A 56,996-nucleotide genomic window follows, 5' to 3' on the forward strand; every position below is an offset into this window, starting at 1 on the left:
CTGACCCTGGCCGGCGACGACTACCTGAACCAGCCGCTGCGCTTTCAGGGGCAGTACTTCGATGCGGAGAGTGGGCTGCATTACAACCGCCACCGGTATTACGACCCGAGGTTGGGGCGGTATTTGACGCCGGATCCGATCAAGCTGGCGGGTGGGTTGAATCAGTACCAGTACGTGCCGAATCCCACTGGGTGGGTGGATCCGTTGGGGTTGAGTTCCAATTGTCCGGGTGGAGATAAATGCAAGAAGCCAACTCTTGAGTCAAACGACCCGACCACAAAAATAAAGAGTACTGAAAAATATGTTGCGCGCTCTGTACCGCAACCGACGTACTTGTATCGTGGATCTGCAAAAGACCCATCGGAAGTCTTCGAAAACGGTTTTAAAAGCAAGGGAGATAGCAACGACCTATTTCTTCACTCAATCGATAGTGACTTTCCTCCAAGCAACTTTATTAGCACCTCTCTCTCAAGGGAGATGGGGAAGGCATTCGCTACCAGCTATTTCACACGTCCTGGATTTCTTTACACACTGAAAATGATCCCAGGCCATGACTTGAAAAAAGAGTTAGGTGCATCTTATAGGTTTAGTAAGGAACAGGAAATTGCCATCCCTAGTCAGATTAAAAGGGAAGATATTCTTGGTGCTACACTGATTATTGATGACGGCAGAGAATTTGGTTACTCAATTCCTAATCCGCACAGGGAAATAAGCAAGTGAGAAAAATATTTACAGTTGACGTTGTGATGAATGGCAATAAGAAGAGAATTGATCTTGCTTGTGACTGTGTAGCTATATCTATAACAGTCGAGTTCGGTGGTGGGCCAAAAAAGACGTATTTTGGAAGTGATTTCTATAGGTGTTTTGCGGCATTAAGAAAAGATAATGATGACATGGTTTTTTATTGTAAGGGTGCGAAGACTAACGTTCATCCATCAAGCATGTCTTCGCAGATGTCTCTCGGGTTGAAAGCATATGAGTTGGTGATCGGTAGAGAACCGTCAATAGATGATCTCGTATTCATCTTTGATTATGAGGAGAAGGACTTGTCAAATGATCCCGATGAGCAACGGCAGTTTTATTTGAATTGGATGACTTCTTGAGTGTTGCGAAGTAACTCGATCTTTTGGTGCTTTGGTGTTTGAGTATTGAACTTAGGTGGCTGTTTGAGACTTTGTTTTTTAGTAGTTCTTTTATTGCTGTTAGTTGAATATTGTTTTGATATGGGAGATGAAGATTATGAGTGCAGTCAATAGTGATGAAGGGAAAAGTTGTGGTCTTGGTGGTTGTCAAACAGCAAATAAAAAAAGTGATATTGCAGGGGGTTCTTTCAGAGGCGTTCCTAGCTCTAGGTTTATTAGTTATCGGGCGCAAATGAACGCATATAATGAGGCGCTGACCAGGGAGATCAGAAACATGCCGCGCTTTACGGGTGAGGATAGTATGGGGAATTTGGTCGTGCGGATGCCCGCAGAGGGTGTGGGTGAAGGATATGAGCCTAATCCATCTGAACCGACAGAGCCTAGATTCATGCCTAAAATGAATGCGTTTGAAATGAAGTTTGATTTTGAAACTTTACAACCCTACGCCCTGTACCCGGTGGAGAGTGTTTGATGTTGAAGCACCCCTATCTTGATGTTCCATATAATCCCCAGTTGAAGCATTTTCTTGGAGGGTTCGATATATACGATTGCGAGGAGACGCTGGGCTCGGAGTTGGCGGAGTACGATCCTGAGTGTCATTCGGATAGAGTGGGTCTGATATATAAGTTTATCGTGAAAAGATTTTCTAGTCTGACTTATCGGCACAAATTTGTCTTGTTTTCCGTGTTGGGTGAGGCTTTGGATGGAGAAATAGGTGATCTTGCTAAAGTTTTTAAACATGATCCGTTTTCTCATTCATTGCTCCCATTTGGTTGGAGCGAGATGAAAGATCCGAAGAGTTTTTTTGAACACATATACTCTATCCTATCCGAAGTCTGGACTGATGATTTATACCTAGCCAGTCAGGAAGATTGCTCAACGTGGTAGCTGGCATTAGAAGCAGAACCTGGCGTGACTGTACTGACGCCTTCGCGGGCAAGCCCGCTCCCACAGGGAAGTATGTCGTTTGAGGGATCAGCGTTGACCCGTTAGCTGTGGCTGATGGAGTACTGTGGTTGTAAGGCTTTCCAGTAAGTGAACGCTATACCCCGGAACATTCTTCGCATGATGCTTCGCCTGCGAAGCCATCTCCGCAAGCTGACTGGCATCAAGGTGTGCGCAGGCGTCGGGCTGTAGATGCACGACGCCGATGGACAGCGACAACAGCGGAAACTCCTGCCGCACTCCCTGGCGATTTGGTGCGATGAAGCAGCCAGCCTCAAGGTGTTCGGTGCGATAGAACCGTCGGCACTGACTCTGGAAGTCATCGAGCAATTGATTGAGGCGTTTGCGCCAGTCGTCCGGTCCGAGGACCAGGAGGAAGTCGTCGCCGCCAATATGGCCAACGAAGTCGCGGGATGGATCTACGCGCTCGTTGAGGCATTGCGCCAGGCACAGCAGCACTTCGTCGCCGCGCCCGTAACCATAGATATCGTTGAAGGGTTTAAAGCTGTCGATGTCGACGTAGCAAATGACCGACTCGCGCCCCTGCTGCAGCAGCCGGGTCAGGCATTGCTGGATCGGTACGTTACCGGGCAGCAAGGTCAGCGGGTTGGCGTAACGCGCCTGTTGAATCTTCAGTTCGGTGATCAGTTTGAGAACATCGATTACCCGGCCGAGGCCGAGGTAGCTGCCGTTGAGGGTGATGATGAAGTCTTCTTCGATGCGTTGGCGGGCGCGGCTGGTGATCAGGCGGCTGACTTGTTGCAGTGACTGGCTCATCTCCACGGCAAGGAAGTCGTCGTTCATCAGGCGACTGATCGGTTTGCGCGCGAACAGGTCGGTGGCGAACGGTTTGAGCAGGGCATCCGACAACGAGTGACGGTGGACGATGCCGCAGGGTTGGCCTTGTTCGTCGAGTACCGCCAGTGAGTTGAGGTTGGCCTGACGGCGGAAGGCTTCCAGCACGGTGGCAGTGGGTGTGTCGCGATGCATGGCCGGTTGGTCGTTGAGCAGGGCACTGAGGTCGCTGCCTTCTTCGTTCAGCGCAACGCTGCTGCTGTCGTGTTTGGGCATCAGGGCGCGCGCGTCGCGCGACGGGTGTTCCTGGGGGCGACCGAGCAAGTAACCCTGTACCAGATCGACACCCATTTCAGTCAGCACCGCGAGTTCTTCCGGCAATTCGATGCCTTCGGCGATGACTTGCGCACGAGAGGCTTTGGCGATTTGCAGGATCGAGCCAACGAACTCACGCTTCAACGCGTCCTGATGAATGCCATCGATGAAGTGCCGATCAATCTTCACGTAGTCCGGACGCAACTCCGACCACAGACGCAGGCTCGAGTAGCCAGCACCGAGATCATCCAGCGCAATGGAAAAGCCCATGGCACGGTAGTGATGCAAGGCGGTTTGCAGCAACTGGAAATCGTCGATGGGCGTCTGTTCGGTCAGCTCGATGACTACCTGACTCGGCGGAATGCCGAAATCCTGCAGCAGCTGCAATGTGCGCCCCGGTTGATGGGCGGCTTCAAGCAAGGATTCCGGCGAGACGTTGAGGAACAGTTTGCCCGGCAGTTGTTGCTCGTTGAAGCGCCGGCAAGCGCTCTGGCGGCAGGCGATTTCCAGCTCGCTCAAGCGCCCGGCCTGGCGGGCCACGGCGAACAGCGCGATCGGCGAGTGAAGAGGGCTGTTGGAAGGGCCGCGCGTGAGGGCTTCGTAGCCGAGAATGCGCCGTTCCGAGAGGCAGATGATCGGCTGGAACAGGCTGTGTAATCCGCTTTGAGTCAGGATCGAGCTCAAGGCACTCAGCTGTTCGGTCGTGGTCATGGCAATCTCTGGCGAAAAAAAAGGACTGGGAGCGCTCTCGATGAAGAGAGTGGCTCCCAGTCCTTTATTGCACGACAGAATGATGACTGTTTGATGACGATCCGAGGATCATCAGCACTAAATTGCCATCACTTACTTCTTGGCCACCTGATTGCTCAGCTTCAGGTAATCCAGCAGAACGCGCCCGGTTTCGCTCAGGTAGGCATCGTCTTCTGGTTTGACCTTGTCCGGATCAGCGGCCGCAAGGGCGTCTTCGTCTTCTTTCTTCAGCTCTTTAAGCGGCTCTTCGCCTTTGGCCTTGCGACGGATGTTCTCCATCGTCAGTTGCTTGGCGTCGATGTCGTTGTGCTGGGCACGGCGCTCGGCTTCGTTGAGGCTGACGGTTTTTTCTTCCATCAGTTTCTGCGCCAGGGCCAGCTTGTCACGGATGAACACAAACTCGGCATCCTTGGCGGTGCGCGTGTCATGTTCGGACTTGAGCTGGGCAAGGAACGGTTTGAACGGATCGGCCGCCGGTTTGATTGCCGCGCGAATGGTGTCCCACGGCATGGCTTCCGGCAGTGCGCTCTCGCCGATTTCCTTGGTGTCGATCAACGACGGGTAGTCGATGTCCGGCAACACGCCCTGATGCTGGGTGCTCTGACCGGAGACCCGGTAGAACTTGGCCAAGGTCAGTTTCAGTTCGCCATGGTTCAGCGGCTGAATGGTCTGCACGGTGCCTTTGCCGAAGGTCTGGCCACCGATGATCAGCGCGCGGTGGTAGTCCTGCATGGCGCCGGCGAAGATCTCCGAAGCCGAGGCGGACAAGCGGTTCACCAGCAACGCCATCGGGCCTTTGTAGAACGCGCCCGGGTTTTCATCTTCCAGTACGTCGACACGGCCATCGGCGTTACGCACGAGGACGGTCGGGCCTTTGTCGATGAACAGACTGGTCAGCTCGGTGGCTTCCTGCAGGGAACCGCCGCCGTTGTTGCGCAGGTCGATGACCACGCCGTCGACTTTGTCTTTCTGCAGCTCGGTGAGCAGCTTCTTGACGTCGCGGGTGGTGCTCTTGTAGTCCGGGTCACCGGCACGGAACGCTTTGAAGTCGAGATAGAAGGCCGGGATCTCGATCACGCCGAGTTTGTAGTCCTTGCCGTCCTGTTTCAGGTTGAGCACGGATTTCTTCACGGCCTGGTCTTCGAGCTTCACCGCTTCACGGGTGATCGGCACGATCTTGGTGGTCTGGTCGTTCGGCGCATTGCTCGCCGGAATCACTTCCAGACGCACCACGGTGCCTTTCGGGCCGCGGATCAGCTTGACCACTTCGTCCAGACGCCAGCCGACCACGTCGACCATTTCTTTGTTGCCTTGGGCAACGCCGATGATCTTGTCGGCCGGGGCAACCTGTTTGGTCTTGTCGGCGGGACCCGCCGGTACCAGACGCACGACTTTTACCTGGTCGTTGTCGCTCTGCAACACGGCACCGATACCCTCGAGGGACAGGCTCATGTTGATGTCGAAGTTTTCCGCGTTATCCGGCGACAGATAGTTGGTGTGCGGATCGTACGACATGGCGAAGGTGTTGATGTACGCCTGGAAGATGTCTTCCGGACGGGTCTGGTCCAGGCGCGCCAGCTGGTTCTTGTAGCGCTTGGTCAGGGTTTCCTGGATCTGCTTCGGCTCTTTGCCGGCGATCTTCATCCGCAGCACTTCGTCCTTGACGCGTTTGCGCCACAGGTCGTCGAGTTCAGCGGTGGATTTGAGCCAAGGGGCGTCCTTACGATCGATCAGCAAGGTTTCCTTGGTGGTGAAGTCCATCTTGTCGACGCCTTTGTTCAGCTCGGCAAGGGCGAAGTCCAGACGCGCCTTGACGCGGTCCAGGTAGCGCTTGTAGATGGTGAACCCGGCGTTGAGGTCGCCGCTTTTGAGGAAGTCGTCGAACTGGGTCTTCCACTTGTCGAATTCGGCGATGTCGCTGGCCATGAAATAGCTGCGCGACGGATCCAGCAGCTTGAGGTAGCTGTCGTAGATGATCACCGAGCGCGCATCATCGAGCGGCGGCTTGCTGTAGTGGTGACGCTTGAGCAACTCGACGACGTTCAGGCTGGCGATGACTTCATCGCGATCAGGCTGCAACTTGTCCCAGCTGTTGGCTGCGAATGTAGTGCCCGACACCGGCAACAAACCGATACCGATGAAAAGAGCGAGGGCGGTGCTGGGGAGCAAATGCTTCATGCTGATTCGACGCGGGGACAATTGATAACGCATATTAGGCCGTCTTTGAAGTCGCCGGTTCTACGAGAGCCGGTCGCATAATGCAAAAAGCCCGGCGCTACAGCTTCGGGCTCAGTCCAGACTCACTATGGAGGCACTGTGAAGGCATTGCAAGGCGTTGACGGTCAAGTGGCGTGGGTTGAACAGCCGAGTCCTACGTGCGATGTAGGACAAGTCCGCATCCGAGTGGCGGCAGCGGGCCTCAATCGCGCCGATTTATTACAGAAAGCGGGGCTCTATCCGCCACCGCCAGGAGCGAGCGAAGTGCTCGGTCTTGAGTGCTCCGGGGTCATCAGCGAGGTCGGCGCGGGCAGTGCGTGGCAGGTCGGCGATCGGGTTTGCGCCTTACTGGCCGGGGGCGGGATGGCCGAAGAGGTGGTCGTCGACGGACGGCACGTGCTGCCGGTTCCCGAAGGCGTGGCGCTGATCGAAGCCGCCGCATTGCCTGAGGTTTATGCAACAGTCTGGTTGAATGTATTTCAACTTGCGGCGCTCAAACCGGGTGAGAAAGTTCTCCTGCATGCCGGTGCGAGTGGAATCGGTTCAGCCGCCATTCAGTTGTGCAAGGCGTTCGGCAATCCGTGTTGGGTCAGCGTCGGTTCGGCCGAGCGGCTGGCTTACTGCGAAGCACTCGGCGCGCAGGGCGGGGTGGTGCGCACCGATGATCTGGAGAGCTTGCGTGATTTCGGGCCGTTCAATGTGATCCTCGATCCGGTCGGCGGCAATTACTCGGCTTTGAACCTGAAGCTGATGGCGCTGGATGGGCGCTGGGTGTTGATCGGTTTGATGGGCGGGCGCGAGGCGAAACTGGATCTGGCGCAGGTCTTGGCCAAGCGAGTGCAACTGCTGGGTTCGACGTTGCGCAGTCGCGATGATCAGTTCAAGGCGGATCTGTTGAGTGATCTAGGGCAGCAGGTGTGGCCGCTGTTTGCTGAAGGGCGGTTGAGTCCGCAGTTGGCCAGGGCGTTTGCGGTGAAGGATGCCGAGGCGGCGTTTGCGGAGTTGGCGAGTAATACCGTTTCTGGAAAATTGGTATTGGTGATTGACGAAAGTCTGAGCTGAGATCAAGGCAAAAAGCCCCTCACCCTAACCCTCTCCCAAAGGGAGAGGGGACTGACCGGGTTGTTCTGTCGAGGTACATCGACCTGACACATGGTGTCGAACTCAGGTTCGGGATGTCAGCCTGCAATCGTAGATTAAATCTTTGTCATTTCCAGAGATGGATTGGCCAGTCGGCTTTTTCCGCGTGTTCCAGCAGCACTGGATCCGGATTCACCACGTGCGGGAAATCCACCTTCAGCAACAACGGCAGATCATTGCGTGAGTCAGAATAGAAACTCGCGCCCTCCAGGTTTTCTTCTTCGGCATCCAGCCATTCCAGCAAGCGCGTGATCTTGCCTTCGCGGTAGGTCAGGGTACCAACGGTGTTGCCGCTGTACACGCCATGGGCGACTTCCAGTTCGATGCCTAAAATCTCGTCGATGCCAAGGCGATCGGCAATCGGTCTGACCAGGTGCGTGCCCGACGCCGAGATCACCAGAATCCGGTCTCCCGCCTTGCGGTGGGCGGCGATGGTCTTGGTCGCGTCGCTGAAGATGATCGGTTCGATGAAGTCTTCCACCCACGGCCCGACCAAATGATCGACTTCTTCCGGCGTGCGGCCGATCAGCGGTTCGAGGCTGAATGCCATGTACTCTTCCATGCGTAATTTGCCATGGCTGTAAGCGTCCATCAGTTCGTTGTTGCGGCGCATGAACGACTCGGGATCGACCCAGCCCAGGCGCCCCATCTGCTCGCTCCAGAGGGTGGCGCAGTCGCCGTGGATCAAGGTTTCGTCCAGATCAAAGATTGCCAGGGCCATCAGTGCAGTTCTCTCTTCAACGTCAGCAAAGTCATCAGGCTACCTCACACAGGGCCGTCGGATCGATGGAAAGTGCCAGTCGCTGACCATCAGGATGCAGATCGGCGGCGGAGCGGTTGAGCACATCCACCACCAGTTCCACGCCGCGCGCTTCGATCCGGTAGCGGATCACGTTGCCGAGCAGGCTGTGGCTGCGGATCTGCGCGTCGAGTTCGCCTTCAAGGCTCAGTTCGATGGCTTCCGGGCGAATGGCGATGCGGTGGTTGATCGGGCGCTGCAACAGCTTCGACGCGTCGGCGGCATCGAGCAGGTTGTAGTTGCCGATGAACCCGGCGGCGAACACATCGACCGGCGCGGTGTACAAGGTTTCGGCATCGCCGCTCTGGACGATTTTTCCCTGATTCATCAGGAAAATCCGGTCAGACATGGTTAGCGCTTCTTCCTGATCGTGGGTGACGAAAATCGTCGTCAGGCCGAGTTCGCGTTGAATCTGCCGGATCTGTTCACGCAGGTGTTTACGAATCCGTGCATCGAGTGCCGACAGTGGTTCATCCAGCAGCAACAAGCGCGGGCGGGTCACCAGCGAACGGGCGAGGGCAACACGTTGGCATTGGCCACCAGAAAGCTGATGCGGATAGCGGCTGGCGAAGTCGTTCAGTTCAACCAGTTTCAACACCTCGGAAACGCGTTTATGGCTGTCGTCGGCATTGACCTTTTGCATGCGCAAACCGAAGGCGACGTTTTGCTCGACGGTCATGTTGGGGAACAGCGCATAGCTCTGAAACACCATGCCGATCCCGCGCTTTTGCGGACTCAGCGGCACGATATCGACGCCATCCAGCAGGATCTTGCCGCCATCGACCAACGTGAGGCCGGCGATGCAGCGCAGCAGCGTGGACTTGCCGCAACCGGACGGGCCAAGCAAGGTAACGAACTCGCCCTTGTTGATCTCGCAATCGATGTCGCTAAACACCGTGGTGCCCGCATAGCTTTTCTGCAGGTGTTGGACGCTGACATAGCTCATTCGCTTTTGTCCTTGTTCAAGATGTTGGCGATCCAGGTCAGGACCAGCACGAAGAAGAAATACGAGATGACCAGCGCACTGGTGAAGTGGCCGCTGCTGTTGCGCATGTTGTTCAGGTACACCTGCAGGGTTTCGTAGCGCGTGCCGACCAGAATATTGGCGAACACGAACTCGCCGAACAGGAACGAGAACGACAGCAGCAACGCCACCATCAGGCCTTTGCGCAGGTTCGGCAGCACCACCAGAACCGCCGCTTGAAAGGTGCTGGCGCCGAGCAGTTGCGCGGCGTCCATCAGGTCGCGCAGGTTGATCGCCTGCAGGTTGTTGGTGATCGCCCGGTACATGAACGGCAGCGCCACGGTGAAGTAGCAACCGATCAGAATCCACGGCGTACCGACCATTGCCATCGGCCCGGAACCGTAGAGCTGCAACAGTCCCACCGAGGACACCACCGGTGGCACCGCGAAGGGCAGCAGGATGAGGATGTTCATCAGCGCATCGAGTTTCGGGAAGTGGTAATGCACGACGAACAGCAGCGGCAGAATCAGCACCACTGACAGCACCAGCGCGCCGACGCAGACCAGCAACGATTGACCGAAGGCGTGCAGGAAGCGCGGATCGCTCCACAACTGGATGTACCACTTGAAGGTGAAGCCGCTGGGCAGGATGGTCGCCGACCAACTGCTGGCGATCGAATAGATCAGCGTGCCTATGAGGGGTAGCAAGAGGATTGCGAACAGCAGGTAAACCACGACGCGGTGGTAGAGGCCGGCCGGGCCGGATTCAGCGCGAGACATGGTAGCTCCTCTTCAACAGCAGTTGATGCACGACGGTGACAATGGTCATCAGTGCCACCAGCACCACGGCCAGGGCGCTGGCCAGATTCGGGTCGAGGGAAATGTCACCGGAGACCATCGCCGCGATACGGATCGGCAGCACGTTGAAGTTGCCTGTCGTCAATGCGTACACCGTGGCATAGGCGCCGAGGGCGTTGGCCAGCAGGATCACGAACGTACCGAGCAGCGCCGGGGTCAACACCGGCAGACCGATGTGCCGCCAGAACTGCCAGCCGTTGGCACCGAGCAGCGCGGCGGACTCGCGCCAGTCTTCACGCAAGGCGTCGAAGGCCGGGTAGAGCAGCAGCACGCCAAGGGGAATCTGGAAGTAGGTGTAGAGGATGATCAGCCCGGTTTTCGAGTACAGGTTGAAATCCTGAATGATCCCCGACTGTTTGAGCATAATGGTGATGCTGCCGTTGAAACCGAGCAGGATGATGAAGGCAAAGGCCAGCGGCACGCCGGCGAAGTTGCTGGTCATGTTGGCGAAGGCATTCACGAAATTGCGCAGTTTCGAATCGACGCGACGCAGCGAGTAGGCCCCGAGGACGGCGATGAAGATGCCGAACACGCTCGACCAGAAACTGATCTCGAGGCTGTACTGGATTGCCTGCAAGTAGAACTTCGAGCTGAAGATCTTGCTGAAGTTGGCGAAGCCCCAGCCGAACTCTTCCGATTGCAGGCTATTGATCATCACCCAGACCAGCGGGGCAATTTCAAAGACGATAAAGAACAGTGCGAACGGCACCAGGCACAGCGCCGCCAGCCATTTGCCGCGAGTCATCGAATTCACTTGAGTAACTCCCGGCACACAGGTTTGTCGTGAGGCACGCCGAGCAGTTCGCAGACGGTGCCGCAGATCTCGGTTTGCTTGGGGGCCGCGCCAGCGTTGAGGCTGAATGCGTCACCGAGGACAAACAACGGCACCTGACGTTCTTCCGGCAGCAGGCCGTTGTGCGAGCGATCATTGTTCATGCCGTGGTCGGCGGTCACCAATACCTGATAGCCGGCGTCGAGCCAGCTCTGCAGATAGTCGGCGAGGATGATGTCGGCGAAACGCGCGCTATTGCGGTATTGCGAAGAGTCGAGGCCGTGTTTGTGCCCGGCGTCGTCGATGTTCATCGGGTGGATCAGCAGGAAATCCGGTGCGTGGCGCAGGCGCAGGTTTTCGGCGTCGGCGAACAGGTGCGAATCCGGATAATGATCGCTCCAGTAGAAGTGCCCGTGCTGGATCGGTAGCGACAGATTGTCGGTGTGCCGGTCACGAGCGGCTACGAACGGTGAGCGGTTGTACAACTCGCTGACCCAGTGGTACGCCGCGGCGGCGGTTGTCAGACCGGCATCGCGGGCGTAGTGATAAATGCTGCGCTGGTTGGACAAGCGCGAGACGTCGTTGTGAACGATGCCGCTGTCGATCGGCGGCACGCCGGTGAGAATGCATTCATAGAGCGGTCGGGACAGGGCCGGCAGTTCGCACTCCAACTGATAGAGCGCGGCGCGTCCTGCGCCAACATAAGCCTGCAGATGCCCCATGGCGTGACGCGCGACCTCGTAGTTGAGGCCGTCGAGCACGACAAGGATGACGTTGTGCTTCATAGGGGCAAAAACTCCGCGAAATTCAAATATTCCGAAATCCACTCAATCCCCCTGTGGGAGCGGGCTTGCTCGCGAAAGCGGTACATCATTCAACAGTGATGTAACTGACACGACGCCTTCGCGAGCAAGCCCGCTCCCACATTTGGATCTTCAACAGGTCACCCAATGGTGATCTGCAGTGTTATTTCATCTCGACGATGACTTCCTCGTTCCACTGCTGTGGCAGAGCTTTCGACGTTTTTTCCCACGCATCGGCGTCTTTGATCGGAGTGACCTTTTTGTACTGCTCGTTCGGCAGCAGTTTGGCTTTCACGTCTTCCGGCAGTTGCAGGTGTTCGGCGCGGATCGGACGGGCGTTGCCGCGGGCGAGGTTGGTCTGGCCGGCGTCGCTGAAGATGTATTCGCGGGTCAGCTTGGCGGCGTTCGGGTTTTTCGCGTACTTGTTGATGATCGTGGTGTAGCCGGAAATCACCGAACCGTCCGAGGGAATCAGCACCACGTAGTCATCCGGGTTGGCCATCTTCGCTTTGTAGCTGAGGCCGTTGAAGTCCCAGACCACGCCGACTTCGATCTCGCCTTTTTCCATGGTGGCGATGGTCGGGTTGGCCATCGACAGGCGACCCTGTTTGGCGATGTCGGCGAACAGCAGCAGGGCAGGCTTGATGTTTTTTTCGTCGCCACCGTTGGCCAGTGCCGCCGCGAGTACGCCGTTGGCCGCTTGGGCGGCGGTGCTCACGTCACCGATCGAAACTTTGTATTTGCCGCCCTTGAGGTCAGCCCACTTGGTCGGTACTTCGGAACCGTGCAGCAGTTTTTTGTTGACGATGAATGCGATGGTGCCGGTGTAGGCCAGTGCCCAGTTGCCGTCCTTGTCCTTGGCCCAGTCCGGGACTTGATCCCAGGTGCTTGGCTTGTACGGTTGCACCACGCCTTGCTTGACCGCGATCGGGCCGAAGGCGGCACCGACGTCGCCGATGTCGGCGGTGGCGTTGTCTTTTTCTGCGGCGAACTTGGCGATTTCCTGAGCCGAGCTCATGTCGGTGTCGATGTGTTTCAGGCCATAGGTTTTGGCCAGGTCTTCCCAGGTGCCTTTCCAGTTGGCCCAGTCATCGGGCATACCGACGCTGTTGACGGCGCCTTCCGCTTTCGCAGCGGCCTCGAGGGTTTTCAGATCGGTGCCGGCCGCCATGGCGGAGGTGCACATTGCAATGGTCGAGCCTAACAGTGTTGCCAGGAAAAGCTGTTTCATTCCGAAGCTCCTTGGTCGTGTTCAACGCTGCGATTGCGGTATGTGTTGGTCTAGGTCAGCAATACCTGAGCCAATTTAAGGGCGCTGGATGACACTTTGATGTCGGCGGCCTTGTGTCAGACCTTTTATTTGCCCGGTATTGGCGGCTGCTCGATAAGCGTAGACCATGCCCAAAGGCCCGTGGAGCAAGGGACTTGGCCGATGTATTGCAAGTCGTGAAGACGACCGTTCGGTAGTTTTGTCATCTCTCGGTCATCTGCACTGCCTAGGCTTGCAACATCACGAAACGGCTTGATCGCCGTGCGGTTTTGCCCTGAAACAGTGCTGGTCTAGTCCAGATAGGTAACGTTGATGCGCGATGAGGCAACAAAAGCGGTGACAGCGATTGGTCAGGTGTTGCAGGAGCAACTCGATCATGGACTGTTGGCGGCGGGCAGCAAGTTGCCGGCCGAGCGCAAGCTCAGTGAGTTGTTCGGTACGACGCGGATTACCGTGCGTGAGGCGCTTTTGCAACTGGAGGCTCAGGGGCAGATTTATCGTGAGGAGCGCCGTGGCTGGTTCGTCTCGCCGCCGCGTCTGGCCTATAACCTGATGCAGCGCAGCCACTTTCACGCGATGGTCAGTGCGCAGGGGCGGGTGCCGTCGACCGAGGTGATTTCGGCGCGCTTGCAACCTGCGTCGGCGGCGGTGTGTGCGTGGTTGCAGTTGCCGGCGTTGTCGAGCGTGATTCAGATTTGCCGGTCGCGGCGCATTGATGGGCGGTTGGTGTTGTATGTGGAGCACTATCTGAATCCGCAGTTTTTTCCGGGGATTCTTGAGTTTGATTTGAATCAGTCGATGACCGAGTTGTATGCGCGGCATTACGATTTGCACTATGGGCGGGTGCGCTTTGAGATCGTGCCTACGTCGTTGTCGGTGGATGCGGCGGCGGCCTTAAGGGTGTCGGTGGGGAGTCCGGGGTTACGGATTGCTCGGGTCAATTATGATCAGCATGAGCGGTTGATTGATTGTGATCTGGAGTTTTGGCGGCATGATGCGATTCACGTTGGGGTTGATGTGGTTTGATCGTTTTGGGGGCATATCCGTTGCTGCGGGTGTTGCTGATTAGGGTTCCGCCCTTACGGCGGGTCACTTTTTCCAGGCGCCGAAAAAGTAACCAAAAAGGCTTGCTCCTGCGTGCGGCCCGCTCGCTGGGGCTCGGGGTTCCTTCGCTGCGGGATCGATCCGGGCGCAGCGTCTCCGGTTTGCTTCGCTGCACCTCCTCTCGCTGTGTTTGGCTGCGCCAAACGGTCGCTGCGCTCCCGCCCCCGGATCAATCCCTCCACTCAGCCTTCCGACGTCGCCCGTGGATCAAGATCAAAAGCGGTACTCGAGCTTGCGCTCATTGTGTTGAGTGGTGAGAAGCAGAAGCGGTATAGGTTTACCGGTTGGATTCAATCCTTGTGGGAGCTGGCTTGCCAGCGATGGCGGCCTGACAGCCGACCTGATTTTCGCAGATTCCACGCGATCCAATTGTAGGAGTGAGCCTGCTCGCGATGGCGGCCTGACAGCCGACCAATTTCTGGCAGGCTGCACACGGTCCAAATGTGGGAGCGAGTCTGCTCGCGATGGCGGCCTGACAGCTGCCCCATTTCTGGCAGGCTGCACACGTTCCAAATGTAGGAGTGAGCCTGCTCGCGATGGCGGCCTGACAGCCGACCAATTTCTAACTGGCTGCACACGGTCCAAATGTGGGAGCGAGCTTGCTCGCGAAGGCGCCCCCACAGTCACCTCATTCCTATTTGTCTGCCCCCGCATTGGCATACAAATAATCCGTCGCCAGCGAGGCCAACGTCCTCACACCCACCACCAGCGCCGACTCATCCACAAAAAAACCCGGATTGTGATTCGGCGCAGCCTTGCTCATGTCTTGATCCCTCGGTGTCACGCCGAGAAACACAAACAGCCCCGGCGCTTCCTTGGCGAAGAACGAGAAGTCTTCCGCGCCCCCCACCAGCGGTGCATTCACCACATCACCCTTGGCCGCCCACTTCAACGTCGGCAGCATTTTTTCCGCCAGCGCCGCGTTGTTGATGGTTGGGTCGTATTTTTCGATGATGGTCACGTCAGCTTTCGCACCGCCGCTTTCGGCGATTTTTTCCACGGTCTGACGTACGTCGGCATGTAGTTTTTGGCGGATGCCATAGTCGTAGGAGCGGATCGTACCGGTCATGTCGACGGATTCGGGAATGATGTTGTAGCGCGTCCCGCCGTTAATGGTGCCGATGCTGACCACTGAAGGATAGGACGAGATGTCGGTGCGCCGGCTGACCACGGTTTGCAGGCCGACGATGGTTTGTGCGCCGACGGTAATCGGGTCGATGCCGTCCCACGGGCGGCCGGCGTGGGTTTGTTTGCCGAGGATTTTGATGCGCAGGTCGTCGGAGCTGGCCAGGGTTGCGCCTGGGCGGTAGGCGATCTGGCCGGCGGGGACGCCAGTCCAGACGTGCAGGCCGAAGACGGCGTCGGGCTTGGGCGATTTCATCACGCCTTCCTGCACCATCATTTTTGCGCCCCAGGTGTTTTTGCCGTCGGGGATAAAGTCGCTCGGACCTTCCTCGGCGGGCTGGAAGTAGAACACCACGGTGCCGGGCAGGGTGTCGCGCAGGCCCGTGAGAATTTTCGCCGTGCTCAGCAGGATCGCGGTGTGGGCATCGTGGCCGCAGGCGTGCATGACATCGACTTCCTTGTCGAGGTAGGTGCCTTTGGCTTTCGAGGCGAATGGCAGGTCGGAGACCTCCTTGACCGGCAACGCGTCCATGTCGGCGCGCAAGGCCACGGTCGGGCCGGGCAGGGCGCCTTTGAGAACGGCAACCACGCCGGTGCGGGCGACGCCGGTTTTGACTTCCAGGCCCATGGCCTTGAGTTGTTTGGCAACCAGCTCGGCGGTGCGCTTTTCGGTGTTGCCGAGTTCCGGATGGGCGTGGATGTCACGGCGGGTTTCCAGCAGTTCCGGTTCGAGCTTTTGCGCCTGTTCGGCGATCGTTGTGCGGGTGCTTTCTAACGTGGCGGCACCGGCGTGACCGGCAAACAGGGTAAGTAGAACGGCTTGGGCAATGCGCGTCAGTTGCATCGGGTTTCTCCTTCATTATTGTTGTCTGGCTTCCCGGCCTGTGACTGCAACCGCGCGCCTGAGTGCTATTCCTTCGGCTGACCGCCACCGGCAGTGATCACTTGCACGCTCATGCGCGGCGTTGCCAGATCAAGTCCGGCGTCGTCGAGATGGCGTTTGAGCGACAGGTTGAAGGCCCGGGAAACTTCCCACTGTTTGATCGGCGCCGTCTTGAACCGCGCGCGCAGAATCGCGCTACCGGATTCGAAACTTTCGACCCCCTGAATCTCCAGCGGCGACCAGATATTGCGCCGCTGCAGCGGATCAGTGCGCATCTTCTGACCGACTTCGCGCATCAGTTTGATCGCGTCGTCGATTTCCATGTTGTACGGCACCGCCACACGGAAGATTGCGTAGCCGAATTCCCGCGAGTAGTTCTTGATGCTTTTGATTTCGCTGAACGGGATGGTGTGGACGATGCCGTCGATGTCGCGCAGGCGTACGGTGCGGATGGTCAGGCCTTCGACGGTGCCGAGGTGGCCGCCGACATCGACGTAGTCATCGATGGCCAGCGAGTCTTCGATGATGATGAACAGGCCGGTGATCAGGTCCGCGACCAGTGACTGTGCACCGAAACCGATGGCCAGACCGATTACGCCGGCACCGGCCAGCAGCGGCGTGACGTTCATGCCCATGTTCGCCAGCGCGACAATCAGCGCAATGATGAAAATCGCCACGAACAGCACGTTGCGGATCAGCGGCATCATCGTTTGTGCGCGGGCATTCGCCAGACCTTTGCGCGAACGGGTGAGGGCGTGGTGTACGGCGGTGTCGGCGAGGATCCAGATCAGCCAGGAAAAAATCAGCGTGCCGATCAGGCTGAACAATTTGACGCTGACATCATGCCCTTCGCCTTCGGCGAAACCGATCAGCGACTGGCCCCACACTCGCAGGCCGAGTTCGATGAAGACCAGCCAGACCAGCAGGTGTGCGAGGGTGTAGAAGAAGTTTTTCAGGCGCTCGGAATACAGCGCGTGACGCTTCGGCCCGCGTTGTGGTTTAAGGGAATGACGGCGCACGAGGCCGTTGATCACCATGCACAACACCAGCAACACCGTGCAGATCAGCGACTGGCGCAGGGCGGTGCTGGTGTCGCCGGCGGAGACGAACGTGGCGAACAGCGAGATACCGACCAGCACAAGCGCCGGCACGTACCAGAAAGTGCCGAGGATTTCGATGGTGTCGCTGAGGGCGCGGCGGGTCAGGCGTCGTGACAGCGGTTGGTTGCGGATCAGGTGCGCGATCGGCCGACGGAAACGCAGGATGAACAGACCCGTCGACAGCGCGGCGAGGACATTGGCGATGGTCGCGGCGGTGTGCGCCAGATGCACACCCAGGCTTTCGATCAGACGCGGATCATTCAACGCTTCACCGAACGCGGCAAAACTGCCGATCAGCCACAGCGGCCGGAATGCCTGATGACGCAAGATGTACAGCGCGCGATGGCGATGCGGGCCGTCGAGCAGGGAAAACGCGATCACACAGATCGCCGAGAAACAGGTGCCGACCACCAGTGCATAGGCCAGCACCATCGCCAGGCTTTTACCCAGAGACGATGGCAAGGCGTAGCTCATGTAAACGGTCATCACCAACGCGATCAGCCACGGCCCCAGCTTGCGCAAAGCGAAGCGCAGCATGTCGAGGGCCTTGGGGTGCTGCGGCAGTTCTTCGGTGAGGCCGAAGCGCATGCGCACCCGATGCCCGAGCCAGATCAGTGCGGCGGCGAGCAGGCTCCAGACCATCAGGATCATGGCGAAACCGAAAATGATCGGCAGCCATTCGCTGGCCGGTAGCAGCATCGCGCTCAGTTCGTCCTTGGCCAGGTCGAACTCGTTGCCCCAGCGGTTGAGCGGGCTGTCGGCGCCGGTGAATTGTTTTTCGAAGTTGGACAGGGTGCCGCCGATCAGGCCGAGCACGCCTTCTTCTGGACTGGCCTGGGCTTTTTTCGTGACGTCGCGCAGCTTCTTCAGATCGCTCAGCAGCTGTGCGCGTTGCTTGTCGTTTTCCAGCGACTTGATGACTTCGTCAAGGGACTGGCCGAGCGGCTCCTGGGCTTCAGGCTGCGCCTTGTTGGTGTTGAGCAGACCGGGCAAACCAACTGCGTGGGCGGGCGCCAGCGGCAACAACGCCATCAGGCAGACAAGGAACAGATTGGGCAAAGCAAAAAGACGAGCGAACACTAGGCGGTCAACCTCGCAAGGGGCGGATTCGCTGGAGTGTACGAGGCCCATCCGATCAATGCGAGCCGGGCGCGGATTTATTCGTTGAGTTTGGCGAGGATCTTGTAGACCACGGTGGCCAGGATCATCAGCATGCCGATCCACATGGCAAAGACGCCGGCGTTCTTGTCACGGAAGTTGAAGCCGATCGCCAGCAGGATCATTCCACACAGGATGGGAATGAGCATGGCGTGGAACGAAGACATCGAGATCATGGAGACTGCCTTGTCGAAATGAATGATGTAAGTCTAGGTCGGTTTTGCTTGAGATGTTCTGATGTGTATCAGAATCGAGTCAGTGCAGAGATGATATTTGTATTGTCTGAACTGGCGCTTTCGCGAGCAGGCTCGCTCCCATAGTTTGGAATGCATTCCAGGGTGGGAGCGAGCTTGCTCGCGAAGCTTTCAGGGCAACTCGCGGCAGGCGTAGAACGCGCTCAGCACTTTGACCAGATGGGCCAGGTCGTGGCTGCCGCACAGTTCGCGGATCGAGTGCATGGCGAACGTCGGCAGGCCGATATCGACGGTGCGCACGCCCAGATGGCTGGCGGTGATCGGGCCGATGGTCGAGCCGCAGCCCATGTCGCTGCGCACCACGAAGCTTTGCACCGGGACTTCTTCGGCCATGCACAGATGACGGAAGAAACCGGCGGTTTCGCTGTTGGTAGCGTAGCGCTGGTTGCTGTTGACCTTGATCACCGGGCCGGCGTTGAGTTTCGGGCCGTGGTTGGCGTCGTGCTTCTCGGCGTAGTTGGGGTGCACGCCGTGGGCGTTGTCGGCCGAGACCAAGAGGGACTTCTGAATGGTGCGAACGAACTCGTCACCTTCCGGCAGCAGACGACGCAGGGTCTGTTCAAGCATCGGGCCGTCAGCGCCGCAGGCCGAGCAGGAGCCGACTTCTTCGTGGTCGTTGCACACCAGCACGCAGGTTTCGTCGGTTTCGGCGGTGAGCAAGGCTTGCAGACCGGCGTAGCACGACAACAGGTTATCGAGGCGCGCGCCGGCAATGAAATCACCGTTGAGACCGATGACTGCAGCGCTTTGTGTGTCGTAGAAACTCAACTCGTAATCGAGTACGACGTCCGCGTTCAGGCCATGTTCACGAGCCAGTTGATCAGTCAACACGGCACGGAAGTCGACGCGCTCGTCACCGGCAAATTGCGCGAGGATCGGTGGCAGTTCGGTCTGCGCGTTGATCGCCCAGCCCTGATTGGCTTCACGATTGAGGTGAATGGCCAGGTTGGGAATGATCGCGATCGGTGCTTTGAAATCGATCAACTGGCTCTCGACTTTGCCGTCGCGGCGGAAGGTCACGCGGCCGGCCAACGACAGATCGCGGTCGAACCACGGTGCCAGCAGCGCGCCGCCGTAGACTTCAACGCCCAGTTGCCAGAAGCCCTGACGCTGCAGTTCCGGCTGCGGCTTGACCCGCAGGCACGGGCTGTCGGTGTGTGCGCCGACCAGGCGGATGCCGCCGTGCAGTGGCGAAGTGCGGCCCATTTTGATCGCGACGATCGAAGAGTCGTTACGGGTGACGTAATAACGGCCGTTAGGCTCGGTGGTCCATGGCTCGCGCTCGTCGAGGCGCACGAAACCGGCAGCCTCCAGACGCTGAACCAGACTGGCGGTGGCGTGGAACGGGGTAGGGGAGGCCTTGAGAAAGTCGATCAGGCCTTGGTTCAACTCTTCGCGCATAAGAAACTCCAGACAGCAATGGGCGGGAGTTTAACGCATCGGTCGGGGAATTGAATCTGCACCGGATCCGTGTAGGAGCGAGCCTGCTCGCGATAGCGATTGATCAGTCAACATCAATGTTGAATGTAATACCGCTTTCGCGAGCAAGCTCGCTCCCACAGGGGGGCAGTGTGGTTTGTCAGAACGGCGCAGGGCACTCGAAACGCAGGCGCTCACCGGTTTGCGGATGGGTGAAGCTGAGCATGCTCGCGTGCAGGCACAAGCGTGGCCATGCCGCCAGGGCCTGCTCGTGGGCGTAGAGGCCATCACCGAGCAGCGGATGCCCGATCGACAGCATGTGCACGCGCAGTTGATGCGAACGGCCGGTGATCGGGGTCAGCTCGACGCGACACCAGTCACCGCAACGCTCCAGCACGCGCCAGAAGGTCAGCGCATGTTTGCCGAATTCGTGGTCAACCACGTGGCGCGGTTTGGTCGGCGGGTCGTAACGCAGGGGCAGGTCGATGCTGCCGCTGTCGAGTTCCGGTTGGCCCCAGGCCAGTGCGGTGTAGGCCTTTTCGGTTTCGCGGTCATGAAACTGGCGCGACAGTTCGCGATGCGTATCGGCGTCACGCGCGAGCAGAATGATGCCGGAGGTTTCCCAGTCCAGACGATGGACGATGCGCGCTTCCGGGTAGCCGTTTTCCTGCAGACGGGTAATCAGGCAATCCTTGTTGTCGTCGGCGCGACCGGGCACCGAGAGCAGCAACGTCGGTTTGTCGACCACCAGCACGGCGGCGTCCTGATGGATGATGCGGATGTTGGACAGCGGCATTAAAACAGCCTCGTAACAAATGCCAACGGCGGTTCAGGGCCATTCCCGCATGGGGATGGCCCTGAACCGCCGTCGTTCCTGCCGGATCGACTCAGCGATCAGGCAGGGTGATGTTGAGTTCCAGAATCGAGCAACTGCCCTGGCTTTCCAGTGCAACATGTACGTCGTCGTTGCCGATGTTGACGTACTTGCGGATCACGTCGACCAGTTCCTTCTGCAAGGCTGGCAAGTAATCCGGCGTGCTGCGCTGGCCGCGCTCATGCGCCACGATGATCTGTAGACGCTCTTTCGCTACCGAGGCGGTACTTGGCTTTTTGTTGGCACGAAAGAAGTCAAAAAGGTTCATTACCTACCTCCAAACAGGCGCTCGAAGAATCCCTTCTTCTCGACATCGAGGAAACGGTGGGCTTTTTCTTTGCCCAACAGGCGGTCGACGGTATCGCTGTAAGCCTGACCGGCATCGCTCTGGTCGTCGAGAATCACCGGGACGCCCTGGTTGGATGCTTTAAGCACTGCCTGGGATTCCGGGATCACGCCGAGCAGGGTGACCGAGAGGATTTCCTTGACGTCTTCAACGCCCAACATCTCGCCTTTTTCAACACGCTCCGGGTGGTAGCGGGTGATCAGCAGGTGTTCCTTGATCGGGTCTTCGCCACGTTCGGCGCGACGCGATTTGCTCGCCAGCAGGCCGAGCATGCGGTCCGAATCTCGTACCGAAGACACTTCCGGGTTGGTCACGACGATCGCTTCGTCAGCAAAGTACATGGCCAGGTGCGCACCTTTTTCGATGCCGGCCGGGGAGTCGCAGACGACGAACTCGAATTGCTCCTTGAGCTCCATCAGGACTTTTTCCACGCCTTCGACGGTCAGCGCGTCTTTGTCGCGAGTCTGGCTGGCGGCCAGTACGTAGAGATTTTCCAGGCGCTTGTCTTTGATCAGCGCCTGTTGCAGGTTGGCTTCGCCGTTGACCACGTTGACGAAGTCATACACCACGCGGCGCTCGCAACCCATGATCAGGTCAAGGTTACGCAAGCCCACGTCGAAGTCGACGATCACTGTTTTGTGGCCGCGCAGAGCGAGGCCGGTACCGATAGCGGCGCTGGTGGTGGTCTTACCCACACCACCCTTGCCGGATGTAACCACGAGAATCTTGGCCAAGGTGTTTCACCCCTAAGGAAGAAGGACTTTTTAGCCCCTGAAAAACATCTCTTGAAAACTACTGCAGTCGGACAGCCTTGGCTGGAATTCGGCGTTGAGCCTTTTTCCTACTTCGTTTGAGCCGTTTTCGCTACGTTTTAGAGATGCTTGGAAAATGCGGCAGTATCCGTTAAAGCCGAATGATGTTCAACACGTCGCCCGACAGGCTGACCTGTACGCCCGAGCCCCACATAGGGTCGCGACGCAAATCTTCGGAAACCTTGTAATGACCGGCGATGGAGATCAGTTCAGCGCTCAATTGCTGACAGAAAATCCGTGCCTTGGTATCACCCTTCACGCCGGCCAGCGCCCGACCACGCATCGGGCCGTATACATGGATGTTGCCATCGGCGAGAAGTTCCGCCCCCGGACTGACCGAAGACACCACGACCAAATCGCCACCCTGGGCATATATCTGTTGGCCACCACGTACTGGCGTGGTGATGACGCGGGTAGGTTTGACCGTTGGCTCGGGTGGCTTTTCCGGCTTCTTTTTGACTTCGGCTTCCGGGGTTTCCAGCGGCCGCTCACGGGCGCCGGATGGCGGCAGCACCGGAATGTCGATGGCGATGGCGGCGGCGATGTCTTCGATGCGGCTGGCGCGAATCGCCAGGGTGCGCAAGCCATGTTGACGGCACACGCGCATCAGGCCGGGCAGATCGACGGCACCTTCGCTCGGCGGCAGTTTGTCCAGCGCCAGAACCAGCGGCGCGTTGCTGAAGAAGTTCGGCGCTTGGGCAACTTTGGCGGCCAATTGCCGATCGAGGCTTTCGAGGTCGTTCCGGGCCAGTTCCAGCACAGTAATGGCCAGCATGCTGCCCTTGAGCTGGAATACGGGATCTTGGTCTAACGGTTCGGTTTGGCTCATGTCGGCATACAACGGCTTGTCACTAAAAGTGCCGAGACTTATAACGAGAACGCCCGCAGGCCGCAAGCCGGGTCGAACGATGTAGAATGCGCGGCCACTGTATTTACGGAAGCTTTAATGGATCGCCCGCGTTTTCGAAAAGCATTTTTATCGCCACGCTTCTGGCCGCTCTGGTGCGGTCTGGGGTTTTTATGGCTGATCGTGCAGTTGCCGTATCCGGCCTTGCTGACCATCGGTCGAGTTTTGGGCGCGTTGATGTATCGCGTGGCCGGCGACCGGCGGCGCATTGCCAAGCGCAATCTTGAGCTGTGCTTCCCGGAAAAATCCGCCGCGGAGCGCAAGCGCCTGCTCAAGGAAAATTTCGCCTCCACTGGTATCGCCTTTTTTGAAATGGCCATGAGCTGGTGGTGGTCGCGCGAGCGTCTGGCGAAGCTGGCCCACGTCGAAGGCCTGGAGCATTTGCAAAAAGCCCAGCGCGAAGGCAAAGGCGTGATCCTGATGGCGGCGCATTTCACCACGCTGGAAATCGGCGCGGCGTTGCTCGGTCAGCAGCACACCATCGACGGCATGTACCGCGAACACAAAAACCCGCTGTTCGACTTCATCCAGCGTCGCGGTCGCGAGCGGCACAATCTCGATTCGCTGGCGGTGGAGCGTGACGACGTGCGCGGCATGCTCAAACTGCTGCGTTCCGGTCGCGCGATCTGGTATGCACCGGATCAGGATTACGGCGCCAAGCAGAGCATCTTCGTGCCGCTGTTCGGCATTCAGGCAGCGACTGTTACCGCGACAACGAAATTTGCCCGTCTGGGCAAGGCGTTGGTGGTGCCGTTCACTCAGGAACGCTTGGCTGACGGCAGCGGGTATCGTTTGGTGATTCATCCGCCGCTGGAAGATTTCCCCGGCGAGACCGAAGAAGCCGATTGCATCCGCATCAATCAGTGGGTCGAGAGCGCCTTGCGTGCCTGCCCCGAGCAATACCTGTGGGCGCATCGCCGCTTCAAGAGCCGGCCACCGGGCGAGCCGAAGCTGTACGCCAAGCGCGGTTGATTCCCCCATCCTTTCAAGCACCATGGAGTGTTGCGATGAGCCCAGCTGAACCGGTCACAGGTTTGATTCTTTCCGGCGGCGGGGCTCGGGCGGCGTATCAGGTGGGGGTGCTGGCGGCGATTGCCGAGTTGCTGCCGTTGGGCGCAGACAATCCGTTTCCGGTGATCGTCGGCACCTCGGCCGGGGCGATCAACGCCGTCAGCCTGGCCAGTGGCGCCACGGATTTTCGCGCCGCCATCGAACGTCTGACCGTGTTCTGGCAGGGCTTTCGCAGCCATCGCGTGCTGCGCAGTGACTGGCCCGGGGTGATCCGTCAGGCCAGCCGCTTTGTCAGCCACAGTCTGCTCGGCCTCGGTCGGCAACTGCCGGTGGCGCTGCTCAACAGTTCGCCGCTGCGCGAATTGCTTAATGAAAAATTGCACCTGCCCGGTATCGCCGAATCCATCGCCCGCAAGCAATTGCATGCGGTGGCGGTGACCGCGTTCGGCTACGAGTCCGGACAAGCAGTCACGTTCTATCAGGGCGGCGGCAAGATCGATTCATGGCTGCGCCATCGGCGTATTGGTGTGCCGACGCAGCTGTCGGTGGATCACCTGCTGGCCAGTTCGGCGATTCCGTTGTTGTTCGCGCCAGTAAAAATCGGTGATGAATATTTTGGCGATGGTGCGGTGCGGCAATCGGCGCCGATCAGCCCGGCATTGCACCTGGGGGCGAGTCGGGTGCTGGTGGTGGGCGTCAGCGGCAACCCGCGCGTTTTTGATCCGCAGCAGCCACTGGAGCGCACTTACACGGGGCAGCAGCCGACGCTGGCGCAGATTGGCGGGCACATGCTCAACAGCACGTTCATTGACAGCCTGGAGAGCGACATCGAGTTACTCCAGCGTCTCAACCAGTTCAGCCACTTGATGCCCGCCGGCACGCCAACGCGCGAGTTGGGTGTGGCGCCGGTGGAGGTGCTGGTGATTTCGCCGAGTCAGCCGATCGACGAGATTGCGGCACGGCATCGCCAGGAATTACCAGCGGCGTTGCGCTTGTTCTTGCGCGGACCTGGGGCTACGAAGACGAGCGGGGCGGGAGTGCTCAGTTATTTGTTGTTCGAGGCGGGGTATTGCAGCGAGTTGATTGATTTGGGGCGCAGGGATGCGTTGGCCAAGCGCGAGGAGCTGCGACGGTTTCTCGGGCTATCGGAAGCGGTGGTCCCGGCCTGAAGTCTGCGTTGAGCCCATTCGCGAGCAAGCTCGCTCCCACAGGGTTCTGCATCGAGTGCGCAATTTGCAATCAACATAGAATCACTGTGGGAGCGAGCTTGCTCGCGAAGGCGTCCTTGCGGACGCCGCCGGATCAGAAGTGGAACTTCACCAGGAAGCTCGTGGTGCTCTGATTGGTCTTGAACGCACCGGTGTCGTCGATGCCGTACTTGTCTTTCCAGTAGTCGTATTCCACACCGACATACAATTGCTTCTCGCCAAAGCTCAGCGCCTTGCCCAGGTCGTATTTGATCTGCGGGTTGAAGTGCAGGTTGGCGTGGTACTCGCCCTTTTTGTTGACGTCGTTGTCGGTGACCCAGTCCATGAAACCGTCGATCAGGATGTCCGACTTGCCGACCGGGATGGTGTAGGACCAGACCGGGGTGATCTGCCAGACGTTGTCACCGGCGCGAGCACCCTGGGTGTGGCGCTGGTAGAAGTTCAACTGGAAGTAGTCGAAGCCCGGGATCGCCAGGTCGAAGCCTGGACCGATCAGGTATGACTCGGTGTCGCCTTCGCCGAACTCGTAAGTCATCGCCAGCAGAACGTCTTTGATCGGGCCGAACTCGATCTTCTGGTCGAGCACTTTGCCCAGCGAGATGCGCGGGCTGAACTCACCGTAGTAGGTATTCGGACCGTTGCTGAAGTCCTTGCCACCGTTATAGAAGATCTTGTCGAAGAAAAAGAAGTTATCCCCATACGTCCAGGCATCGGCGTGCTCGAAGGTCACGGTCTGCTGGATGCGCGGGTTGACCTGGAAGTCCTTGCCATAGAGGTAAGTCAGGCTGTTGTTCTGCCACTGCAGCAGGCCATCGGCCATGGCCTGGCCGCCGGCCAACATTGATCCCGCGAGCATCAGGCTGGTGCACATACGTTTCATTCGGTTGCTCCCAAAGTAGGTGTTCCACGTTTATTTTTTTTGATCGGCGCTCTGGTGTGGCGCCTTTTTTCGTTGCTGCAAAAAAGTCATCCGATCGGTCAGCTTCGTTGCTGTTAGCAAGAGCCGAGCCAAGGCTTTCGAAACGCAAAAAAACGCCCTGTCGGCTGCTGAAAAACAGTCGATTGAGCGTGTTTTCGGGACGCCTCGGTTCTGATCGAGGCCGGGATAAGTTGGCTTTTCGGTCAGGAATTAAATCCGGGCTTTTTTTTAGACCGAATTCAGAAGGCCGCGGAGAATACTGACTCAACGGCCAGGTCTCAAGTGCCCCGCAACAGAGCACCGACGACAGGTATGGGGCACGGTTGCGGGCCATCTTAAAAGTGCACCTTCAGCAGCAGGGTGGCGGTGTTCTGATTGGTGTCGAAGTTGTGCGTGTTTTCGACGCCGTATTTATTTTTCCAATAGCTGTATTCAGTGCCGACATACAGCTGCTTGTGGCTCCAGCCCAAGGCTTTGCCCAAGTCGTATTTGATCTGCGGATTGATGTGCAAGTTGGCGTGGTAGGTGCCGCGCGAGTTTTCATCGTTGTCGACTACCCAGTCGAGGTAGCCGTCAATCAGCACATCGGAATTGCCCAGAGGGAAGCTGTAGGACCAGCCGGGGGTGATCTGCCAGACGCCATCGCCGGGGCGCGGGCCTTCGGTCTGACGGCGGAAGATGTTCAGGGTGACGTAGTTGAAACCGGGCACCTTGAGGTCAAAGCCGGGGCCGATCAGGTAGGCCTCGCTGTCGCCTTCGCCGTACTCGTAAGTCATGGCCAGCAGCACATCTTTGATCGGGCCGAACTCGAGCTTCCGGTCGAAGATCTTGCCGAAGGAGAAGCGCGGGGTGAACTCACCGTAGAACGCGTGGGGGCCTTTGTTCGCGTCTTCCTTGCCGTTGTAGAAGATCTTGTCGACGAACAGGAAGTTGTCGCCGTACTTCCATTTGTCGGCGTGTTCGAAGGTCAGCGTCTGCTGAATTGACGGGTTGATCGCGAAGTTCTTGCCGTACAGGTAGCTGAGGCTGTTGGTCTGCCACAGCAGTAAATCGCCGGCCATGGCCTGACTCGCGGCCAGCAGGCCGCCACTTAACAGAACGTTGGTTTGCGTGCGGATCATCTGATGCTCCCTCTTGTTTTTATTGTTTGAGGCGCAGAGCTGCGATCCCCGTGGGAGCGGGCTTGCTCGCGAAGGGGGCGTGTCAGTCGCTACACATGTTGAATGACAAACCGCTTTCGCGAGCAAGCCCGCTCCCACAGGTTTCGGGGTGACTTCGTTAATGCTGGTGTGCGTGGCAGTCGTTGATCGCTGCGCGCTCTTTGCCGCCGAGAATGTTGAACAACAGGTTCAGCGTCAGCGCACTGAGTGTGGCCATGGCGATGCCGCTGTGAGTAATCGGGCTCATCCACATCGGCAGATGTGCGAAGAACTCCGGGCGCACCACCGGGATCAGGCCCATGCCGATGCTCACCGCCACCAGCAACTGGTTGCGCCGGTCACCGATGTCGGCTTCCTGGAGAATCTTGATCCCGGTCGCGGCGACCATGCCGAACATCGCAATTGCTGCGCCGCCGAGTACCGCCGGAGGAATCGACGCCACCAGAAACGCCGCTTTCGGCAGCAGGCTCAGGACGATCAGCAAGCCACCGGCAACGATGGTCACCGAGCGGCAGCGCACACCGGTCATCTGCACCAGACCGATGTTCTGGGCGAACGAGGAGTGGGTGAAGGTGTTGAAGAATCCGGCCACAAACGAGGCGCCGGCATCACACAGCAAGCCACGGCGCAGCATGCGCGGGCAGACTTCCTGGCCGGTGATTTTGCCCAGGGCGAGGAACATGCCGGTGGATTCTACGAAGATGATCACCACCACCAGGCACATCGACAGGATCGGTGCCAGTTCGAATTTCGGCATGCCGAAATGCAGCGGTGTGACGAACTGAACCCATGGCGCGTTGGCCATGCCGCTGAGATCGACCATGCCGATCGCACCGCACAGCAAGTAGCCGAAGCACATGCCGATCAGCACGGAGATGTTGACCCAGAAACCGCGCATGAAGCGGTGAATCAACAGAATGGTGCCCAGCACCAATGCCGCGATGGCCAGATAAATCGGTGAGCCGAATTGTGCAGCAGCGGCGCCGCCGCCGGCCCAATTCACGGCCACGGGGAATAGCGACAAACCGATCGAGGTGATGACCGTGCCGGTCACCAGCGGCGGAAAGAAGCGCACGACCTTAGACATGAACGGCGCGATGAGCATGCCGAAGAAACCGGCCGCGATCGTTGCACCGAAGATGCCTTGCAGGCCGATACCGGGCATGCCGGCCATGGCGACCATACTGCCGACTGCAGCAAAACTGGCGCCCATCATCACCGGCATGCGAATGCCCATCGGGCCGATGCCCATGGATTGCACGATGGTGGCGATGCCGGCGACCAGCAGGTCGGCGTTGATCAGGAAGGCAATTTCTTCACGACTCAGGCCAGCGGCCTGTCCAATGATCAGCGGCACCGCGATGGCACCGCCGTACATCAGCAGAACATGTTGCAGACCGACCAGGATCAGTTGCAAAAGGGGCAATCGCTGAATGGCGGGTGCGTCGGGGATGCGCGCTTTGGACAGCTCGGACATGCAACACCTCGGATCTTTTTTATTCTTGTGATTAACAGCTGCCGGGTTGCTCACAGCTGTTTATTTGCATCAGGTAAACCGCGTTGCGGCGATTCGCGAGCAGGCTCGCTCCCACAGGAAATGCGCGATCTCTGTGGGAGCGAGCCTGCTCGCGAAGCTTTGTTGCTTAGTTGGTCTGTGCTCCCTGGGCAATCCATGCACCGATCAGGTCACGTTCCTGCTGGGTCATCTGCGTGATGTTGCCCAGCGGCATGATCTGCGTGGTGATGGCTTGTGCCTGGATGCGCGCCGCGTTCTGGCGGATCTGCTCTGGGGTATCCAACATCACACCGGCAGGCGCCGCGCTGAACAACGGACTGGTTGGCTTGGCCGAGTGGCAAACCGCGCAACGTTCCTGGATCACGGTGTGCACTTTGTCGAAACCCGGACCAGCGTTCGACGCCTGTGCCGGTGCTGCAGGTGCTTCTGCGGGTGCAGCAGGTGCCGCTGCTTCAGCTGGTTTTGCGCCACCGCCCAGTGCCGTTTCCGGCAGCGGTTGGTACTCGATTTTCGCGGGCGCCTTGGCCACTTCCGGCGCGGTCGACATCGGCATCGGGCCGGTGACGTAGGCCAGACTGATCATGCCCACCGCTGCAACCGGCAGGGTCCAGGCAAACTTATGGCTGTCATGACGGGTGTTGAAGTAGTGACGCACCAACACCGCCAACACCGCGATCCCGGCCAGGATCAACCAGTTGTACTGGCTGCCATAGGTGCTCGGGAAGTGGTTGCTGATCATGATGAACAGCACCGGCAGGGTGAAGTAGTTGTTGTGACGCGAACGCAGCAAACCTTTGGCCGGCAGTGCCGGATCCGGTGTGCGGTTCTCGGCAATCGCCGCGACCAGTGCGCGTTGCGCCGGCATGATGATGCGGAACACGTTACCGACCATGATGGTGCCGATGATCGCGCCGACGTGCAGGTACGCGCCACGACCGCTGAACACTTTGCTGAAGCCATACGCCGCGCCGATGATCAGCACGAACAGAATGAACCCGAGCAGAGCAGGGCGTTTGCCCAGCGCCGAATCACAGAGGAAGGAGTAGATGAACCAGCCGATAAACAGCGAGCCGATGCCGATGGCCACGCCTTCAGGGCCGCTCAGTGTGCTGCCCGGAGCCAGCAGGTAGAGCGTCGGGTTGGAGTAGAACACCACGCACAGCAGCGCGATCCCCGACATCCAGGTGAAGTAGGCTTCCCATTTGAACCAGTGCAGGTTGTCCGGCATGGACGGCGGGGCCAGTTTGTATTTTTCCAGGTGATAGATACCGCCACCGTGGATCGCCCACAGATCACCGGCCAGGCCGGTTTTCGGGTTGACGCGGTTGAGGTTGTTCTCCAGCCAGACGAAGTAGAACGACGCGCCGATCCAGGCCACGCCAGTGATCATGTGAACCCAGCGCACGCTCAGGTTCAGCCATTCCAACAGATGTGCTTCCACAGTCTTTACCTCTCGCCTGTCACTCTTGTTGTCGAGTGATCAGACCTTCTCTTATTGGTGGGGGGCGAGGATCAAACGCTCATCCTCTTTGAAAAAATGCTCATCGCAGTTATTGCCTGTGCCACTGCGATCAACCACCAGGAAGTCATCCCGCTTTTCGATCGTCAGCACCGGGTGGTGCCAGACGCCGCGATGGTAATTGATGCCCTGCCTGCCGTTGGTGACGAAGGCGCGGACCAAGCCTGATACAGGTTCATCGCCAAGTGGCGCGACCACGATCAGAAAGGGGTTGCCGAGCAGCGGAATGAAAGCCTGGCTGCCCAGCGGATGGCGTTCCAGCATGCAAACGGTCAGCGGCATGTCCTGCGCGTCGGCGCGGAAGATGCTGATGATCGCGTTGTCCCCAGGCTGAGCGGTTTCGACCGTCGCCAGTTTATGGAAGCGCATGGTCGAACCGTTGTTGATCATGAAGTGATCGCTGCCGTCGGTTTCGATCACGTCACCGAAAGGGGCGAAGGCTTCTTTGGTCAGCGGTTCAATCGTTAGTGTGCGCATGCTGTTCTTCTTGTCCGAATTCTGTGTTGACTGTTCTGACGCCTTCGCGAGCAAGCTCGCTCCCACCTTTGGAATGCAATCCCTTGTGGGAGCGAGCTTGCTCGCGAATGGGTTCAACCTTATTTAGCGACCTTGCCGAGAACGCGCAGGCGACTCACACCACCATCCGGGAACACGTTCAGGCGGATGTGGGTGATCGGGCCCAAGGCCTTGATCTGCTCGACGAAGGTGTGTTCGGCGTGCATTTCCAGTTTCTGGCTTGGCAGCAGTTCGCGCCAGAACAGCGACTGGGTTTCGATCTGGCTGTCAGTACCACCTTTCACGAACGCGCCCTGGATCGAGCAAGTGTCCGGGTAGTTACCCTTGAAGTGCAGGGTGTCGACAACGATCTTCTCGATCTCGCCCGGATGACCCAGGGCGACGATCACCCAGTCATTGCCCGGCGTGCGACGACGTGCCGTTTCCCAGCCGTCGCCCATGTTGATGCCACGGCCCGGGTTGAGGATGTTGCTCATGCGGCCGAAGTGTTCGTCGGAGCAGGCGAGGGCGCGGCCACCGTTCAGGGCTGCTGCCAGATCGACTTGCTCGTTGTCGCCAACCGCCGACCAGTCGCGGAACGGAATGCCGTACACGCGCAGACGGGCCACACCGCCATCCGGGTAGATGTTGAAACGCAGGTGGCTGAACGCTTGGTCGTTGCTGATTTCGTGGTAGTGGTGGCTGTTGCCTTGCAGCTCGACGGCCGACAGCACTTCCGTCCATTGGGTGTTTTCATCCGGCTCGCCCGAGGCCAGGAAGCACGCTTCCAGCGAGGCCGACGGCGGGAAGTTGCCAGTGAAGAATGAAGTGTCGATGTCCACGCCTTTGATCGAGCCCGGTACGCCCAGACGGATTACGGCGCTGTCGAAGCCTTCGAAGCGCTTGCGGCGCGATTCCCAGCCGTCCATCCACTTGCCGTTGTCATCGAACACGCCCTCCTTCCACACGGCCGGGGTTGGTTGGAACAGACGATTGGCGTCTGCGAACCAGTCATCGGTGACCGAAATGATTTTGGTGCCCAGACGGGCATCGGCCAGGTTGACGAATTTTTCGAAAGGTACGGCGTAAGCTTTCATTCTTCTTGTCTGCCTTTAAATAAGTGGCTGGGGATGCTTGCAGGGCCCTGGGAAACACAAGCGTTCTAAAGGTTTCTCGGGCCAGGCTCGCTAAAGGGTCAGTAAACGGAACAGGGCAATCTTGTTGATCTCCGCCAGCGCGCATTTGAACTCGGTGTCGACCGAGTTGTGAATGCGCGTTTCGAACGCCGCGAGGATCTGATGCCGGTTGCTGCCTTTTACCGCCATGATGAAGGGAAACTTGAACTTGGCTTTGTAGGCGTCGTTCAGCTCGGTGAAGCGCTGGAACTCTTCGGCCGTGCATTGGTGAATACCGGCGCCAGCCTGTTCATGGGTGCTGGCTTCGGTCAGTTGGCCCTGGACGGCGGCTTTGCCGGCCAGGTCCGGGTGAGCGTTGATCAGGGCCAACTGACTGGCGTGATCGGCGCTCAACAGGATGTCGCTCATGCGCTGGTGCAGGCTTTCAATCTCGTCGATCGATGCGTCCGCGCCCAGGTCGTAAGCCTTCTCGGCCACCCATGGCGAATGTTCGTAGATGTCGGCGAAGGCTTTGACGAAGGCGTCGCGGCTCAGGGTCGACGGTTGCAAGGTTTGAAAGCGGCTCATTGGGCGGCCTCTTGGTACGGGTGGGTTTCGTGCCAGTGACGCGCGATGTCGACGCGACGGCTGAACCACACCTGTTCATGACTTTTGGCATATTCGATAAAGCGTTTGAGCGAAGCGAGGCGACCTGGACGGCCGATCAGGCGGCAGTGCAGACCGATCGAGAGCATCTTCGGCGCTTCGGCACCTTCGGCGTAGAGCACGTCGAACGCGTCTTTGAGGTATTCGAAGAAATCGTCACCCTTGTTGAAACCCTGCACCTGGGTGAAACGCATGTCGTTGGTGTCGAGGGTGTACGGGATCACCAGATGCGGCTTGCCGGTCGGGTTGTTCGGTTCCCAGTAGGGCAGGTCGTCGTCGTAGGTGTCACAGTCGTAGAGGAAACCACCTTCCTCCATGACCAGACGGCGCGTGTTCGGACCGGTGCGACCGGTGTACCAGCCCAATGGGCGCTCGCCAGTGATTTCGGTGAGGACGCGGATCGCTTCGAGCATGTGCTCGCGTTCCTGCGCTTCATCCATGTACTGATAGTCGATCCAGCGGTAGCCATGGCTGCAGATTTCGTGGCCGGCATCGACCATCGCGCGGATCACATCCGGGTGGCGCTGAGCGGCCATGGCCACGGCGAAAATGGTCAGCGGAATGTCGAATTCCTTGAACAGTTTCAGAATCCGCCAGACGCCGGCACGGCTGCCATACTCGTAAAGCGATTCCATGCTCATGTTGCGCGCGCCTTGCAGCGGCTGAGCGGCAACCATTTCGGAGAGGAAGGCTTCGGATTCTTTGTCGCCGTGCAGAATATTGCGCTCGCCGCCTTCTTCGTAATTGAGTACGAAGGACAGGGCGATGCGGGCATTGCCCGGCCAGTGTGGGTGAGGAGGGTTACTGCCGTAACCGATCAGGTCGCGTGGGTAGTCAGCGCTCACTGCAGTCTTCCTTCTTATCGTTGACAGATTTGTGTGGCGGCCTGGCAGGCTGGCGTCACAGCGATGGGCTGATTGTATACAACTTTATTCGCAATTTGTAAGCCTGAATTTTTGCATTTTTCACCGACTGTCATCTTTTACTGCGAGTGACGTGAGCCTGCAAGAAACCTGCCTGACCAGTCAGCTAATAGATATAAGGTTCAATGAATAGGCGTATTGCTGGTAGAACGCGAGGAAACCCCCGAATGGCGGGGGTGAGGTGAAAAATGTCGTTTTTATTGTGTACAATTTTTTTGAAAAGTGTCTTAATCAATCGCTCGCCGCAGCTTTTCGTGCTCCGAATCGGTGCGGTCTCCTTTTTATCTGACTTCGGGAGGCGCGAGGTCTGACTGCTTCCATGCAGGCAGGCGCGCAGAATCAATGGGACGTTTGACAACACACGTTTTGGACGCAGCACATGGTTGCCCGGGCAGCTCGATCAAGGTCGAGCTGTACCGCGTTGAAGGTTCGCATCTGGAATTGGTCGCCAGTGCTGTTACCAACAGCGATGGCCGGGTCGATGCACCGCTGCTGCAAGGCGATGATTATCGCACCGGCGTTTATCAGGTTCAGTTCCATGCGGGCGATTACTACCGCGCCCGCGGCGTGCAGTTGCCGGAACCGGCATTTCTGGACGTGGTGGTGTTGCGCTTCGGCATCTCGGCCGAACAGGATCACTACCATGTGCCATTACTGATTTCGCCGTACAGCTATTCCACGTACCGGGGCAGCTGACCCCCAAGCAGCTGCCCCCACCGGGAAGCGACTGCGCATATAGCTTCTTTGGTCTTTCGCCCGCTCACACTGCGGGCTTTTTTTCGTCGGTGGGGTGGCGATGTCGGGGGGCGGCCAGGCTGGAGGGGCAACCTGGCGCAGCGCTTATTTCTGACGGAACACAAAAAGATGGGTTTGCCCGGCAGGATCCCTGTCTATGTCACCCATCAAATAAACGACTTTGTTTTCGCCGAGCGCTTTGGTCAGAAGGACTTTGTCGGAAGGTTCATGCTTGTTGACCAAAGCCTTGCTGCGTAACCAGGTTTTACTGTCGAAATCCAGGTAATGCCCCTGCATCAACGAGGGGAAAAGCATGATGAATACCTGATCCACGCCCTGCTGTCGAATCATCAAGGCATCTCGCTGAGCAGCGAATGCTCGAAACGAGGTGGAAACCTGGTAGCCCTGATGCCTCAGAACATGCTCAAACACCGCCCGAAGTTCGTTAGTGGTGTAGGAGTCGCCGATCTTTCGCCATTCTTGTGGCAGGCGCTGTAAATCGAAATCGATGCGCTCCAGCCCCTCGGCCGACGATAGCGGTTTTGGAAATTGTCGCTCGCCAGTCCTGGCGAGCGCAGGCAAGAGCACCAGAGGGTCGACCAGATCAGGCCGACTGAGCTGTTGGTTCCCCATGTTTTTTGGCCTGTTTCCCCAAAACTGGAAGGTTTCAAACAAGTCGTTCAGGCCGTAGCCATTCAGCGCTTCGCCATGGTTGGCGCGATTGAACATGGCGTGCACGATCTTGCGGGCCGAGTGATCGGCGAGGTAGGGATATTTGTCGCTGACGTATTGCGTCAGGGGCTGTTTGAACGGCAGTCCATCTATGACGCGCCAGGTGTCGTTCAGGCTGCTTGCCCAGCTGTCCCTGATTCTTACCGCACCCCGGGGTTGAAGGTCTGGAACAGTCGTCAGCAGCTGTTCGAACGCATCGAAACGAGAAGCGGAGAACTGCGGCGGCTTGAGAAAGATCAGTGAATCGTGGGTGTAGCCCTGCTGTTCGATAATCGGATAGTGCCGACCATCGATTTCAAGGGAGTCGCCGGTCTGTGGTTTTGCCGCGTGCCCCCATGTCTGCCAGTGTCCGGTGGGTTGAGGCTGGACAACGGGCGCTGGCGATTCGACTTCCTCACCCCGTCGCGCACGCTTGCTCGGACCCTGTGGGGATTCGTTCGGGGCGGCGGGCCGACGATTCTCCTGTCCAGGGTTTTCAGAGCTGTCTCCCCCTGACCGGCGACGCCAGAGCTTCGTCCCCGGAATGTGTTCCACCAGGAACCCCGAAGGAGTCAGTTCACCGGCAATTGTCTGTTGGAAATGTCCTTCACTGTTCCTGCCGACCATGACCGTACCTTCTGCCATATCGACATAGGTTTTTTTGCGTTTGTCATAGCGGATGCCCTCCGGTGTATTTTGCGGATTGGTCAGCAGGGCGGCGAGATGGGGGGCGAGGAAAGCCGATGCGTGTGTGGGAACGGACTCAACAACTGTCGCGGTTCGGGCGCCAGCGCCGGACTCACGGGCGTACCAGTCGGCTTCCACGCGCCAGACCGGCCGGCCTTCGATTTTTCGCAACAACGGTGCCGATACGCCCGGTGCCGAAGGCCAGGGAATTTCGACGTCACCGTTGGCGTTCACTTCAGCCCGATAATAAACGCCATCGTCCAGGCGGGCATAGAGATGTCCCAACGGGTTCGAAAACAGTCCGTCTACCGTTGTAGATGGGTGTAGGAAATGAGTCTGTTCCGGCGGCAGGGTAATCGCTTTCAGGTTGCTTTCTGCCATTGCAGCAATCGGGTCGGGAAGTGCACTGACCATGACCGACGAATGCGGTACAGCGGCGTCAGACAATGACGTGATGGCCACGCCCGGCGAAGGATTGCTGCCCGCGATCAATGAATTGGCGGCGCCCGGATTCAGATGCATGACCGAGGATGAATCCTGCGTTACCCGGGGTGGTGGCGTTATATCGTGCGGATGAATTCCGGGAATGGATTTCGGTGGTTTAGCCATTTTTTGCGATCTCTGTTCATGGGTCGTTTACAAGCGGGTCAGGGGTGTCGAGTTCTGCTGGTGCGGTCAGCCTTCCCGGAAAATAAACAGCGTGGTCTGCCCTTGCGTGTCGGTTTGAATACCGCCCAGTAAATGGACAAGTTTTTGCTGTTGCGCATAGAGATGCAGTGGCCGTCGTTGTGTGCCGATCAGCGTCTGCCATAGCGTGTCGGAGGGCTCTTTTCCTGGTGGCGTGGCGCGCCGCAGTGTGGCTTCGGTACCACGAAGAATTTTCAGGATGAATGCCCGGTCAATGGGGTCGCGTTGAAACAGCAGCGTGTCTTCGCCCACGGCGTCGCTCGCCATATTCATCACGTAACCGTCGTCTTCCAGCACTTGAGCGAACAGACGTCGCAAATTGCGCAAGCCGGGCGCCGCGGCATATTCGTTCCAGTGTTGAGGGAAGCGCCCCGGGTCAAAGTCCAGGCGTTGCAACCCCTCGCCCAATGCCGATGGAATCGTTAAGGGTGCTGAGGACCTGCTGTCTGGCTGAGGGTGTGTGCGCAACATCAGCAGTGGCTCGACGAGTTCTGGCCGTAACCCCACGAGGTTGCTGCGGTCGCTCCAGTAACGAAACGTCTGGTTCATCACAGCCAGACCGTGACCGTCGATGACTTCCGAGCGATTGGCCTGATTGAAAAAGGCTCTGGCAACCGTACTGACCGACTCGTCGGACAGCGACTTGAAGGTGGCGCCTATGTATTGGCTGAGGGGGCGCTCGAAAGGAACCCGGCTGTCGATCACGATCCAGCGATCTTCACTTTTGACCGCCCATTTGGGTTGCAACGAAGGCCGTTCGCGCAGCATGTGCTCGAAGCCGTCGTACAGCGCCGGTACGAATAAAGGGTGTTGCAGGTAGACGATGCGGGTGTCGGCATCCAGTGTCTGCCGCACGATCGGATAGTGAAGGCCATCGATGTCTATCCATGCACTGGACGTGGGCCATCGGGTTGTCCCCCAGTTACGCCACAGGCTGTAAGACAGATTGAGCGCTTGCGGGTTGTCCGACAGCAGACTGTCGCGCAGCGTTTGTGCATGGGTGACTCCGTCTGGGGCGTCTGCAAGTTTGCGCCGTTTGCTCGGGTCCGGCCTTGGCTCGTCCGGCTCGGACAGCGGCCGATGGCTGTCGGGTCGCGAACGTTCGGTCAACGAAACCGCTTGCCAGAGTGTGGTCCCGGGAATCGGTTCGAACACGATGGCGGGCGACGCACGTGTCGATGCAAAGGCCAACTGATATTTCCCGCCCGCGTTCTTGCGTACCCTGACGGTTCCGGCACGCGTATCGAGGTAGGGTTGTCGATGCTTGTCATAGCGAATCGCGTTCTGCGGGCTCTGCGGTTTTGTGAGTCGTGCGGCATCTTCGGGAGCCAGGTAAACCGGTACTTCGACGATCAAGGACTCGGCTTCGGGAACCGGTGGGGTGCCCGCGGCAAAGTGTCGGTCGTCATCGGGAAGATGGCTGACCGACACCGCCGGCTGGCGTGGCGATGAATCCGGCAAGGTACTGTCGGAGTCTGTGACAGTATGCGGAGCGACTGTCGTCTCTGCCCCCGGGGTGCTGAAATTCAAGCGATTGGTTTGAGGCCTGTCCGCCAGTTGTGTTGCTGCTGTAGGCGAGGTGCCGGGCGAGGTGCCGCCAGACGCGGGTTTCGGTGGTTTTACCATCCTTGGTAATCTCATTGTTCTGTACGTGAGTGTCGGAAAGGGGCGCTCATGAGTCAGTTCGCGACCGTGTATTACCTTTCCCTGGCGATGAACGGCGTCCATTGGTCAGGAGGGATGTACTGGATGCCGCCAACCAAATGGATGACTTGTTTTTCGCCAAGGTAGGCGGCAAGTCTGTGTTGCTCTTTCATGCTCGACCCGGTGTTGCGTCCGAGGCTGCCCGGTTCGCTACCGACCGAGACATGACGGGGAATTGAATCGCCCAGGACCACGGGGAACCTCAGCACGAACACCGCCGCAATGCCTTCACGGTGGAATATCAACGCGCCTTCGCTGAAGGTGCGCGGTGACGGATAAGGGCTGTAGCCGCTGTGCTGCAGCATTGAGCGAAACACTTCGCGCAGCTTGCCCGGCGTCGGCGATGCCGTGTAGGCGGCCCACTCGAGAGGCAGACGACGGCGATCGAAGTCCAGGCGCTGTAAAGGTTCCGAGTGGGGCGGGGGTAATGTCAGGATCCCGCCGGGCACGAGGTTGTCTGGCCGGGTCGGCAATATCGGCAACATCAGCAGTGGATCGGCGAGGTTGCGGTCAGGAGCGGTGTTGTTGACCCGATCCAGCCAGAAATGAAAGGTCTGCGTGATCAGCGAAAGGTCACGGCCGGTGAGGCTGGAGTGACTGGCGTAATCAAAAACTGATCTGGCAATCGCCGTTGCCGAGTGATCCGCCAGATACTCGAATGCTCGGGCAACGTATTGACTGGCGGGCATCTCAAAGGGAAGCCGGGTTGCCATGACTCGCCATTGTCCATCCCGTTTCAGCGCCCACAGGGGCTGAAGCAAAGGCGAATGACGCAGCATGTGCTCAAAGGTGTCGAAACGGTCGGGTGCAAAGTCAGGATGTTGCAGATAGACCAGGCCGGTGTCCACCGGTAGATCCTGCGGCATGATCCGATAGTGAAGCCCGTCTATTTCTATGGCTTGGCCCGTTTCCGGTTTCGTGCGTGTCCCCCACTGCCTCCAGCGGTTTGCGGATACGTCCAGCACCGCCGGTTGCCGTTCGAACAGGTGGCGGCCCTGGGCATCGGTGTCTGGCTCGGCAGCGGGCGGTTCACTGATGCGCGCGCGTTTGCTTGGGCCGGGTGAGGGCGACAGGGGGGCTTCGGTGGTCAGGTTGATGTCGACGGGGGTGTGTCGGGAGGGAGCATTCTCAGTGCCCAGCGGGCGCCACAGTCTTGTGCCGGGGATCTGTTCCATTCGCGCACCGGAAGGTGTCATTTCCTGGGCGTGGGTTTGCCGGTAACCGTCCTCGGTCAGGGCGATCATCACTGTTCCACCCTCCATGTCGGCATACGCCTTGCCGCGTTTGTCGTAGCGCAAAGCTTGCAGCGAGTTGTCCGGGTTCTTGAGCAGTTTCACCAGTTCAGGCTCGATGAACACGGGGTGTTGCGGAGTTCGTTGGGCCTGAGTCCGAATGCTGGGTTGTGCGTCTGGCGGTTCTCCCGCCGTTGCCGGGCGACGTGCGGGCACCGGGGAGGGCGGAGCGGGAAGAGAACTGACGATTACACTGGGACGCTGCCCGGATGTCCCCGGCAAACTTTCCATTGCCGTGGAGACGGGCAGCGTATCGGCACCATCGGCACCTGCGCGCTGCGTGCTGGCGCGGGTTCTGCCAAGTGGATCGGTCGATGGCCCGGCTCCTGTCGCCGGTGTCTCGAGCGAAGTTGAACCGGGAATTTTTCTGGGCGGTTTTGCCATTGCGCAGCTCCGATGATTGCTTTTTCAATGGTTCGAATAAAGTGGATGCCAGATGCGCAGTGGCTTCCGGAAACCTCGATATTGGGTAAAAAAGCACGGCGCCGTGCGGTATATATGTATGGCGCGGAAGGCAAATGATGCAGGTGATTACAGCGCGTCCGGGAAGGAAGGCGGCCCCTCGCCGGCATACGGGCGAGGGGCGTTGCAGATTACGCCGCGGGTACGGTGATAGGCGGCATTGGCAAGAAAATATCAGGCAGTTGATGGCTGCAGCGATTGATGATTTTCAATGCTGCATGCTCGATGACCACGGAATCGAACAACCAGCAATGTTTGCTCAAGCTATACGCCACTGTGCCGGAACTGCCATCCGCCGGCGCGATGTTCCTGACTTTGAGTTCCTTGTCTGCCACAGAGGACAGTTCCTTGGGCAACGGGCTGGCCGCGTCCGGTGGTGTGAAGAACCTTGCATCCAGACCCTCGACATACACCCTGTCGAAGGAAAGATCGACGGTGTGGACAAGGCCGCTCGCTGAAATGACCCGAACTTGATCAATCAGATCGTCACTGTCGTAAATCGGCAGATGGATCGTGCAGGTGCCCAACTGCAACCGGTTGTTTTCCAGTTTGATCTCAATATCACCCAGTGCGGTTGCATCGAGTTCCCACGTAGACGCGAAAGGTAATCTGACAGTGGCGGTGGCCAAGGCGCCCGGAGTTTCGATTTTCAGGATTGTCGCGGCAGCCAGGTGAATGAGGTAAGTAGAGCCTTGTCCCAGCAGATGCTCCATCGCCGTTTGCCCGGGGTAAGAGGTCAATTTGGCGCAAGCGTATCTTGCGCTGAGTTCATAGGCCTGGTTCGCCGGCAATTCATAAGCGTAACGGCCCGACCGCGGTTTCATCGGCAGGGTCATGGACGTTGTCCAGGTCGTGAAGGAAAACTTTTTATAATCAGCGTTATCCGGTGCTGCGTCGGTCTCGTCCGTGAGTTCGGCATCGAAGGCAACGCCGTCGTTGAAAATCAGAAGATATCTGGACCGAGGGCGAACGGCCATCGTTCGCAGAATCTTGATCATATTCATTGCATCCTCGCCACCGAAAGCATAGGAAAACAATTTCAAGGTCAGCGAGTGTTCGCCGAAGTGGTAGGTCAGGTCGCATCCTGCGGCCAGTTCAGGTTTCTCGTTGTCCCTGAGCCTTGCGAAGAAGTGCGCTTCGGCTTTTGTCAGTTCGGTGCTGGAATAGTCCAGGTAGAGTTTGGTAAGGCCGTGTTTACGGTCAGTTGAATAGAAATTGAAGTGTTGCTGCATTTTGGGGATATAAAAGCTCACATCACGCTGGTGCGAGATGCTGCAGTCGGGCGAGTAAAGAATGACCGGTCTTTCGGCTTGCCCGAGTTTAGTGATGACGACTTCGATATCGACAGAAGTGTCCTCTTCTGCCGTTTCAGGCAACTCCGGGCTCAAATGGAAGCCATCCTTGGTGATGAAGATCAGCTTGTTGTTCTTCAAGCGCCATTGATTGTCGGTTTTCTTGTAGACACCGTGTATGAATACCTCGTTTTTTGTCCGGTCGAGAAATTTGAAGCCAGAAGTGACCAGCAGCGTGTCGCCCTTGATCGACCAGCGTTTGATCAGATCCATATTCCAGTCCAGGACAATGAGACTTTCCTGCTCGCCGTCTTCATATATGCACATGTCACCTTCCTTGTGGGCGACAACATACTCATCGGCGCCGGCACCTCCGTGCGCCTTGACCCCTTTGTGCAATAGATGGATCTGATCGTTCCCGGCGCCGGCGAAGATCGTGTCTTCACCGCGGGCCTTGATGATATTGCGCTGGTCGGTGCCGCTGACGATGCTTACGCCGGAATCAAGGGTGTCTACGTTTTCGATACTTTCCAGACGACTGTGGGAGGTACGGTTTTGATGGCCGGGATTGGAGGGGGCGGGGATTATCGTGGCCAGCGTGCCTGCCGGCAAATGGACGGAGTAGCCGGCTCTTCCATTGCTATGAACAGAGTTGAAACCGCCCAGGGACAAGGTGTCATTGCCTGCACCACCCCTCAATATCGAATCGCCATGCAGTTCGGCGTCTGGCTTGAGCCGCTTCCCGGCAGCGTTGAAGACGAAATGATCGTCCTTTTCGCCACCTGTCAGATCCTTGGCGCCTGACCCGTAGTAGAAGGTATTCGGTTTTTTCTCGACGCCCTGAATCGAGTCCTGGCCGTCCCCGATGAACCACAGGACGCCCTTGTGTTCGGCCGCCGCACCCAACTCCGCCCCGGGCGTCTTGGCCGTCACGCCTTCGCGGGCATCAATAGTGTCGTCACCGTCCTTTATCACTGGCACCTTGACGGTTTCCCAGCCGTCCTGCTTGGTCCACCAGTCGCGCGTCCATACTTGGGTCGGTTTGAGCTCCACGTCCCACGCACCGTTAACGATGGCTTCGGTTGTGTCCTTGAGTTCGCCGTCGAGCAATCTCCTGGCCGTGGCTTTCAGCTGTTTGGCATGTTCGATTTTGGCTTTGGCGAGGGTGTAGCGGTCCTGGACACTGTCGTCGGGGCTCATGAAGCAGAAGGTGAACCAGCCTGTGCGCCAGCGTTCATTGTCGGTGAGATCGATGTAGTCATCGATATCATCCACCAGCCGCACGGCACCGTAGATCTGCGACCCGACCGCCATCATCAGGCCCGCAGCGAGTCCAACCGGGCCTGCAAACGAGAAGCCGGCCATCGCCGCAGCGCCGAGAATCACGGTCATGGCCGCGCTGGTGATGCTCAATCCGGCTTCCACAAAGTGATCCATGGCCGCTTTGCCCGTCTTGTTTTCGGCCGCATTGAACGCTCTGACGGCCATGTAGATATCAAACGGCAGAGTGAAAGCGCCACCGATCAGGCCACCGGAGCGGCTAAGCCTGAGCGCAAAGCGGGTTTTGGCGAAATCCCGAAAGCCGGCTTGCCCGGCCTTGATCATTTGCGTTCCGATTTTAGTGATGGTGATGTCTGCGGCGATGGACGCGCCCTCGGAAAGCAGGCCGACGGAGTTGATGGCTGTCTCCGTGCGATCATTGAGTTTTATCGCCGAAACAAGCCCGCGCAGTCCCATGAAGATACCGAAGGACTGAACGCCGACACTGGACCCGAGCGCGAGATAGGTTTTCGCTCGCGCCGCCCATTTGGGGGTATGTTTGGGTACTTGGATATGAGTGAGATCGAGTTTATGGGCGGTATCCAGAAGCTTGGCAAGTTTGCGGTGGTGTCCATCTGGATCGATAGCCGGGTCGATGTCTTCTCTGAGCATGCGAGGGTAGGTAAGCGGGCGCTGGCTGGCGATTTCGAATAACAATGTTGGCAACAGGTAAGCGTCCGGGCCGGTGGAGGATTTCATCTGTGCTTCTATATTGACCGGACTGAACTGCAAAGAGTTGATGAATGATCGTTTGGGTATACGGAAGAAGGTGTTTTTACCATTCAGCGGCTGCCCGCCAATTGTTGCGCCCAATGCGTCAAGGGAGACGCGGGTTATTGATACAGAACCGATTTTCATGGGGCCGAAGACATCATCAGCCACTCGCAATTGTGCAGTTTTGCTTTTGCTCGTAGTACTTGTCTGTGAGTTCGCGTCACTTTTAAAGTCAAGGGTTGATTCATTACGTTCATTGGCGTGAAAGCCGATGTCGGTGATAACGACGGAGTCAGTTTGTATCGAGGCTTCTTGTATAAGAATGGCCATTTGAACGTCCTTGTTCAAGCAGGTAAATTGGTTGTAAGGCGGCGGTATAGTAGGGTGGTTTTTTAAGCGATGTATATCGACTGGTTGTTGCGGTGTATTGCAAGCAGTACTCTAAAAGTACTAGCGTGATGATATGTCCGGGACGTGAAGGGTAGGTTCTTCAGGCATAAAAAAACCACCTCGTAAGCCGAGATGGTTTTATAAGTAACAAAGATTCAATTTAACAATTAAACAGATCAGTGGCTGCTGAACAAGGAGGCCGTGCCCGCGCCACCAAACAATCCGGCGCTGATCCGGTTGAACCAGCTTTGTCCCTTGCCACTGCGCAAGTAACGCGCAGCGCCATGGGCACCCAGTCCGTAAGCAAGTTTGCACAGCAGATCGAGCAAGGTCCAGGTGGCGATCATGATCAGCAACTGGGGCAGGAACGGTTGCCCGGCACTGAGGAACTGCGGCAGAAAGGCAGCGAAGAACAGGATGTCTTTCGGATTGCTCGCACCCAACACGAACGCGCGCCCGAACAAGGCGCGGAAGCGCGGCACCGGCGCCGCCTGAGGCACTTCAGCGCCGACTGAAGGTTGACGCGATTGCTGCCAGCTCTGCCAGGCAAGATAAAACAGGTACAGCGCACCGACGATTTTCAGCGCGCTGAACAGCTGTTCCGAGGCCAGCAGCAGGGCGCCCAGCCCCAGCGCCGAAGCGCTGAGCAAGCAGATCGAGGCTGTTACCCCGCCGAGAAATGCCGGGTAAGAGCGGCGCAATCCATAATTCAAACTGTTGCTGATCATCAACAACGACAGTGGCCCCGGAATCAGGATCACCACCAGCGCAGCACCACTGAACAGCAGCCAGGTTTCCAGACTCATCACTTCTCTCCTTTTTGTTGTACTCAAGAATGTGCAAAGCCCCACCGGTGAGGGTGAGGCTGTATTGAAGCTTGAACCGCGTGATGCTTACAGGAAGATGAACTTGGCGATAAAGATCGCGCAGAGCACCCACAGGCTCACGGAAATTTCCTTGTACTTGCCGGTACCGGCCTTCAATGCCACGTAGGTGATGAAGCCCAGCGCGATGCCGTCGGCGACCGAGAAGGTCAGTGGCATCATGATCGCGGTGACGATGGCCGGGATGGCGTCAGTGGCTTCGTCCCATTCGATATGGGCCATGCCGCCCATCATCAGCATTGCTACGTAGATCAACGCACCGGCGGTGGCGTAAGCGGGAATCATGCCGGCCAGCGGTGCGAAAAACATCGCCGCTATAAATAACACACCTACGGTGACTGCGGTAAGACCAGTCCGACCACCAGCGGCCACGCCGGCAGCACTTTCCACATAGCTGGTGACGGGCGGAACCCCGACTACCGCGCCGAATACGCTGGAAGCACTGTCGGCTTTCATCGCGCGGGAGAGGTTTTCGATACGTCCGTCAGCGTTGACCAGATTGGCGCGTTGGGCAACGCCCATCAGGGTGCCAGCGGTGTCGAACATGTGCACAAAGAGAAACGCCAGAACCACGCTGATCATGCTGACGTTGAACACGCCAGCGACATTCATCGCCATGAAGGTCGGGGCCAGACTCGGCGGGGTCGACATGATCCCTCCGTAATGCACGATGCCCAGGCCCCAACCGGCCAGAGTCACGGTGATGATGCTGATGAGGATTGCGCCGAACACTCTGTGATAACTGAGGATAGCGATCATCAGAAAGCAGATGGCCGCGAGGAGCGGGCCGGGTTCGCGCAGGGAGCCGAGCTTGATCAGGGTGGCCGGGCTGTCGACGACGATGCCTGCGGTTTTCAGGCCAATCAGACCGAGGAACAGACCGACACCGGCGCCCATCGCAAAGCGCAGGCTGACGGGAATACTGTTCAGCAGCCACTCTCGAATCCGCGAGAAAGTCAGGATCATGAACAGCACGCCGGAGACGAACACCGCACCCAGCGCGGTTTCCCAGTTGTAGCCCATGGTGCCGACAACGGTGTAGGTGAAGAAGGCGTTGAGGCCCATGCCCGGTGCCAGACCCACCGGCCAGTTGGCATACAGGCCCATCAACAGGCAGCCCAGTGCGGCGGCGATACAGGTGGCGACGAACGCTGCACCGTGGTCAATTCCGGCATCGGCCATGATGTTCGGGTTGACGAAGATGATGTAAGCCATGGTGATGAAAGTTGTCAGACCGGCAATCAGCTCGGTCTTCACCGTGGTGCCATGCAAGCTGAGTTTAAACAGACGTTCCAGCAGACCACTGGGTGAGGGTGGCGAGAGGTCCAGCGTCGATGCTTCGGATTTGCGGCTTTCCACAGCGAGTACTCCTCAAGAGTTTTATTGTTATTTCCAGGGCCGGACCCATGAGGGGTGGCAGCGGCCCTTTGAGGCATACGCGAATTTGTTGACCATGCGGTCAGGAACTCGCACGCTGTGGATTATGCTTTTGTGTACAAATAAAGCAAATATTGTTTTTGGTTTTGTTTACGAAAATTCCGTTGATAGGGATATATCGCCTGTTCGGGCTCCTTCAATCGAGAGCCGTCTGACTTTTCCCCAATGCCAGATTCACCGCCAGCCAGCCATTCACCGCCGCCTCGCCAGCCTCGGCAAATACCCGCTCGAGCAATTTCACCTGCTCACGCCGCAACGCCTGCTCGAACTTCGCACCTTCTGCGGTCAACTCCAGCAGACGCTTACGCTTGTCGGCCTCCGACGCCACGCTATTCACCAGATGCATTTCCTGCAACTGCCGCAACGGCATGTTCAGCGCCTGCTTGCTGACACCAAGCAGGGCCAGCAACTCCTTAACGCTCAAATTCGGATAACGCGCGATGAAAAACACGATGCGCTGATGCACCCGCGAAAGGCCGCGCCGTTCGAGCATTTCATCCGCCTTGGCGGTGAACGCCTGATAGCCGAAGAAAAACGCTTCCATCGCCTGTTGCTGGCTGGCGGGGTTTTTAAGGTCAAGCATATTGACGTACTCGCTCAAGCTGCCGTAATTTCAGTCAATCAGTTTGACTCATTTTTTACATCCCTTGCTACCGGTGACCGCCATGGCTTTTTCCGAACGTGTCTCGCGCCTTAAAAGTTCTCTGATCCGTGAAATCCTTGCCGCCGCGCAACGTCCTGAGGTGATGTCGTTCGCCGGCGGCCTGCCTGCCGAAGCTATGCTGCCAAAAGTCGAGTGGGCAGACATGCCGCTGTCGCTCGGCCAGTACGGCATGAGCGAAGGCGAGCCGGCATTGCGCGAAGCGTTGGCAGCGGAGGCGCGGGCGCTTGGCCTGGAGTGCACGGCAAGTCAGGTGCTGGTAGTCAGCGGCTCCCAGCAAACCCTCGATCTGGCAGCCAAGTTGTACATCGACAAAGGCACGGAGATTCTCCTGGAAGCGCCGACCTATCTGGCTGCGCTGCAAATCTTCCAGTTGTTCGGCGCCGACTGCCTGACCGTACCGCAAGAGTCCGATGGCCCTAACCTGGCGAAATTGCGCGAGCGTCTGGAACAGCATCGTCCGGCATTCATCTATTTGATCCCCACCTTCCAGAATCCCTCAGCCGTGCGCTACAGCGAAGCCAAACGTGTCGCGGTTGCCGCGTTACTCGATGAATTCGGAGTCACCCTGGTCGAAGACGAGCCTTATCGAGAACTGACTTTCGATGGCGGCAGCGCCACGCCGATTGCCGGGCGCCTGCAGCAGGCGAGTTGGATCTACACCGGCACCGTGTCGAAAACCTTGCTGCCCGGTTTACGCGTTGGCTACCTGATCGCCAGTCCGGACCTGTTTCCCCATCTGCTAAAACTCAAGCAATCGGCGGACTTGCACACCAACCGCATCGGCCAGTGGCAGGCGCTGCAATGGATTGGGACGGAGAAATATCAGCAGCATTTGAGTGAATTGCGCGGGTTCTACCGCCAACGCCGGGATGCATTTCAAGCCGCGCTGGAAACGCATTTTTCCGATCTGGTGGACTGGAACATGCCGCAGGGCGGGCTGTTTTTCTGGCTGACGCTGAAGCAACCGCTGGACACGCGAACGTTGCTCAATGAGGCGTTGGCCAATGATGTCGCGTTCATGCCGGGTGAGCCGTTTTTTCCTGAGCCGGATAACAATCTAGGGCATTTGCGCTTGAATTTCAGCCACATCGATCCGGCGCGGCTGGATGAAGGGTTGAGGCGATTGGCGGCGGTGGTGCGTCAGGCACAGATCGATAAAGCGGCCTGAAAAAAAATAAACCGGCTCGAGGGCCGGTTTATTTTTGTCTGGAGTTTGCGGTGTCGGTGCGGGCCTCTTCGCGAGCAGGCTCGCTCCTACAGTTGGAATGCGTTCCCCTGTAGGAGTGAGCCTCGCGATAGCACCTTCAGCCCCACAACGGAATCCTCAGACCGCCGCAAACCGCTTGTCCAGATAATCAATGATCACCTTGGACTCATACATCCAGGTCGTCTGGCCATTCTCTTCAATCCGCAGGCAAGGCACCTTGATCCGGCCGCCCAGTTCCAGCAGGGTCTGACGATCCTGCTCGTTGTTCTTCGCATCCTTCAGCGCTACCGGCACATTCAGGCGACGCAGCGTGCGGCGGGTTTTCACACAGAACGGGCACGCATGGAACTGATACAAGGTCAGACCTTTGGCGGCAGCGTTGACTTGGGCCTGGGCTTCGGCAGGGCGCTGCTTCTTGCCCGGGCGAGTGATGAAGTCAATGAAGATAACCAGTTGGCCGAGGCCGACACGAAGCGCTTTGACGAACACGTTTAAAGCCTCACGGTGCATATTGAGAAAGGCGCGCAGCTTACCCGATTTTTCACGGGCGAAAAAAAACCGGCGATGAATGCCGGTTTTCTTCTTGGCGCAAATTACTTGATGAGGCTGAGGAATTCGCTGCGAGTCGCGGCGTTTTCGCGGAACTCGCCGAGCATCACCGAGGTGATCATCGACGAATTCTGCTTCTCCACACCGCGCATCATCATGCACATATGCTTGGCCTCGATCACCACGGCTACGCCCAGGGCGCCGGTGACTTGCAGTACCGCATCGGCGATCTGGCGGCTGAGATTTTCCTGGATTTGCAGGCGCCGGGCGTACATGTCGACGATCCGCGCGACCTTCGACAGGCCCAGCACTTTGCCGCTCGGGATGTACGCGACGTGCGCCTTGCCGATGAATGGCAGCAGGTGGTGTTCGCACAACGAGTACAACTCGATGTCCTTGACCAGCACCATTTCGCTGTTGTCGGAGCTGAACAGGGCACCGTTGGTGACCTCTTCGAGCGTCTGTTCATAACCGCGGCAGAGATACTGCATGGCTTTGGCGGCACGCTTTGGCGTGTCGAGCAGGCCCTCGCGGGACACGTCCTCGCCCAATTGGCCGAGAATCGCGGTGTAATTCTGTTCCAGGGACATGAAACTACCTGTGGGGATTTTCGCAAAGGGCAAGGGTACGGTGGCGGACACAACCCTGCAAGTTCGGTGTAACGGGATTATTCGTCGCGGCCTTCCATCATGGTGCGTTTAAGCATCACGTAAACCGCGCCGGCGCCGCCGTGTTTGGCCTGGCACGAGCAGAAACCCAGCACTTGCGCGTGCTGACGCAACCAGGTGTTGACGTGGCTTTTGATCATTGGCCGCTTGCCGTCGAGGCGCACAGCCTTGCCGTGGGTGACGCGCACGCAGCGGATTTCGAACTTGGTCGCTTCGGCAAGAAACGCCCAGAGGGTTTCCCGGGCCTTTTCCACGCTCATGCCATGCAGGTCGAGGCTGCCCTCGAACGGGATCTGCCCGACCTTGAGCTTGCGCATCTGACTTTCCTGCACGCCGTCGCGCGACCACATCAACTCGTCTTCCGGGCCGACATCAATCACGAACTGGTCGGACAGACCGTCCACGGTAGCGGTGTCGGTGCGCACGGTGGCGGACTGGCGCAGCTTGGCAATTTGCGCGCGGTCAGCCTTGGGTTTGCCGGTGTCGGCGCGGTCGTGCTTGATCGGCTTGACGCCTTGGATCGCACTTTTGAACAGGGAAAAATCGTCGTCTTGCATGTCAGCCTCCGCGAAGGGCGGCCAGTTTACCCAAGTCGAAACAAAACGGCCCGGCAAAAAGCCAGGCCGGTGAGTCAGTCGTGTTTTTTCATCAGGTGCGGGGACATGTTCAGTTCCCGCGATTGCCGTGCGCGTCGGCGGCAGCGGCGCCAGAGGGCGACACCGAAATACAGAAACAGCAAACCGACCGCCAGAATGATTGCCGAACCCGTTGGTGTGGCATTCAAGTCGCCGAGCGCTGGCGGGCGCCCGAGCAGGCTGGCCGCGCCGGCCATCGCCAGCAGCACGCCGAACGTCGCCAGAATGGCGGCGATCGCCGCGCCGAATCGAAAACGCCAGTTGCTTTGGCCTTTGGGCCGCAAGCGGCGTGCGTCAAATCCATCGGATAACTTCATTCCGACCTTCCTCAATGGGTATCGGCCCTTCGACCGGGAGTTGACGGGGTTGTTCCTGAGGCTATGGCATTTGCGGCAAATGAGAGGATTTTGCAGATGAGCGGCGCTGTGAGCCGCTCATCGGGCGGATCAGATCAGGTCTTGAGTCAGCGCGAGGGTGGCGAAGTTGTCCGCCATGATCGCCATCTCCGCTTCCTGCACCACAGCGGCGCTGAGTACGCGGCCCTTGAACGGCAAGTCACGAGTGGCACAGGCGTCTTCGACCAGGGTGCAACGGAAACCCAGATTCTTCGCCGCACGCACGGTGGTGCTGACGCTGGAATGGCTCATGAAACCGCAGACGATCAGGTCCAGCGAGCCAAGGTTTTGCAAGCGGTCCAGCAGCTCGGTGCCATGGAACGCGCTCGGCAGCAGTTTGCCGATAATGGTTTCATCACCCTGTGGTTCGAGACCGGGGATGAATTCGCCGCGTTCGCCCTGCGGGTCGAACAGGCCGCCGACGGTGCCGAGATGACGCACGTGCACGATCGGCCGACCGGCTGCACGGGCTGCGGCAACCACTTGTTTGATGTTCGCGACGGCCGCGTCCATGCCGCTCAGGGCCAGCGGGCCACTGAGATATTCTTTCTGGGCATCGATGATGACCACGGTGGCATGACTCAGTGTGGCCGCTGCGTAACCGCGACCACTGAGTTGAAACATCGTTTTTGGAACGGACATTCTGGGGCTCCTTGGGGTGGGGCTTTTGCGACATTGTCCTCTGGCTGAGCGGTTCTGTGAATCGCTACCATCGTAGGCACCGTCGTTATTGGCCTGCAGCCTTGTCAAGTTACACGTTCTGTTCAATAGCCGATGCAAAAAACAGAAAACTCCTACCGTCGCCGCGATGTTTTTCCTGCGTCGTCGTCACGCGTTTTGGCTGTTAGAATCGCCAGTCGTTTTTTCTGGAGTTCTGCCCCGTGATCACTTCCCGACTTCGTACCCTGCGCGACCACATTCGTTGGGCCGTCAGCCGCTTCCATGGGGAGGATCTGTTTTTCGGCCATGGCACCGACAATGCCTGGGACGAAGCGCGGCAGCTGGTGCTCGGTGCGTTGCACCTGCCGTGGGAAATCGCCGACAGCTACCTCGATTGCGCGCTGGAAGACGACGAACTGGTCAATTTGCAACGCTTGCTCAAGCGCCGTATCGAGGAGCGCATTCCAACCGCTTACCTGTTGGGTGAAGCGTGGTTCTGCGGCCTGTCGTTCATCGTCGATGAGCGCGTGTTGATCCCGCGTTCGCCGATTGGCGAGCTGATCGAAAACCGCTTCGCCCCGTGGATCGGCAACGAACCTGCGCGGATTCTCGACCTGTGCACCGGTTCCGGTTGCATCGGTATCGCCTGTGCCTACGAGTTCCAGAACGCTGAAGTGGTGCTGGCCGATCTGTCGTTCGAAGCGCTGGAAGTGGCCAACCAGAACATCGAGCGTCACGGCGTCGATGAGCGCGTCTATACCGTGCAGGGCGATGGTTTTGATGGCTTGCCGGGCCAGCGTTTCGATCTGATCGTGTCGAATCCGCCTTACGTGGATGCGGAAGATTTTGCTGACATGCCGGACGAGTACCAGCATGAACCGGAACTGGGCCTGGCCTGTGGCGACGATGGTTTGAACCTGGTGCGACGCATGCTCGCTGAAGCGGCCGATCACCTGACAGAGAAGGGTTTGTTAATTGTCGAGGTGGGCAACAGCCAGGTGCACGTTGACGCGTTGTACCCGGAAGTCGATTTCGCCTGGCTGGAGTTCGAGCGCGGCGGGCATGGGGTGTTCATGCTGACGGCGGAGCAGTGCCGCGATCATCAGGCCTTGTTCGCCTCCCGCGTCTAAAAGTTTCGCGAGCCGGCTCGCTCCCACAAGAAAATGCATTCCAAGGTGGGAGCGAGCCGGCTCGCGAATGGCCGCGACGCGGTGTCAAACCATCAGCGGTGCGTGGCAATCCAGATCAACAACCCCGCCTGAAACACCGCAAATGCCACCAGACAGGTAATGGTAAAGCGCAAGCCAGCGTCTTCACGCTTGAACTTGCTGACCTTCTCTTCCTGTTTCTTCAGCTTCACTTCCTGCTCGGCCAGATTCTGCTCGGCCTGCTGGAGCATCTGCGCTGCCTCAAGAATCTCGACGATCTGCAGCTTCTCGCTGTTCCAGTCGCCGAGCAGATCACCGACCAGCACATCCTTGACGCTGCCCTTCAAATGCTGGGCATCGGCGTACACCACATCAAAACCATGCACCCGCAGGAAATGATCGCGACGCAGCCGCGTGTCTTCATTCAGCGCGTCCTTGTTGTTCAAGTCCATGCCGTCGACGGTGTAGGCGGGCCAGCGTTTTTTCGCCCAGTTGATGCCTTGTGCGGCCATGAAACGGCCGATGCCACGGTTCAACGGTTCGATCTGCAAGCCGCTGTCCGGAGCAAAATGCACACGTTTGCTGGTGTGATCGGCCCAGACATCAAGGTGGTTCTGTTCTTTGCGCACGCGCTGGCCAGGCAACTTGATCGCCATGCGCATCAAGCTGTGTTGTTTGCTGTTGCGTTCGGCGTAACCGAATTCGACAAAACGCAATGGCCGGCCACCGGTGTGACGGTCGGTCTGCAGCGGTGCCAGACGGAGCATCTTGTGGTGCTCGACGTGGACATCCGCCCACGGCAGCTCGACCGCTGGCGGTGCGTCTTTTTCAGCGGTGGTGTCGGGTGAAGTCGGGGTATCAGTCATAACGGCGAGATCCTGTCCAAGCCCTGCTTGTCACCAGCCGTTGCGCTGGCGACAAACGCTTATCGGCCGTTTTTTGCAGGACTGGAGGGTAAAACGCGGTTAACTGGAGCGAAGTCCGTCAATAAACTCGATGATCTTTGCGCCAAGTTCTGCGGCCAGCGGCAAATTGGGATCCTTGTACGAAGCCAATTGCCGCTTCATATCGTTGTGGACGATGCGCATGACGTGGTTCATGCCGTCGATCACCGCCAGTTCGGCGTCGGGTTTGGCGGCTTTCAGCGCCTGCGCATCGCCAACGCCGACCTGCATGTCGTTACTGCCCTGGACAATCAGCGCCGGCATTTTCAATTGCGCGAAGGCCTTGGCGGGATCCTGGCGGAACAGTGAAATCAGATACGGCTGCACGCTCGGGCGGAAAATTACCTGCAACGGTTGCGGCACATTGTCGTCGGTGTGGCCAGCCTTGAGGCTGTCGAGCAATTCGTTACTGCGCAGCATCAGCGGCGGCGGCAGGCTGCGGGCCAGTTGCTCGCGGATCACCTGATCGACCGGGCGGGCGCTGCCGGACAGGGAAATCACCGCTGCGGCATCCACTTTCGGTGCGGCCAGGCTGGCAATCAGCGCGCCTTCACTGTGACCCAGCAGGATCAATTTGCCAAAACGCGGGTCGGCCTTGAGCTTCTGCCCCCACGCCACCGCGTCCGCCGCATAGGCCTCGACCGACAAATTGCGCTCATCGGGCGTCGCAGCAAGGCTCGCCGCCACACCGCGCTTGTCGTAACGCACGCTGGCAATGTTGTGTTTGGCCAGCACCCACGCCAAGCGCTTGAGGCTGTCGTTGCGCCCGCCGTCGGGGTTGTTTCCGTCACGATCCGTAGGACCGGAGCCAGAAATGATCAGGACAACCGGCACCGGACTGTCGGACTTTGGCAGCAGCAGCGAACCGAAAAGCTCGCCAGTGCCGGTATCCAATGTTACCGGGCGTTGTAGGACCGTCGCTTGGGCAAAGCCCGTAAACAGGGTAAGACTCAAGATCAAAACTCGCAGCATCATCACGCCATCATTCACCAAGGTGCCGGTTGGACTCGCCAGCACCACTAAGGTTCGAGGATGAACTACTCGGTTAGCCTGCGTATACTGGCGCGCATCACGAATTCGGGTTTGATTTCACGGAGCGTCCTGCATGTCCGGCAATACCTACGGCAAGTTGTTCACTGTCACCACCGCTGGCGAGAGCCATGGTCCGGCGTTGGTCGCCATTGTCGACGGCTGCCCGCCAGGCCTGGAGATCTCCCTCGAAGACCTGCAGCGTGACCTTGATCGCCGCAAGCCAGGCACCAGCCGTCATACCACTCAACGTCAGGAAGCCGATGAGGTCGAAATCCTTTCCGGCGTGTTCGAAGGGCGCACCACCGGTTGCTCGATCGGCCTGCTGATCCGCAACACCGACCAGAAGTCCAAGGATTACTCGGCGATCAAGGATCTGTTCCGTCCGGCCCACGCCGATTACACCTACCACCACAAATACGGTGAGCGCGACTACCGTGGCGGTGGCCGCAGCTCGGCGCGTGAAACCGCGATGCGCGTGGCGGCCGGTGCGATTGCCAAAAAGTATCTGGCTACTCAAGGCATTGTCATTCGCGGCTATATGAGCCAGCTGGGTCCGATCGAAATCCCGTTCAAGACCTGGGATTCGGTGGAAGAGAACGCTTTCTTCAGCCCGAACCCGGACAAAGTGCCGGAGCTCGAAGCCTATATGGACCAGTTGCGCCGCGATCAGGACTCGGTCGGGGCGAAGATCACTGTCGTTGCCGAAGGGGTGATGCCGGGCCTGGGCGAGCCGATTTTCGACCGCCTCGACGCCGAACTGGCCCATGCGCTGATGAGCATCAACGCGGTCAAAGGCGTGGAAATCGGCGCCGGTTTCGCCTCGGTTGCCCAGCGCGGCACCGAACACCGCGATGAAATGACCCCGGAAGGTTTCCTCAGCAACAATGCGGGCGGCATCCTCGGCGGTATCTCCTCCGGTCAGCCGATTGTTGCGCATCTTGCGTTGAAGCCAACCTCAAGCATCACCACCCCGGGCCGTTCGATCGACATCCACGGCAACCCGGTCGACGTGATTACCAAGGGCCGTCACGATCCATGCGTCGGCATCCGCGCCACGCCGATTGCCGAAGCGATGATGGCCATCGTGCTGATGGATCACCTGCTGCGTCACCGTGGCCAGAACGCCGATGTGCGCGTGAGCACGCCGGTGCTGGGGCAGCTTTGATGGCGGGCTCTGAAGCCGTCGCGGCATAACCGGCGTGGCGGCGCTCCCTTACTGGCGGCTGTCCAGTTTCTATCTGTTCTATTTCGCCTTGCTTGGGTCGACGGCGCCGTTTCTGGCGCTGTACTTCGACCACCTCGGGTTCAGTCCGGCGCGGATCGGTGAACTGGTCGCGATCCCGATGCTGATGCGCTGCGTGGCGCCGAACATCTGGGGCTGGCTCGGCGATTACACCGGCAAACGCCTGGCCATTGTGCGTTTCGGCGCGGTGTGCACACTGCTGACTTTCTCGTTGATTTTCGTCAGCAAGACCTACGCCTGGCTGGCAATGGTCATGGCGCTGCATGCGTTCTTCTGGCATGCGGTGTTGCCGCAATTCGAGGTCATCACCCTGGCGCATTTGCAGGGCCAGACCTCGCGTTACAGCCAGATCCGCCTGTGGGGGTCGATCGGTTTCATCATCACCGTGGTCTTGTTGGGCCGCCTGTTCGAATGGCTCAGCCTCGACATCTACCCGGCGGCGCTGGTACTGATCATGGCCGGCATCGTCATCAGCAGTTTGTGGGTGCCGAACGCACAGCCACCACAAGGTGATCGGCCGACAGGTGAGGGTTTCGTCAAGCAACTGCGCAATCCCGGCGTGCTGGCGTTTTACGGCTGCGTCGCGCTGATGCAAGTGAGCCACGGCCCGTATTACACCTTTCTGACTTTGCACCTTGAACGACTCGGTTACAGTCGCGGCACGATCGGCATGCTCTGGGCCGTGGGCGTGGTGGCCGAAGTGTTGATGTTCTTGTTGATGAGCCGGATTCTCGCGCGGTTTTCCCTGCGCCGGGTGCTGATGGCGAGTTTTCTGCTGGCGGCGCTGCGCTGGTTGCTGCTAGGTTCGTTCGCCGAGTTTCTTTGGGTGCTGTTGTTCGCGCAGGTGTTGCACGCGGCGACCTTCGGCAGTTTTCACGCCGCTGCCATCGCGTTCGTGCAACGTAGCTTCGGCGCCCGTCAGCAAGGGCAGGGCCAGGCGTTGTACGCGGCACTGGCCGGCACCGGCGGCGCACTCGGCGCGTTGTATTCCGGTTACAGCTGGAATGCCCTCGGCGCGACATTGACCTTTAGTATTGCCAGTCTCGCGGCGCTCGCGGCTGCCGTTATCATTGCCACACGTATGCAAGAGGACAGGCCATGAGCCTTACCCGTGAACAACTCGCCCAGCAAATCGTCGACGCCGGGCGTTTTCTTTATGGCCGCGGCTGGTCGCCGGCCACCAGCAGCAACTATTCGACGCGGCTGTCGCCCAGCGAAGCGCTGTTAACTGTGTCCGGCAAGCACAAGGGCCAGTTGGGTCTGGACGATGTACTCGCCACCGATCTTTGCGGCAACAGTCTGGAACCCGGCAAAACGCCCTCTGCCGAAACCCTGCTGCATACTCAGCTTTACCGCTGGCGGCCAGAAATCGGCGCGGTGTTGCACACCCATTCGGTGAATGCCACGGTGCTGTCGCGCTTGACCCCGCAAGACTTTATCGAGTTCGAAGACTACGAACTGCAAAAAGCCTTCAGCGGCATCTCGACCCATGAATCGCGGGTGCGTATACCGATTTTCGACAACGATCAGGACATTGCGCGCCTCGCCACCAAGGTGCAGCCTTGGCTCGACGCCCATCCCGATTGCGTCGGTTATCTGATTCGCGGCCACGGCCTCTACACCTGGGGCGCGCAGATGAGCGATGCGCTGCGGCAGATCGAGGCCTTTGAATTTCTGTTTGAATGCGAGTTGAAAACCCGCAGCGTCATGAACCGCCAAGGCTGACTTCACCGCAAGCAGCCCATTTGCCTGATGAAATGCTGTGCCCGACCGGTCTGCAAGAACCGGACGGCAAGGCCGATACCGAGGAGTTGCCCCAATGAGCAGCCTGTCCGTCTACCACGTTTCAAGCCCTGACATTCCGAACAAGGTGCTGACCCATTTCGAAGACATCGCCGCGACCCTGGCCGAGCAAGGCGTGCGCTTCGACCGCTGGCAAGCGGCTGCGAAAATCCAGCCCGGTGCCGCCCAGGAAGAAGTGATCAGCGCTTATAAAGAGCAGATCGACAAACTGATGACCGAACGCGGTTACATCACTGTCGACGTGATCAGCCTGAACAGCGACCACCCGCAAAAAGCCGAACTGCGCGCCAAGTTCCTTGAAGAACACCGTCATGGCGAAGACGAAGTCAGATTTTTCGTCGCTGGCCGTGGCCTGTTTACTCTGCACATCGACGATTACGTCTACGCCGTCCTCTGCGAGAAGAATGACTTGATCTCCGTGCCGGCCGGTACCAAGCACTGGTTCGACAT

Annotated in this window: 53 protein-coding genes (1 of these 53 running past the window's edge); 15 read left to right on the top strand and 38 right to left on the bottom strand. The window is 58.5% G+C overall.

The features are described from left to right. The 4 genes from ACM6IV_RS02735 to ACM6IV_RS02750 all read left to right on the top strand — a co-directional run. Positions 1-720: RHS repeat-associated core domain-containing protein (locus ACM6IV_RS02735; RefSeq protein WP_414868628.1), on the top strand; the 720-nt coding region annotated here is incomplete at its 5' end. Further along, complete coding sequence (locus tag ACM6IV_RS02740; RefSeq protein ID WP_414868629.1) at positions 717-1,103, top strand: hypothetical protein; 387 nt, start codon at positions 717-719, stop codon at positions 1,101-1,103. The genes ACM6IV_RS02735 and ACM6IV_RS02740, both read left to right, overlap by 4 nt. A 136-nt stretch (positions 1,104-1,239) precedes the next feature. Then, complete coding sequence (locus ACM6IV_RS02745) at positions 1,240-1,614, top strand: hypothetical protein (RefSeq protein ID WP_414868630.1); 375 nt, start codon at positions 1,240-1,242, stop codon at positions 1,612-1,614. Beyond that, on the top strand, positions 1,614-2,030 hold the full coding sequence (locus ACM6IV_RS02750) for a hypothetical protein (RefSeq protein WP_414868631.1): 417 nt from the start codon (positions 1,614-1,616) through the stop codon (positions 2,028-2,030). The genes ACM6IV_RS02745 and ACM6IV_RS02750 overlap by 1 nt, the downstream gene beginning before the upstream one ends. 87 nt (positions 2,031-2,117) lie before the next feature. On the opposite strand, the gene ACM6IV_RS02755 is transcribed toward ACM6IV_RS02750, so the two are convergent. Both ACM6IV_RS02755 and ACM6IV_RS02760 read right to left on the bottom strand, forming a co-directional pair. Then, a complete protein-coding gene (locus tag ACM6IV_RS02755; RefSeq protein ID WP_414868632.1) occupies positions 2,118-3,908 on the bottom strand; it encodes a bifunctional diguanylate cyclase/phosphodiesterase in 1,791 nt (596 codons plus the stop codon). 132 nt (positions 3,909-4,040) lie between these two features. Then, positions 4,041-6,125, bottom strand: coding sequence for a carboxy terminal-processing peptidase (locus ACM6IV_RS02760; protein WP_414868633.1), 2,085 nt, complete (start codon positions 6,123-6,125; stop codon positions 4,041-4,043). A 138-nt stretch (positions 6,126-6,263) separates the two neighbouring features. On the opposite strand from ACM6IV_RS02760, the gene ACM6IV_RS02765 reads away from it, so the two are divergent. After that, positions 6,264-7,226: a zinc-binding dehydrogenase gene (locus ACM6IV_RS02765; protein ID WP_414868634.1), complete on the top strand. Its 963-nt coding sequence runs from the start codon at positions 6,264-6,266 to the stop codon at positions 7,224-7,226. 145 nt (positions 7,227-7,371) lie between these two features. On the opposite strand, the gene ACM6IV_RS02770 is transcribed toward ACM6IV_RS02765, so the two are convergent. The 6 genes from ACM6IV_RS02770 to ACM6IV_RS02795 form a co-directional block, all read right to left on the bottom strand. Continuing rightward, positions 7,372-8,025, bottom strand: a complete 654-nt coding sequence (locus tag ACM6IV_RS02770; RefSeq protein WP_414868635.1) for an HAD family hydrolase — start codon at positions 8,023-8,025, stop codon at positions 7,372-7,374. Positions 8,026-8,059: 34 nt separating this feature from the next. Then, positions 8,060-9,049 carry an ABC transporter ATP-binding protein gene (locus ACM6IV_RS02775; protein ID WP_414868636.1) on the bottom strand — a complete coding sequence of 330 codons (990 nt, stop codon included), beginning with the start codon at positions 9,047-9,049 and terminating at the stop codon, positions 8,060-8,062. After that, positions 9,046-9,846, bottom strand: coding sequence for an ABC transporter permease (locus ACM6IV_RS02780; protein ID WP_414868637.1), 801 nt, complete (start codon positions 9,844-9,846; stop codon positions 9,046-9,048). Before ACM6IV_RS02780 ends, ACM6IV_RS02775 begins: the two co-directional genes overlap by 4 nt. Then, a complete protein-coding gene (locus tag ACM6IV_RS02785; RefSeq protein ID WP_414868684.1) occupies positions 9,833-10,669 on the bottom strand; it encodes an ABC transporter permease in 837 nt (278 codons plus the stop codon). Before ACM6IV_RS02785 ends, ACM6IV_RS02780 begins: the two co-directional genes overlap by 14 nt. A gap of 5 nt (positions 10,670-10,674) precedes the next feature. Continuing rightward, positions 10,675-11,481 carry an alkaline phosphatase family protein gene (locus tag ACM6IV_RS02790; RefSeq protein ID WP_414868638.1) on the bottom strand — a complete coding sequence of 269 codons (807 nt, stop codon included), beginning with the start codon at positions 11,479-11,481 and terminating at the stop codon, positions 10,675-10,677. 181 nt (positions 11,482-11,662) lie between these two features. After that, entirely contained in the window at positions 11,663-12,730 is a 1,068-nt protein-coding gene (locus ACM6IV_RS02795; protein ID WP_007916337.1) for an ABC transporter substrate-binding protein, read from the bottom strand. 351 nt (positions 12,731-13,081) lie between these two features. Here ACM6IV_RS02795 and ACM6IV_RS02800 point away from each other — a divergent pair, with 351 nt between their 5' ends. After that, positions 13,082-13,795: a UTRA domain-containing protein gene (locus tag ACM6IV_RS02800; protein ID WP_007916338.1), complete on the top strand. Its 714-nt coding sequence runs from the start codon at positions 13,082-13,084 to the stop codon at positions 13,793-13,795. Positions 13,796-14,507: 712 nt separating this feature from the next. On the opposite strand, the gene ACM6IV_RS02805 is transcribed toward ACM6IV_RS02800, so the two are convergent. From ACM6IV_RS02805 to minC, 8 genes are all read right to left on the bottom strand, one after another. After that, positions 14,508-15,842, bottom strand: coding sequence for an amidohydrolase (locus ACM6IV_RS02805; RefSeq protein ID WP_414868639.1), 1,335 nt, complete (start codon positions 15,840-15,842; stop codon positions 14,508-14,510). Positions 15,843-15,907: 65 nt separating this feature from the next. After that, complete coding sequence (locus tag ACM6IV_RS02810) at positions 15,908-18,061, bottom strand: mechanosensitive ion channel family protein (RefSeq protein ID WP_414868640.1); 2,154 nt, start codon at positions 18,059-18,061, stop codon at positions 15,908-15,910. A 77-nt stretch (positions 18,062-18,138) separates the two neighbouring features. Further along, a complete protein-coding gene (locus ACM6IV_RS02815; RefSeq protein WP_177431475.1) occupies positions 18,139-18,315 on the bottom strand; it encodes a hypothetical protein in 177 nt (58 codons plus the stop codon). Between the two features lie 189 nt (positions 18,316-18,504). After that, positions 18,505-19,794, bottom strand: a complete 1,290-nt coding sequence (locus ACM6IV_RS02820; protein ID WP_007919200.1) for a M18 family aminopeptidase — start codon at positions 19,792-19,794, stop codon at positions 18,505-18,507. Between the two features lie 178 nt (positions 19,795-19,972). Continuing rightward, positions 19,973-20,608, bottom strand: coding sequence for an RluA family pseudouridine synthase (locus ACM6IV_RS02825; RefSeq protein WP_007960625.1), 636 nt, complete (start codon positions 20,606-20,608; stop codon positions 19,973-19,975). A gap of 91 nt (positions 20,609-20,699) precedes the next feature. Then, positions 20,700-20,954, bottom strand: a complete 255-nt coding sequence (gene minE, locus ACM6IV_RS02830; RefSeq protein WP_003223146.1) for a cell division topological specificity factor MinE — start codon at positions 20,952-20,954, stop codon at positions 20,700-20,702. After that, complete coding sequence (gene minD, locus ACM6IV_RS02835; protein WP_007913953.1) at positions 20,954-21,766, bottom strand: septum site-determining protein MinD; 813 nt, start codon at positions 21,764-21,766, stop codon at positions 20,954-20,956. The genes minE and minD overlap by 1 nt, the downstream gene beginning before the upstream one ends. A gap of 169 nt (positions 21,767-21,935) precedes the next feature. Further along, the gene (minC, locus tag ACM6IV_RS02840; RefSeq protein WP_026000431.1) at positions 21,936-22,673 is read right to left on the bottom strand and encodes a septum site-determining protein MinC; all 738 of its coding nucleotides are present in this window, start codon (positions 22,671-22,673) and stop codon (positions 21,936-21,938) included. 117 nt (positions 22,674-22,790) lie between these two features. Here minC and ACM6IV_RS02845 point away from each other — a divergent pair, with 117 nt between their 5' ends. Then, entirely contained in the window at positions 22,791-23,723 is a 933-nt protein-coding gene (locus tag ACM6IV_RS02845) for a lipid A biosynthesis lauroyl acyltransferase (protein ID WP_414868641.1), read from the top strand. 35 nt (positions 23,724-23,758) lie between these two features. Further along, on the top strand, positions 23,759-24,931 hold the full coding sequence (locus ACM6IV_RS02850) for a patatin-like phospholipase family protein (RefSeq protein ID WP_414868642.1): 1,173 nt from the start codon (positions 23,759-23,761) through the stop codon (positions 24,929-24,931). Positions 24,932-25,064: 133 nt separating this feature from the next. Here the strand turns inward: ACM6IV_RS02850 and ACM6IV_RS02855 are convergent, their stop codons facing one another. The 8 genes from ACM6IV_RS02855 to puuE all read right to left on the bottom strand — a co-directional run bounded on the left by ACM6IV_RS02855 (position 25,065) and on the right by puuE (position 33,205). Further along, complete coding sequence (locus ACM6IV_RS02855; RefSeq protein WP_414868643.1) at positions 25,065-25,850, bottom strand: outer membrane protein OmpK; 786 nt, start codon at positions 25,848-25,850, stop codon at positions 25,065-25,067. A gap of 374 nt (positions 25,851-26,224) precedes the next feature. Next, a complete protein-coding gene (locus ACM6IV_RS02860; protein ID WP_414868644.1) occupies positions 26,225-27,010 on the bottom strand; it encodes an outer membrane protein OmpK in 786 nt (261 codons plus the stop codon). A gap of 157 nt (positions 27,011-27,167) precedes the next feature. Beyond that, entirely contained in the window at positions 27,168-28,526 is a 1,359-nt protein-coding gene (locus tag ACM6IV_RS02865) for a nucleobase:cation symporter-2 family protein (RefSeq protein ID WP_110721145.1), read from the bottom strand. Between the two features lie 166 nt (positions 28,527-28,692). After that, the gene (locus ACM6IV_RS02870) at positions 28,693-30,006 is read right to left on the bottom strand and encodes a urate hydroxylase PuuD (protein ID WP_414868645.1); all 1,314 of its coding nucleotides are present in this window, start codon (positions 30,004-30,006) and stop codon (positions 28,693-28,695) included. Positions 30,007-30,057: 51 nt separating this feature from the next. Beyond that, positions 30,058-30,561, bottom strand: coding sequence for an ureidoglycolate lyase (locus ACM6IV_RS02875; protein WP_414868685.1), 504 nt, complete (start codon positions 30,559-30,561; stop codon positions 30,058-30,060). A 119-nt stretch (positions 30,562-30,680) separates the two neighbouring features. Further along, entirely contained in the window at positions 30,681-31,676 is a 996-nt protein-coding gene (gene alc / locus ACM6IV_RS02880; RefSeq protein WP_007913974.1) for an allantoicase, read from the bottom strand. Positions 31,677-31,766: 90 nt separating this feature from the next. Then, a complete protein-coding gene (uraD, locus tag ACM6IV_RS02885; protein WP_414868646.1) occupies positions 31,767-32,282 on the bottom strand; it encodes a 2-oxo-4-hydroxy-4-carboxy-5-ureidoimidazoline decarboxylase in 516 nt (171 codons plus the stop codon). Further along, positions 32,279-33,205 (bottom strand): allantoinase PuuE, encoded by a 927-nt coding sequence (gene puuE, locus ACM6IV_RS02890; protein WP_414868647.1) that lies wholly within the window; start codon positions 33,203-33,205, stop codon positions 32,279-32,281. Before puuE ends, uraD begins: the two co-directional genes overlap by 4 nt. A gap of 420 nt (positions 33,206-33,625) precedes the next feature. On the opposite strand from puuE, the gene uraH reads away from it, so the two are divergent. Continuing rightward, positions 33,626-33,979 (top strand): hydroxyisourate hydrolase, encoded by a 354-nt coding sequence (uraH, locus tag ACM6IV_RS02895; RefSeq protein WP_007913983.1) that lies wholly within the window; start codon positions 33,626-33,628, stop codon positions 33,977-33,979. 144 nt (positions 33,980-34,123) lie between these two features. On the opposite strand, the gene ACM6IV_RS02900 is transcribed toward uraH, so the two are convergent. The 7 genes from ACM6IV_RS02900 to ACM6IV_RS02930 form a co-directional block, all read right to left on the bottom strand. Continuing rightward, positions 34,124-36,025: a hypothetical protein gene (locus tag ACM6IV_RS02900; protein WP_414868648.1), complete on the bottom strand. Its 1,902-nt coding sequence runs from the start codon at positions 36,023-36,025 to the stop codon at positions 34,124-34,126. 66 nt (positions 36,026-36,091) lie between these two features. Next, on the bottom strand, positions 36,092-37,729 hold the full coding sequence (locus tag ACM6IV_RS02905) for a hypothetical protein (protein ID WP_414868649.1): 1,638 nt from the start codon (positions 37,727-37,729) through the stop codon (positions 36,092-36,094). Between the two features lie 71 nt (positions 37,730-37,800). After that, the gene (locus ACM6IV_RS02910; RefSeq protein WP_414868650.1) at positions 37,801-39,165 is read right to left on the bottom strand and encodes a hypothetical protein; all 1,365 of its coding nucleotides are present in this window, start codon (positions 39,163-39,165) and stop codon (positions 37,801-37,803) included. A 527-nt stretch (positions 39,166-39,692) separates the two neighbouring features. Beyond that, a complete protein-coding gene (locus ACM6IV_RS02915; RefSeq protein WP_414868651.1) occupies positions 39,693-43,217 on the bottom strand; it encodes a calcium-binding protein in 3,525 nt (1,174 codons plus the stop codon). 236 nt (positions 43,218-43,453) lie between these two features. After that, a complete protein-coding gene (locus tag ACM6IV_RS02920) occupies positions 43,454-44,083 on the bottom strand; it encodes a LysE family translocator (RefSeq protein ID WP_414868652.1) in 630 nt (209 codons plus the stop codon). An 87-nt stretch (positions 44,084-44,170) separates the two neighbouring features. Further along, on the bottom strand, positions 44,171-45,520 hold the full coding sequence (locus tag ACM6IV_RS02925; protein WP_414868653.1) for an NCS2 family permease: 1,350 nt from the start codon (positions 45,518-45,520) through the stop codon (positions 44,171-44,173). A gap of 214 nt (positions 45,521-45,734) precedes the next feature. Continuing rightward, on the bottom strand, positions 45,735-46,181 hold the full coding sequence (locus ACM6IV_RS02930; RefSeq protein WP_414868654.1) for a MarR family winged helix-turn-helix transcriptional regulator: 447 nt from the start codon (positions 46,179-46,181) through the stop codon (positions 45,735-45,737). Between the two features lie 82 nt (positions 46,182-46,263). Here ACM6IV_RS02930 and ACM6IV_RS02935 point away from each other — a divergent pair, with 82 nt between their 5' ends. Then, positions 46,264-47,430: a PLP-dependent aminotransferase family protein gene (locus ACM6IV_RS02935; RefSeq protein ID WP_414868655.1), complete on the top strand. Its 1,167-nt coding sequence runs from the start codon at positions 46,264-46,266 to the stop codon at positions 47,428-47,430. Between the two features lie 156 nt (positions 47,431-47,586). Here ACM6IV_RS02935 and ACM6IV_RS02940 read toward each other — a convergent pair whose 3' ends face one another. The 5 genes from ACM6IV_RS02940 to ACM6IV_RS02960 form a co-directional block, all read right to left on the bottom strand. Further along, a complete protein-coding gene (locus tag ACM6IV_RS02940; protein ID WP_414868656.1) occupies positions 47,587-47,958 on the bottom strand; it encodes a glutathione S-transferase N-terminal domain-containing protein in 372 nt (123 codons plus the stop codon). Positions 47,959-48,062: 104 nt separating this feature from the next. Continuing rightward, entirely contained in the window at positions 48,063-48,608 is a 546-nt protein-coding gene (folE, locus tag ACM6IV_RS02945; RefSeq protein ID WP_003236739.1) for a GTP cyclohydrolase I FolE, read from the bottom strand. Between the two features lie 77 nt (positions 48,609-48,685). Beyond that, positions 48,686-49,243, bottom strand: a complete 558-nt coding sequence (locus ACM6IV_RS02950) for a Smr/MutS family protein (protein ID WP_038366959.1) — start codon at positions 49,241-49,243, stop codon at positions 48,686-48,688. A gap of 74 nt (positions 49,244-49,317) precedes the next feature. Then, complete coding sequence (locus ACM6IV_RS02955) at positions 49,318-49,638, bottom strand: hypothetical protein (RefSeq protein ID WP_003223191.1); 321 nt, start codon at positions 49,636-49,638, stop codon at positions 49,318-49,320. Between the two features lie 129 nt (positions 49,639-49,767). Then, complete coding sequence (locus tag ACM6IV_RS02960) at positions 49,768-50,358, bottom strand: cysteine hydrolase family protein (protein WP_007914026.1); 591 nt, start codon at positions 50,356-50,358, stop codon at positions 49,768-49,770. A gap of 239 nt (positions 50,359-50,597) precedes the next feature. Here ACM6IV_RS02960 and prmB point away from each other — a divergent pair, with 239 nt between their 5' ends. Then, positions 50,598-51,506, top strand: coding sequence for a 50S ribosomal protein L3 N(5)-glutamine methyltransferase (gene prmB / locus ACM6IV_RS02965; protein WP_414868657.1), 909 nt, complete (start codon positions 50,598-50,600; stop codon positions 51,504-51,506). Positions 51,507-51,598: 92 nt separating this feature from the next. On the opposite strand, the gene ACM6IV_RS02970 is transcribed toward prmB, so the two are convergent. Beyond that, complete coding sequence (locus ACM6IV_RS02970) at positions 51,599-52,390, bottom strand: hypothetical protein (RefSeq protein WP_414868658.1); 792 nt, start codon at positions 52,388-52,390, stop codon at positions 51,599-51,601. A gap of 99 nt (positions 52,391-52,489) precedes the next feature. Further along, a complete protein-coding gene (locus ACM6IV_RS02975; RefSeq protein ID WP_414868659.1) occupies positions 52,490-53,443 on the bottom strand; it encodes an alpha/beta hydrolase in 954 nt (317 codons plus the stop codon). Between the two features lie 130 nt (positions 53,444-53,573). Between ACM6IV_RS02975 and aroC the strand changes: the two genes are divergently transcribed. The 4 genes from aroC to ACM6IV_RS02995 all read left to right on the top strand — a co-directional run. Then, positions 53,574-54,665: a chorismate synthase gene (aroC, locus tag ACM6IV_RS02980; protein WP_414868660.1), complete on the top strand. Its 1,092-nt coding sequence runs from the start codon at positions 53,574-53,576 to the stop codon at positions 54,663-54,665. A gap of 34 nt (positions 54,666-54,699) precedes the next feature. Continuing rightward, positions 54,700-55,845: an MFS transporter gene (locus ACM6IV_RS02985; RefSeq protein ID WP_414868661.1), complete on the top strand. Its 1,146-nt coding sequence runs from the start codon at positions 54,700-54,702 to the stop codon at positions 55,843-55,845. After that, a complete protein-coding gene (locus ACM6IV_RS02990) occupies positions 55,842-56,468 on the top strand; it encodes a methylthioribulose 1-phosphate dehydratase (RefSeq protein WP_414868662.1) in 627 nt (208 codons plus the stop codon). Before ACM6IV_RS02985 ends, ACM6IV_RS02990 begins: the two co-directional genes overlap by 4 nt. Positions 56,469-56,562: 94 nt before the next feature. Further along, positions 56,563-56,996, top strand: the 5' portion of a protein-coding gene (locus tag ACM6IV_RS02995) for a 1,2-dihydroxy-3-keto-5-methylthiopentene dioxygenase (RefSeq protein WP_414868663.1). It continues 112 nt past the right edge of the window; the window shows 434 of its 546 coding nt (coding positions 1-434); the start codon lies at positions 56,563-56,565; its stop codon lies beyond the right edge, outside the window.

The organism is Pseudomonas sp. IT-347P, from assembly GCF_949768005.1.
In the GTDB taxonomy this organism is placed as follows: Bacteria; Pseudomonadota; Gammaproteobacteria; order Pseudomonadales; family Pseudomonadaceae; genus Aquipseudomonas.

What these genes read in the sequence shown, in the direction of transcription:
- ACM6IV_RS02760 (WP_414868633.1), bottom strand. Translation starts at nt 6,125, where the DNA reads ATGAAGCATTTGCTCCCCAGCACCGCCCTCGCTCTTTTCATCGGTATC.
- minC (WP_026000431.1), bottom strand. Translation starts at nt 22,673, where the DNA reads ATGAGCCAAACCGAACCGTTAGACCAAGATCCCGTATTCCAGCTCAAG.
- ACM6IV_RS02820 (WP_007919200.1), bottom strand. Translation starts at nt 19,794, where the DNA reads ATGCGCGAAGAGTTGAACCAAGGCCTGATCGACTTTCTCAAGGCCTCC.
- ACM6IV_RS02975 (WP_414868659.1), bottom strand. Translation starts at nt 53,443, where the DNA reads ATGATGCTGCGAGTTTTGATCTTGAGTCTTACCCTGTTTACGGGCTTT.
- ACM6IV_RS02855 (WP_414868643.1), bottom strand. Translation starts at nt 25,850, where the DNA reads ATGAAACGTATGTGCACCAGCCTGATGCTCGCGGGATCAATGTTGGCC.
- ACM6IV_RS02805 (WP_414868639.1), bottom strand. Translation starts at nt 15,842, where the DNA reads ATGCAACTGACGCGCATTGCCCAAGCCGTTCTACTTACCCTGTTTGCC.
- ACM6IV_RS02845 (WP_414868641.1), top strand. Translation starts at nt 22,791, where the DNA reads ATGGATCGCCCGCGTTTTCGAAAAGCATTTTTATCGCCACGCTTCTGG.
- ACM6IV_RS02750 (WP_414868631.1), top strand. Translation starts at nt 1,614, where the DNA reads ATGTTGAAGCACCCCTATCTTGATGTTCCATATAATCCCCAGTTGAAG.
- ACM6IV_RS02850 (WP_414868642.1), top strand. Translation starts at nt 23,759, where the DNA reads ATGAGCCCAGCTGAACCGGTCACAGGTTTGATTCTTTCCGGCGGCGGG.
- ACM6IV_RS02770 (WP_414868635.1), bottom strand. Translation starts at nt 8,025, where the DNA reads ATGGCCCTGGCAATCTTTGATCTGGACGAAACCTTGATCCACGGCGAC.
- aroC (WP_414868660.1), top strand. Translation starts at nt 53,574, where the DNA reads ATGTCCGGCAATACCTACGGCAAGTTGTTCACTGTCACCACCGCTGGC.
- ACM6IV_RS02970 (WP_414868658.1), bottom strand. Translation starts at nt 52,390, where the DNA reads ATGACTGATACCCCGACTTCACCCGACACCACCGCTGAAAAAGACGCA.
- ACM6IV_RS02745 (WP_414868630.1), top strand. Translation starts at nt 1,240, where the DNA reads ATGAGTGCAGTCAATAGTGATGAAGGGAAAAGTTGTGGTCTTGGTGGT.
- ACM6IV_RS02990 (WP_414868662.1), top strand. Translation starts at nt 55,842, where the DNA reads ATGAGCCTTACCCGTGAACAACTCGCCCAGCAAATCGTCGACGCCGGG.
- ACM6IV_RS02875 (WP_414868685.1), bottom strand. Translation starts at nt 30,561, where the DNA reads ATGCGCACACTAACGATTGAACCGCTGACCAAAGAAGCCTTCGCCCCT.
- ACM6IV_RS02795 (WP_007916337.1), bottom strand. Translation starts at nt 12,730, where the DNA reads ATGAAACAGCTTTTCCTGGCAACACTGTTAGGCTCGACCATTGCAATG.
- ACM6IV_RS02920 (WP_414868652.1), bottom strand. Translation starts at nt 44,083, where the DNA reads ATGAGTCTGGAAACCTGGCTGCTGTTCAGTGGTGCTGCGCTGGTGGTG.
- uraD (WP_414868646.1), bottom strand. Translation starts at nt 32,282, where the DNA reads ATGAGCCGCTTTCAAACCTTGCAACCGTCGACCCTGAGCCGCGACGCC.
- ACM6IV_RS02800 (WP_007916338.1), top strand. Translation starts at nt 13,082, where the DNA reads ATGCGCGATGAGGCAACAAAAGCGGTGACAGCGATTGGTCAGGTGTTG.
- alc (WP_007913974.1), bottom strand. Translation starts at nt 31,676, where the DNA reads ATGAAAGCTTACGCCGTACCTTTCGAAAAATTCGTCAACCTGGCCGAT.
- ACM6IV_RS02935 (WP_414868655.1), top strand. Translation starts at nt 46,264, where the DNA reads ATGGCTTTTTCCGAACGTGTCTCGCGCCTTAAAAGTTCTCTGATCCGT.
- folE (WP_003236739.1), bottom strand. Translation starts at nt 48,608, where the DNA reads ATGTCCCTGGAACAGAATTACACCGCGATTCTCGGCCAATTGGGCGAG.
- ACM6IV_RS02785 (WP_414868684.1), bottom strand. Translation starts at nt 10,669, where the DNA reads ATGACTCGCGGCAAATGGCTGGCGGCGCTGTGCCTGGTGCCGTTCGCA.
- ACM6IV_RS02865 (WP_110721145.1), bottom strand. Translation starts at nt 28,526, where the DNA reads ATGTCCGAGCTGTCCAAAGCGCGCATCCCCGACGCACCCGCCATTCAG.
- ACM6IV_RS02930 (WP_414868654.1), bottom strand. Translation starts at nt 46,181, where the DNA reads ATGCTTGACCTTAAAAACCCCGCCAGCCAGCAACAGGCGATGGAAGCG.
- ACM6IV_RS02960 (WP_007914026.1), bottom strand. Translation starts at nt 50,358, where the DNA reads ATGTCCGTTCCAAAAACGATGTTTCAACTCAGTGGTCGCGGTTACGCA.
- ACM6IV_RS02755 (WP_414868632.1), bottom strand. Translation starts at nt 3,908, where the DNA reads ATGACCACGACCGAACAGCTGAGTGCCTTGAGCTCGATCCTGACTCAA.
- ACM6IV_RS02780 (WP_414868637.1), bottom strand. Translation starts at nt 9,846, where the DNA reads ATGTCTCGCGCTGAATCCGGCCCGGCCGGCCTCTACCACCGCGTCGTG.
- ACM6IV_RS02900 (WP_414868648.1), bottom strand. Translation starts at nt 36,025, where the DNA reads ATGGCTAAACCACCGAAATCCATTCCCGGAATTCATCCGCACGATATA.
- ACM6IV_RS02905 (WP_414868649.1), bottom strand. Translation starts at nt 37,729, where the DNA reads ATGGTAAAACCACCGAAACCCGCGTCTGGCGGCACCTCGCCCGGCACC.
- ACM6IV_RS02815 (WP_177431475.1), bottom strand. Translation starts at nt 18,315, where the DNA reads ATGATCTCGATGTCTTCGTTCCACGCCATGCTCATTCCCATCCTGTGT.
- ACM6IV_RS02790 (WP_414868638.1), bottom strand. Translation starts at nt 11,481, where the DNA reads ATGAAGCACAACGTCATCCTTGTCGTGCTCGACGGCCTCAACTACGAG.
- ACM6IV_RS02915 (WP_414868651.1), bottom strand. Translation starts at nt 43,217, where the DNA reads ATGGCCATTCTTATACAAGAAGCCTCGATACAAACTGACTCCGTCGTT.
- ACM6IV_RS02950 (WP_038366959.1), bottom strand. Translation starts at nt 49,243, where the DNA reads ATGCAAGACGACGATTTTTCCCTGTTCAAAAGTGCGATCCAAGGCGTC.
- ACM6IV_RS02825 (WP_007960625.1), bottom strand. Translation starts at nt 20,608, where the DNA reads ATGCCGCTGTCCAACATCCGCATCATCCATCAGGACGCCGCCGTGCTG.
- uraH (WP_007913983.1), top strand. Translation starts at nt 33,626, where the DNA reads ATGGGACGTTTGACAACACACGTTTTGGACGCAGCACATGGTTGCCCG.
- ACM6IV_RS02955 (WP_003223191.1), bottom strand. Translation starts at nt 49,638, where the DNA reads ATGAAGTTATCCGATGGATTTGACGCACGCCGCTTGCGGCCCAAAGGC.
- minE (WP_003223146.1), bottom strand. Translation starts at nt 20,954, where the DNA reads ATGAACCTTTTTGACTTCTTTCGTGCCAACAAAAAGCCAAGTACCGCC.
- ACM6IV_RS02860 (WP_414868644.1), bottom strand. Translation starts at nt 27,010, where the DNA reads ATGATCCGCACGCAAACCAACGTTCTGTTAAGTGGCGGCCTGCTGGCC.
- ACM6IV_RS02775 (WP_414868636.1), bottom strand. Translation starts at nt 9,049, where the DNA reads ATGAGCTATGTCAGCGTCCAACACCTGCAGAAAAGCTATGCGGGCACC.